At 62.3% G+C, this 54022-nt stretch carries 62 protein-coding genes (2 of these 62 only partly in view); 34 read left to right on the top strand and 28 right to left on the bottom strand.

Annotation, left to right across the window (positions count from 1 at the left end; genetic code table 11):
* The 3 genes in view from NKI39_RS11295 to NKI39_RS11285 are tightly spaced (at most 30 nt apart) and all read right to left on the bottom strand, a layout consistent with a single transcriptional unit that may run on beyond the window.
* Window positions 1–51, bottom strand: the start of a protein-coding gene (locus NKI39_RS11295; protein WP_352831836.1) for a nickel/cobalt transporter. Its footprint begins 663 nt before the window's first position; 51 of the gene's 714 nt are visible here — the first part of the coding sequence; its start codon is at window positions 49–51; its stop codon lies off the left edge, out of view.
* 30 nt (window positions 52–81) lie between these two features.
* Complete coding sequence (locus tag NKI39_RS11290) at window positions 82–1104, bottom strand: cation diffusion facilitator family transporter (RefSeq protein WP_502898560.1); 1023 nt, start codon at window positions 1102–1104, stop codon at window positions 82–84.
* Entirely contained in the window at window positions 1101–1364 is a 264-nt protein-coding gene (locus tag NKI39_RS11285) for a metal-sensing transcriptional repressor (protein WP_023719742.1), read from the bottom strand. Before NKI39_RS11285 ends, NKI39_RS11290 begins: the two co-directional genes overlap by 4 nt.
* A 98-nt stretch (window positions 1365–1462) precedes the next feature.
* Here NKI39_RS11285 and NKI39_RS11280 point away from each other — a divergent pair, with 98 nt between their 5' ends.
* The gene (locus NKI39_RS11280) at window positions 1463–2134 is read left to right on the top strand and encodes a TIGR02117 family protein (RefSeq protein WP_352831835.1); all 672 of its coding nucleotides are present in this window, start codon (window positions 1463–1465) and stop codon (window positions 2132–2134) included.
* Window positions 2135–2161: 27 nt separating this feature from the next.
* On the opposite strand, the gene NKI39_RS11275 is transcribed toward NKI39_RS11280, so the two are convergent.
* Together NKI39_RS11275 and NKI39_RS11270 are read right to left on the bottom strand one after the other, a co-directional pair.
* Window positions 2162–3379 carry an FAD-dependent monooxygenase gene (locus NKI39_RS11275; RefSeq protein WP_352831833.1) on the bottom strand — a complete coding sequence of 406 codons (1218 nt, stop codon included), beginning with the start codon at window positions 3377–3379 and terminating at the stop codon, window positions 2162–2164.
* Between the two features lie 19 nt (window positions 3380–3398).
* Window positions 3399–3644: a zinc-finger domain-containing protein gene (locus NKI39_RS11270; protein ID WP_254820632.1), complete on the bottom strand. Its 246-nt coding sequence runs from the start codon at window positions 3642–3644 to the stop codon at window positions 3399–3401.
* Between the two features lie 149 nt (window positions 3645–3793).
* Between NKI39_RS11270 and NKI39_RS11265 the strand changes: the two genes are divergently transcribed.
* The 3 genes from NKI39_RS11265 (at window position 3794) to NKI39_RS11255 (ending at window position 8214) form a co-directional block, all read left to right on the top strand.
* On the top strand, window positions 3794–5995 hold the full coding sequence (locus NKI39_RS11265) for an RNA degradosome polyphosphate kinase (protein ID WP_352831831.1): 2202 nt from the start codon (window positions 3794–3796) through the stop codon (window positions 5993–5995).
* The gene (ppx, locus tag NKI39_RS11260) at window positions 5995–7527 is read left to right on the top strand and encodes an exopolyphosphatase (RefSeq protein WP_352831829.1); all 1533 of its coding nucleotides are present in this window, start codon (window positions 5995–5997) and stop codon (window positions 7525–7527) included. Before NKI39_RS11265 ends, ppx begins: the two co-directional genes overlap by 1 nt.
* 63 nt (window positions 7528–7590) lie before the next feature.
* A complete protein-coding gene (locus NKI39_RS11255) occupies window positions 7591–8214 on the top strand; it encodes a hypothetical protein (protein ID WP_352588586.1) in 624 nt (207 codons plus the stop codon).
* An 18-nt stretch (window positions 8215–8232) separates the two neighbouring features.
* Here NKI39_RS11255 and NKI39_RS11250 read toward each other — a convergent pair whose 3' ends face one another.
* The 5 genes from NKI39_RS11250 to betI form a co-directional block, all read right to left on the bottom strand.
* On the bottom strand, window positions 8233–8646 hold the full coding sequence (locus NKI39_RS11250) for a DoxX family protein (protein WP_352588583.1): 414 nt from the start codon (window positions 8644–8646) through the stop codon (window positions 8233–8235).
* A gap of 140 nt (window positions 8647–8786) precedes the next feature.
* Window positions 8787–9221: a DoxX family protein gene (locus NKI39_RS11245; RefSeq protein ID WP_352831828.1), complete on the bottom strand. Its 435-nt coding sequence runs from the start codon at window positions 9219–9221 to the stop codon at window positions 8787–8789.
* Window positions 9222–9379: 158 nt separating this feature from the next.
* Window positions 9380–10777 carry a class II fumarate hydratase gene (gene fumC, locus NKI39_RS11240; protein WP_352588580.1) on the bottom strand — a complete coding sequence of 466 codons (1398 nt, stop codon included), beginning with the start codon at window positions 10775–10777 and terminating at the stop codon, window positions 9380–9382.
* 264 nt (window positions 10778–11041) lie between these two features.
* Window positions 11042–11800: an SDR family NAD(P)-dependent oxidoreductase gene (locus NKI39_RS11235; protein ID WP_352831826.1), complete on the bottom strand. Its 759-nt coding sequence runs from the start codon at window positions 11798–11800 to the stop codon at window positions 11042–11044.
* 113 nt (window positions 11801–11913) lie between these two features.
* A complete protein-coding gene (gene betI, locus NKI39_RS11230; RefSeq protein ID WP_352541621.1) occupies window positions 11914–12552 on the bottom strand; it encodes a choline-binding transcriptional repressor BetI in 639 nt (212 codons plus the stop codon).
* 86 nt (window positions 12553–12638) lie between these two features.
* Between betI and choX the strand changes: the two genes are divergently transcribed.
* Genes choX through NKI39_RS11215 form a run of 3 tightly spaced genes read left to right on the top strand, consistent with a single transcriptional unit; the run spans window position 12639 to window position 15887 of the window.
* The gene (choX, locus tag NKI39_RS11225; protein ID WP_352831824.1) at window positions 12639–13574 is read left to right on the top strand and encodes a choline ABC transporter substrate-binding protein; all 936 of its coding nucleotides are present in this window, start codon (window positions 12639–12641) and stop codon (window positions 13572–13574) included.
* Window positions 13571–14431 (top strand): alpha/beta fold hydrolase, encoded by an 861-nt coding sequence (locus NKI39_RS11220; protein ID WP_352831822.1) that lies wholly within the window; start codon window positions 13571–13573, stop codon window positions 14429–14431. Before choX ends, NKI39_RS11220 begins: the two co-directional genes overlap by 4 nt.
* Complete coding sequence (locus NKI39_RS11215) at window positions 14334–15887, top strand: amidase (RefSeq protein ID WP_352831858.1); 1554 nt, start codon at window positions 14334–14336, stop codon at window positions 15885–15887. The genes NKI39_RS11220 and NKI39_RS11215 overlap by 98 nt, the downstream gene beginning before the upstream one ends.
* Before the next feature lie 46 nt (window positions 15888–15933).
* On the opposite strand, the gene NKI39_RS11210 is transcribed toward NKI39_RS11215, so the two are convergent.
* Complete coding sequence (locus NKI39_RS11210) at window positions 15934–16728, bottom strand: NIPSNAP family protein (protein WP_352831820.1); 795 nt, start codon at window positions 16726–16728, stop codon at window positions 15934–15936.
* On the opposite strand from NKI39_RS11210, the gene NKI39_RS11205 reads away from it, so the two are divergent.
* Entirely contained in the window at window positions 16660–17277 is a 618-nt protein-coding gene (locus NKI39_RS11205; protein ID WP_352831861.1) for a hypothetical protein, read from the top strand. The genes NKI39_RS11210 and NKI39_RS11205 overlap by 69 nt on opposite strands.
* Before the next feature lie 186 nt (window positions 17278–17463).
* Window positions 17464–18057: an LmrA/YxaF family transcription factor gene (locus NKI39_RS11200; protein WP_352831856.1), complete on the top strand. Its 594-nt coding sequence runs from the start codon at window positions 17464–17466 to the stop codon at window positions 18055–18057.
* Between the two features lie 59 nt (window positions 18058–18116).
* On the opposite strand, the gene NKI39_RS11195 is transcribed toward NKI39_RS11200, so the two are convergent.
* Window positions 18117–18710 (bottom strand): hypothetical protein, encoded by a 594-nt coding sequence (locus tag NKI39_RS11195; protein WP_352831819.1) that lies wholly within the window; start codon window positions 18708–18710, stop codon window positions 18117–18119.
* Window positions 18711–18829: 119 nt separating this feature from the next.
* Here NKI39_RS11195 and NKI39_RS11190 point away from each other — a divergent pair, with 119 nt between their 5' ends.
* Window positions 18830–19960 (top strand): metallophosphoesterase, encoded by a 1131-nt coding sequence (locus NKI39_RS11190; RefSeq protein ID WP_352472656.1) that lies wholly within the window; start codon window positions 18830–18832, stop codon window positions 19958–19960.
* Window positions 19961–20023: 63 nt separating this feature from the next.
* Here the strand turns inward: NKI39_RS11190 and NKI39_RS11185 are convergent, their stop codons facing one another.
* Window positions 20024–20203, bottom strand: coding sequence for a CsbD family protein (locus NKI39_RS11185; RefSeq protein ID WP_254820647.1), 180 nt, complete (start codon window positions 20201–20203; stop codon window positions 20024–20026).
* Window positions 20204–20350: 147 nt separating this feature from the next.
* Here NKI39_RS11185 and NKI39_RS11180 point away from each other — a divergent pair, with 147 nt between their 5' ends.
* Both NKI39_RS11180 and NKI39_RS11175 read left to right on the top strand, forming a co-directional pair.
* Window positions 20351–21019, top strand: a complete 669-nt coding sequence (locus NKI39_RS11180; protein WP_352541615.1) for a glutathione S-transferase family protein — start codon at window positions 20351–20353, stop codon at window positions 21017–21019.
* An 83-nt stretch (window positions 21020–21102) separates the two neighbouring features.
* A complete protein-coding gene (locus tag NKI39_RS11175) occupies window positions 21103–21858 on the top strand; it encodes an SDR family NAD(P)-dependent oxidoreductase (RefSeq protein ID WP_352743455.1) in 756 nt (251 codons plus the stop codon).
* Window positions 21859–21877: 19 nt separating this feature from the next.
* Here NKI39_RS11175 and NKI39_RS11170 read toward each other — a convergent pair whose 3' ends face one another.
* On the bottom strand, window positions 21878–22729 hold the full coding sequence (locus tag NKI39_RS11170) for a LysR family transcriptional regulator (RefSeq protein WP_352743457.1): 852 nt from the start codon (window positions 22727–22729) through the stop codon (window positions 21878–21880).
* A gap of 97 nt (window positions 22730–22826) precedes the next feature.
* Here NKI39_RS11170 and NKI39_RS11165 point away from each other — a divergent pair, with 97 nt between their 5' ends.
* The 7 genes from NKI39_RS11165 to NKI39_RS11135 all read left to right on the top strand — a co-directional run bounded on the left by NKI39_RS11165 (window position 22827) and on the right by NKI39_RS11135 (window position 26337).
* Window positions 22827–23288, top strand: a complete 462-nt coding sequence (locus tag NKI39_RS11165) for a RidA family protein (protein WP_352831817.1) — start codon at window positions 22827–22829, stop codon at window positions 23286–23288.
* Window positions 23289–23354: 66 nt separating this feature from the next.
* Window positions 23355–24146 carry an SDR family oxidoreductase gene (locus tag NKI39_RS11160; RefSeq protein ID WP_352831815.1) on the top strand — a complete coding sequence of 264 codons (792 nt, stop codon included), beginning with the start codon at window positions 23355–23357 and terminating at the stop codon, window positions 24144–24146.
* Window positions 24147–24586: 440 nt separating this feature from the next.
* Window positions 24587–24796 (top strand): cold-shock protein, encoded by a 210-nt coding sequence (locus tag NKI39_RS11155; protein WP_010915421.1) that lies wholly within the window; start codon window positions 24587–24589, stop codon window positions 24794–24796.
* A 348-nt stretch (window positions 24797–25144) separates the two neighbouring features.
* A complete protein-coding gene (locus NKI39_RS11150; protein ID WP_023677608.1) occupies window positions 25145–25372 on the top strand; it encodes a hypothetical protein in 228 nt (75 codons plus the stop codon).
* A complete protein-coding gene (locus tag NKI39_RS11145) occupies window positions 25372–25779 on the top strand; it encodes a hypothetical protein (protein WP_352517839.1) in 408 nt (135 codons plus the stop codon). Before NKI39_RS11150 ends, NKI39_RS11145 begins: the two co-directional genes overlap by 1 nt.
* A gap of 1 nt (window position 25780) precedes the next feature.
* The gene (locus NKI39_RS11140; RefSeq protein ID WP_023722752.1) at window positions 25781–25945 is read left to right on the top strand and encodes a hypothetical protein; all 165 of its coding nucleotides are present in this window, start codon (window positions 25781–25783) and stop codon (window positions 25943–25945) included.
* A 50-nt stretch (window positions 25946–25995) separates the two neighbouring features.
* Window positions 25996–26337 carry a YkgJ family cysteine cluster protein gene (locus tag NKI39_RS11135; RefSeq protein WP_352517854.1) on the top strand — a complete coding sequence of 114 codons (342 nt, stop codon included), beginning with the start codon at window positions 25996–25998 and terminating at the stop codon, window positions 26335–26337.
* A gap of 34 nt (window positions 26338–26371) precedes the next feature.
* Here NKI39_RS11135 and NKI39_RS11130 read toward each other — a convergent pair whose 3' ends face one another.
* Complete coding sequence (locus NKI39_RS11130) at window positions 26372–27292, bottom strand: AraC family transcriptional regulator (protein ID WP_352517838.1); 921 nt, start codon at window positions 27290–27292, stop codon at window positions 26372–26374.
* A 170-nt stretch (window positions 27293–27462) separates the two neighbouring features.
* Here NKI39_RS11130 and NKI39_RS11125 point away from each other — a divergent pair, with 170 nt between their 5' ends.
* Window positions 27463–27882, top strand: coding sequence for a nuclear transport factor 2 family protein (locus NKI39_RS11125; RefSeq protein WP_352517837.1), 420 nt, complete (start codon window positions 27463–27465; stop codon window positions 27880–27882).
* 86 nt (window positions 27883–27968) lie between these two features.
* Window positions 27969–28580 (top strand): LysE family translocator, encoded by a 612-nt coding sequence (locus tag NKI39_RS11120; RefSeq protein ID WP_352684918.1) that lies wholly within the window; start codon window positions 27969–27971, stop codon window positions 28578–28580.
* Between the two features lie 26 nt (window positions 28581–28606).
* Here the strand turns inward: NKI39_RS11120 and NKI39_RS11115 are convergent, their stop codons facing one another.
* Genes NKI39_RS11115 through NKI39_RS11105 form a run of 3 tightly spaced genes read right to left on the bottom strand, consistent with a single transcriptional unit; the run spans window position 28607 to window position 30516 of the window.
* A complete protein-coding gene (locus NKI39_RS11115) occupies window positions 28607–28993 on the bottom strand; it encodes a nuclear transport factor 2 family protein (RefSeq protein ID WP_352831813.1) in 387 nt (128 codons plus the stop codon).
* Window positions 28994–29009: 16 nt separating this feature from the next.
* Window positions 29010–29456, bottom strand: coding sequence for an OsmC family protein (locus tag NKI39_RS11110; RefSeq protein ID WP_352831811.1), 447 nt, complete (start codon window positions 29454–29456; stop codon window positions 29010–29012).
* A gap of 49 nt (window positions 29457–29505) precedes the next feature.
* Window positions 29506–30516 (bottom strand): zinc-dependent alcohol dehydrogenase family protein, encoded by a 1011-nt coding sequence (locus NKI39_RS11105; protein WP_352831809.1) that lies wholly within the window; start codon window positions 30514–30516, stop codon window positions 29506–29508.
* Between the two features lie 95 nt (window positions 30517–30611).
* On the opposite strand from NKI39_RS11105, the gene NKI39_RS11100 reads away from it, so the two are divergent.
* Window positions 30612–31211 (top strand): TetR/AcrR family transcriptional regulator, encoded by a 600-nt coding sequence (locus NKI39_RS11100; protein ID WP_352771820.1) that lies wholly within the window; start codon window positions 30612–30614, stop codon window positions 31209–31211.
* Between the two features lie 246 nt (window positions 31212–31457).
* Here the strand turns inward: NKI39_RS11100 and groL are convergent, their stop codons facing one another.
* Complete coding sequence (gene groL, locus NKI39_RS11095; RefSeq protein WP_352481739.1) at window positions 31458–33113, bottom strand: chaperonin GroEL; 1656 nt, start codon at window positions 33111–33113, stop codon at window positions 31458–31460.
* 62 nt (window positions 33114–33175) lie between these two features.
* On the bottom strand, window positions 33176–33472 hold the full coding sequence (groES, locus tag NKI39_RS11090; RefSeq protein ID WP_006203049.1) for a co-chaperone GroES: 297 nt from the start codon (window positions 33470–33472) through the stop codon (window positions 33176–33178).
* 218 nt (window positions 33473–33690) lie between these two features.
* On the opposite strand from groES, the gene NKI39_RS11085 reads away from it, so the two are divergent.
* On the top strand, window positions 33691–34626 hold the full coding sequence (locus NKI39_RS11085) for a bifunctional helix-turn-helix transcriptional regulator/GNAT family N-acetyltransferase (RefSeq protein WP_352831807.1): 936 nt from the start codon (window positions 33691–33693) through the stop codon (window positions 34624–34626).
* A 40-nt stretch (window positions 34627–34666) separates the two neighbouring features.
* Here NKI39_RS11085 and NKI39_RS11080 read toward each other — a convergent pair whose 3' ends face one another.
* Entirely contained in the window at window positions 34667–34957 is a 291-nt protein-coding gene (locus tag NKI39_RS11080; RefSeq protein ID WP_352831805.1) for a BBE domain-containing protein, read from the bottom strand.
* 362 nt (window positions 34958–35319) lie between these two features.
* Here NKI39_RS11080 and NKI39_RS11075 point away from each other — a divergent pair, with 362 nt between their 5' ends.
* The 4 genes from NKI39_RS11075 (at window position 35320) to NKI39_RS11060 (ending at window position 41675) form a co-directional block, all read left to right on the top strand.
* Window positions 35320–35799, top strand: coding sequence for a MarR family winged helix-turn-helix transcriptional regulator (locus NKI39_RS11075; RefSeq protein WP_352474535.1), 480 nt, complete (start codon window positions 35320–35322; stop codon window positions 35797–35799).
* Window positions 35796–36974, top strand: a complete 1179-nt coding sequence (locus tag NKI39_RS11070; RefSeq protein ID WP_352474507.1) for an HlyD family secretion protein — start codon at window positions 35796–35798, stop codon at window positions 36972–36974. The genes NKI39_RS11075 and NKI39_RS11070 overlap by 4 nt, the downstream gene beginning before the upstream one ends.
* Before the next feature lie 304 nt (window positions 36975–37278).
* Window positions 37279–38814, top strand: a complete 1536-nt coding sequence (locus tag NKI39_RS11065) for a DHA2 family efflux MFS transporter permease subunit (RefSeq protein ID WP_023674328.1) — start codon at window positions 37279–37281, stop codon at window positions 38812–38814.
* 173 nt (window positions 38815–38987) lie between these two features.
* Window positions 38988–41675, top strand: coding sequence for an EAL domain-containing protein (locus tag NKI39_RS11060; protein ID WP_352831803.1), 2688 nt, complete (start codon window positions 38988–38990; stop codon window positions 41673–41675).
* A 43-nt stretch (window positions 41676–41718) separates the two neighbouring features.
* Here NKI39_RS11060 and NKI39_RS11055 read toward each other — a convergent pair whose 3' ends face one another.
* Window positions 41719–42237 (bottom strand): CAP domain-containing protein, encoded by a 519-nt coding sequence (locus tag NKI39_RS11055; RefSeq protein ID WP_352541602.1) that lies wholly within the window; start codon window positions 42235–42237, stop codon window positions 41719–41721.
* Between the two features lie 235 nt (window positions 42238–42472).
* Window positions 42473–42928, bottom strand: a complete 456-nt coding sequence (locus NKI39_RS11050; RefSeq protein ID WP_352831801.1) for a MarR family winged helix-turn-helix transcriptional regulator — start codon at window positions 42926–42928, stop codon at window positions 42473–42475.
* Between the two features lie 62 nt (window positions 42929–42990).
* Between NKI39_RS11050 and NKI39_RS11045 the strand changes: the two genes are divergently transcribed.
* A complete protein-coding gene (locus tag NKI39_RS11045) occupies window positions 42991–43440 on the top strand; it encodes an SgcJ/EcaC family oxidoreductase (protein ID WP_352831800.1) in 450 nt (149 codons plus the stop codon).
* Window positions 43441–43716: 276 nt separating this feature from the next.
* Here the strand turns inward: NKI39_RS11045 and NKI39_RS11040 are convergent, their stop codons facing one another.
* A complete protein-coding gene (locus NKI39_RS11040; protein ID WP_352474516.1) occupies window positions 43717–44082 on the bottom strand; it encodes a winged helix-turn-helix transcriptional regulator in 366 nt (121 codons plus the stop codon).
* A gap of 108 nt (window positions 44083–44190) precedes the next feature.
* On the opposite strand from NKI39_RS11040, the gene NKI39_RS11035 reads away from it, so the two are divergent.
* A complete protein-coding gene (locus NKI39_RS11035; RefSeq protein WP_352831799.1) occupies window positions 44191–44895 on the top strand; it encodes a glutathione S-transferase family protein in 705 nt (234 codons plus the stop codon).
* 143 nt (window positions 44896–45038) lie between these two features.
* On the top strand, window positions 45039–45863 hold the full coding sequence (locus tag NKI39_RS11030; protein ID WP_352831797.1) for a DUF2189 domain-containing protein: 825 nt from the start codon (window positions 45039–45041) through the stop codon (window positions 45861–45863).
* A gap of 6 nt (window positions 45864–45869) precedes the next feature.
* Here NKI39_RS11030 and NKI39_RS11025 read toward each other — a convergent pair whose 3' ends face one another.
* Both NKI39_RS11025 and NKI39_RS11020 read right to left on the bottom strand, forming a co-directional pair.
* Window positions 45870–46502 carry a LysE family translocator gene (locus tag NKI39_RS11025; protein WP_352831795.1) on the bottom strand — a complete coding sequence of 211 codons (633 nt, stop codon included), beginning with the start codon at window positions 46500–46502 and terminating at the stop codon, window positions 45870–45872.
* A 119-nt stretch (window positions 46503–46621) separates the two neighbouring features.
* Window positions 46622–48589, bottom strand: coding sequence for a pilus assembly protein TadG-related protein (locus NKI39_RS11020; RefSeq protein ID WP_502898559.1), 1968 nt, complete (start codon window positions 48587–48589; stop codon window positions 46622–46624).
* A 337-nt stretch (window positions 48590–48926) separates the two neighbouring features.
* Here NKI39_RS11020 and NKI39_RS11015 point away from each other — a divergent pair, with 337 nt between their 5' ends.
* Window positions 48927–49787, top strand: coding sequence for a TIGR01459 family HAD-type hydrolase (locus NKI39_RS11015; protein WP_352503369.1), 861 nt, complete (start codon window positions 48927–48929; stop codon window positions 49785–49787).
* Between the two features lie 9 nt (window positions 49788–49796).
* The gene (locus tag NKI39_RS11010; protein ID WP_352569769.1) at window positions 49797–50780 is read left to right on the top strand and encodes a bifunctional riboflavin kinase/FAD synthetase; all 984 of its coding nucleotides are present in this window, start codon (window positions 49797–49799) and stop codon (window positions 50778–50780) included.
* Window positions 50781–50858: 78 nt separating this feature from the next.
* On the opposite strand, the gene NKI39_RS11005 is transcribed toward NKI39_RS11010, so the two are convergent.
* Both NKI39_RS11005 and NKI39_RS11000 read right to left on the bottom strand, forming a co-directional pair.
* A complete protein-coding gene (locus NKI39_RS11005; protein ID WP_352474525.1) occupies window positions 50859–51413 on the bottom strand; it encodes an HdeD family acid-resistance protein in 555 nt (184 codons plus the stop codon).
* Window positions 51414–51753: 340 nt separating this feature from the next.
* Window positions 51754–52314, bottom strand: a complete 561-nt coding sequence (locus NKI39_RS11000) for a DUF2165 family protein (protein WP_352831792.1) — start codon at window positions 52312–52314, stop codon at window positions 51754–51756.
* A 238-nt stretch (window positions 52315–52552) separates the two neighbouring features.
* Here NKI39_RS11000 and NKI39_RS10995 point away from each other — a divergent pair, with 238 nt between their 5' ends.
* Window positions 52553–53458, top strand: coding sequence for an alpha/beta hydrolase (locus NKI39_RS10995; RefSeq protein WP_352831790.1), 906 nt, complete (start codon window positions 52553–52555; stop codon window positions 53456–53458).
* A 198-nt stretch (window positions 53459–53656) separates the two neighbouring features.
* A protein-coding gene (locus NKI39_RS10990) for a MipA/OmpV family protein (RefSeq protein ID WP_352831789.1) crosses the window boundary here: on the top strand, window positions 53657–54022 show its start. Its footprint extends 438 nt past the window's final position; the window shows 366 of its 804 coding nt (coding positions 1–366); its start codon is at window positions 53657–53659; its stop codon lies off the right edge, out of view.

Here is a 54022-nt window from a genome sequence, read left to right as displayed (position 1 = left end):
GCCGAGCGTCAGATAGATCGTGCGCTGAAATTCGACGAGCGTCTGGAACATCGGACGAGACTAGCAGAAAATCGGCGAGCGTCAGTGCATGTGGCCGTGGTCGTGCGTGTGCTCGTGAGGATGGTCGTTCTCTCCACGTTCCGTTGAAAACCGCACATTCGCCTCAGCCAGGGCCGGTATATGCTGGGATAGTTCGTCCTTCAGCGCTGCGGCGATCTTGTTGGCCGCCGACAGCGGCAGGGTTTCGTCCGCGGCAATTGCGATGTCGGCGTGCAATCTATGACCGATCCAGCGCGCCTTGGCATCGACAATGCGCGCGCCCGGAACATGCTCGGCGGCATGTCGGATTTCGTCTATCACACCGGGTTCGATTCCATCCAGCATGCGGGTCAGCACCGAGCGGGCCGATTGCCAGACGATACCGAAGATCGCAATCGTGATCAGCAGGCCGACGATCGGATCGGCCAAGGAAAAGCCAAACCAGACGCCGATGGCTCCGATGACCACGGCAAGGCTGGTAAGTCCATCTGTGCGGGCGTGGTAGCCGTCGGCAATCAGTGCCGCGCTGTTGATTTCGCGGCCGACGCGGATACGGAACACGGCAACCGCCTCGTTGCCGAGGAAGCCGACAATGCCCGCCGCAGTCAGCCAGCCCAGGTGTGTCACCGCTTGTGGATTGATCAGCCTGTCGATGGCTTGGTAGGCAGCGACTACAGCGCTGAACAGGATGATGAGCACGATGATGATGCCGGCCAGATCCTCGACCCGGCCCAAGCCATACGTGAAGATCCGCGACGGCTTGCGCCGCGCCAGAACGAACGCAATCCAGAGCGGGATCGCCGTGGTCGCGTCGCCGATGTTATGGATCGTGTCGGCCAGCAATGCCACGCTCCCCGACAACGCAACCACGACCATCTGCAATGCCGCGGTGATGGCCAGGATCACGAACGACCATTTGATTGCCCAGATGCCCCGGTCGGTGGTGGCAATTGTCGCGTCGATGACGCCATGGCTGTGACCGTGCGGACCGTGATCGCCGTGATGATGTGCGGCGTGCGAGCCGAACCCGAGCCAGTCCAGAATGCGGACTACGATGGCATTCATAGATATTTCGCCAGCTGCTTGAGTTCCGCCAGCGAGTTGCCGCCGGTTTCCACGCTGTCCGTCAGGCAATGCTCGATGTGATCGTTGATCAGCTCGCGCTTGGCGCTGCTGATGGCCCTTTCGACGGCATGAAGCTGCTGCGCCAGGTCAACGCAAGGGCGATGCGCCTCGATCATCGCCAGCACCGCCGCAAGGTGGCCTTGCGCGCGCTTCAGGCGCTTTATGATGGAAGGATGCGAGGCGTGGAGGTGATCTGACATGCTTGAGCATATCCTCCCGGGGAGGATACGCGTCAAGCTCAGCTGTGCAACGTTCGGAGGGGCTTCACCTTGAGCATTGCTTGTTCTATGCCTTTCCCATGAAGAAGCTTGCCCGTTTTCTTGGCCTGCTGGTCGTTGCAGCAGTCCTTGCGGTGGCGCTGGGCACGCTGCTGCCGCGCCCGCTCTGGCCGGCGGCCGTTGCCGATCCGATCGGCACAAGCCACCGTATCCTGGTGCTGCAAAATCCGATCCACACCGACATCGCCATCCCGGTCGACGACGATGTGCGCCGGCGCTTCCATTTCCTGGTCGATGCCGGCATTCCAGCAGACGTGGCGGAGGTCCGCTACATAGTCTTCGGCTGGGGCGGCCGCGCCTTCTATCTCGAGACGCCGACCTGGTCGGAACTGAAGGCAGTGCCGGTGATGAAGGCGCTGACCGTCGATGCCTCGGTGATGCATGTCGACATTTCAGGCGAAATCGCCGAGCCGCATCCCGACGTCACCGGCTTCGACATCGGCGAGGAGCGGTTTACGGCGCTGCTCGATTACATTGCGGGAAGCTTCCGGCAGGGACCGAGCGGGGCCATGCCGATCGAGAATGCGGCGTATTCCCGTTTCGATCGTTTCTTCGAAGGCAATGGCCGTTTCAACGCGCTGGTCGGCTGCAACACCTGGGCGGCGGCGGCACTGCGCATCGCCGGGCTGCGCACCGGCTGGTGGAACCCGCTGCCGGCATCGCTCGGCCTGTCGATGCGGCTTTACAATTGACCGGGCGACTTAGGACCGCCGAACGTCCTACGCCCGCCAGCCGTAGAGCCAGTCGAGATCGGCGGCGAGTTTTTCGGGCGAGCGCATCGCCAGGAACAGGTTGCGGGCCATCGCCACCGGCCCGGCCGCATGCCAGGCGAGGCGATTGACGGCGCCGCGGCGGGCGACCTGGGCGACGCGCGGCCGCCGCGCCTGTTCCCAGGCGGCAAGCGCCCCCTCAAGATCGGCTGTGGAGGCCGCAATGAAGCCGGCAAGGGTTACCGCGTCTTCGATCGCCATCGCCGCGCCCTGTGCGGCAAACGGCGTCATCGCGTGCGCCGCATCGCCGGTCAGCGCGATGCCTTCCGGCGTCGTCCACCGCCGCTGCTCGACTATGTGGATCGGCCATGCCGTCCACGGCGCGGCCTCGTTCGCCAGGCGGACCAGCGCCGGCGCGGCGCCACGCATGGCGCTGGCGAGGCTGGCGGGGTCGGCATGCCCTGACCAGCCCTCGGCGATGCGCTTGCCCTTGGTGAAGGCCGCGAGGTTGAAGACAGTGCCACGGCTGACCGGATAGGCGACCATATGGAAGCCTGGATGGAGGAATGCGGTAACGCAATCGGGCGCACCGATCGCCCTGAAGGCTTGTCCGGCAAGGCTGTCCGCGGCCACCGTGGCGCGCCAGGCAAGCTCGCCCGAGAATCGGCTTCTGCCGAATTCGGCCGCCTTGCGGGCCAGTTTTTCTCGCACCGACGACCAGACGCCATCGGCTCCGACCAGCAACGATGCTTCGGTTTCGATGGTCGTGCCGGCAATCTCGACTGTTGCGGTGATGCCATTCGGTCCGGTTGCGACGCCGCCGACGCGGGCACCGGTGACAAGCTCGATCTCGGGCCGCTCGGCTATCCGCTGCATCAGCGCTGACTGCAGATCCGCGCGGTGGGCAACGAGATAGGGCGCTCCCCAGCGCGTTTCGGCCGCCTGGCCAAGCGGTACGCGCGCCAGCTTGCGCAGCGTGGCGGCATCCTTGAGCACGACCGCCTCCGGGCGCACCGACGTCGGCAGCAGCCGATCGAGTACGCCGAGCTGCCGTAGGATGCGCGTCGCGTTGGGCGAAAGCTGGATACCGGCGCCGGCAGCCTCGAGGTGCTGCGCCTGTTCGAACAGTTTTACCCGATAGCCGCGCTCGGCGAAGGCCAGTGCCGCGGTCAGCCCGGCGACGCCCGCCCCGGCGATGACCACCTGCCGGGACTGCGTTTCCTGCATCAGGCTTGTCGCGGAAGAATCAGGCGGCCTGGTCGATATAGAGGCAGCCCGGCGGCTGCGTTTCCAATGCCTTCAGTTTCGGCGAATAGCGATAGAGCGTCGAGCAATAGGGGCAGACCTTTTCATTGTCGTCGCCCATGTCGAGAAATACATGCGGATGGTCGAAAGGCGGATTGGCGCCGGTGCACATGAATTCCTTGACGCCGATGTCGATTGCCGGATAGCCCGCATCGTTCTGGAAATGGGGAATGGAACCGCCTGCCATCGTCGTCTCCTGATCTTGTCGATTGCATCTGGATCATAACCCGTCTCTTTGCAAGATCGATGAAATGAAACTGTCGCAAAAGCCTGTCAGAGGATAAGTTAAGCCGGTTAAGGCTGTGCTCGTCGAACGGTGTGGGAAGAGCGGGAACCATGAACGAACTGAAGCCGGTGCAGAACGAATTCATCACCGTCGAGGCGGCGAGCCCCGAAGGCGGCAATCCCGATCGCTTCGTCAATCGCGAGTTTTCCTGGCTGCAATTCAACCGGCGCGTGCTCGAAGAGTCGCTGAACGCCAACCATCCGCTGCTCGAGCGTGTTCGCTTCCTGTCGATATCGGCCGCCAACCTCGACGAGTTCTTCATGGTCCGCGTCGCCGGTCTTGCCGGCCAGGTGCGCGAAGGCATCGTGCTGAAGAGCCCGGATGGGCGCACTCCCGAGCAGCAGCTCGAACAATTGCTGCGCGAGGTCGAGCGCCTGCAGGAGGACCAGCAGAACAGCCTTTCGGCGCTGATGCTGCTGCTCGACAAACAAGGCATCGAAAGCATCACCCGCGATGCGCTGACCAAGGACGAGAAGACCTGGCTCGAGGACCATTTCCAGGAGCAGGTATTTCCGGTCCTGACGCCGCTGTCGATCGACCCGGCGCATCCGTTTCCGTTCATTCCCAATCTCGGTTTCTCGATGGCGCTGCAATTGCGCCATCGCAAGAACGGCGAGGAAATGAGCGCGCTTCTGCGCCTGCCGGTGGCGCTGAGGCGCTTCATCCGTTTGCCGGATCGCAAGCATCATGTCCGCTTCATTCCACTTGAAGAGGCGGTCAGTCTCTATATCGGCAAGCTGTTCCCCGGCTATGAGGTCAAGGGCTCCGGCACATTCCGCATCATCCGCGACAGCGATATCGAGGTCGAGGAAGAATCAGAGGATCTGGTGCGGCTGTTCGAGACGGCGCTGAAGCGGCGACGCCGCGGCTCGGTCATCCGGATCGAGTTCGACCGGCTGATGCCGCCCGAATTGCGCGACTTCGTCGCCGGCGAGCTTGGCGTTTCGGCAAGCCGGATCAGCGTGCTCACCGGTCCGCTGGCGCTCAGCCAGATCTCGGAGATCGTCGCCGTCGCCCGCGACGATCTGAAGTTCACGCCCTACAATCCGCGCTTCCCCGAGCGCATCCGCGAGCATGGCGGCGATTGTTTTGCCGCGATCCGCGAGAAGGACATCATCGTCCACCACCCCTACGAATCCTTCGACGTCGTGGTGCAGTTCCTGCGCCAGGCAATGGCCGATCCGGAAGTGGTGGCGATCAAGCAGACGCTCTATCGCACCTCCAACGACAGCCCGATCGTACGCGCTTTGGTCGACGCCGCCGAGGCCGGCAAGTCGGTGACCGCGCTAGTCGAGCTCAAGGCGCGTTTCGACGAGGAAGCCAACATCCGCTGGGCCCGCGACCTCGAGCGCGCCGGCGTCCAGGTCGTCTTCGGCTTTCTCGAACTGAAGACCCATGCGAAGATGTCGCTGGTGGTGCGCCGCGAGGATGGCAGGCTGCGCAATTACGTGCATCTGGGCACCGGCAACTACCACCCGGTCACGGCACGCATCTACACCGACCTGTCCTTCTTCACCACCGATCCGACGATCGCGCGCGATGTCGCCCAGCTGTTCAACTTCATCACCGGCTATGCCGAGCCGGCCGAGCAGATGCGGCTGGCCATCTCGCCGTTTACGCTGCGCGACCGCATCCTCCAGCACATTTCGGATGAGATCAGCCACGCGCTGGAGGGCAGGCCGGCCCGCATCTGGATGAAGATGAACGCCTTGGTCGACCCGATCGTCATCGATGCGCTCTACGATGCCAGCCGCGCCGGCGTCGAGATCGATCTCGTCGTGCGCGGCATCTGCTGCCTGAGACCGCAGGTGCCCGGCCTATCGGAGAACATTAGGGTGAAGTCGATCGTCGGCCGTTTCCTCGAGCACAGCCGCATCTATTGCTTCGGCAACGGCCACGGCCTGCCCTCGGACGGGGCGATCGTCTATATCTCCTCGGCCGATCTGATGCCGCGCAATCTCGACCGCCGCGTCGAGACCATGGTGCCGATCACCAATCCAACTGTGCATGAGCAGGTGCTCGGCCAGATCATGCTCGGCAACATCATGGACAACCAGCAAAGTTTCGACGTATTGGCTGACGGAACCTCCCGGCGCGTTGTGCTGGAGGAGGGCGAGGAACCGTTCAACGCGCAGGAATATTTCATGACCAATCCGAGCCTGTCCGGACGGGGCGATGCGTTGAAGTCGCATGCGCCCAAGCGCATCGCGCAGTTCAAGCGCCGCAAGAAACAGAACGCAGCGACGGGCTGATGATTTCAGCGTCCCAGGGCCGGCTTCAGGACCGCCGACCGCTGTCCATCATCGATATCGGATCGAACTCGATCCGTCTTGTCATCTATGAGGGGCTGGCGCGTTCGCCGACCTTGCTGTTCAACGAAAAGATGCTGGCCGGCCTCGGCCGCGGCATCGTTTCGACCGGAAAGCTCGATCCCGAGGCGGTGACGCGCTCGATGGAAGAGTTTCGCCGCTTCCGCGCGCTCTCCGACCAGGCCGGCGCCGAGCGCATGTATGTGCTGGCGACCGCCGCCGCTCGCGAGGCGGTCAACGGCCCCGACTTCATCCACCGCGCCGAGGATGTGCTCAAGACCGAGATCCAGGTGCTGAGCGGCCGCGAGGAAGCCCATTATTCGGCGCTCGGCGTCATCTCCGGTTTCCACCCGGCCAACGGCATCGCCGGCGACCTTGGCGGCGGCAGCCTCGAACTGATCGACATCGACGGTGAGACGATCGGTGACGGCATCACGCTGCCATTGGGCGGCTTGCGCCTGCAGGACATGGCGAAGAACTCCCTGACCCAGGCGGCAAGGATCACGCGCGAGCAACTGGCGCGGGCGAAATTGCTGAAGGGCGGGCAGGGCAGGGCGTTCTACACGGTCGGCGGCACCTGGCGAAATCTCGCCCGGCTACACATGGAAATGACCAACTACCCGCTAGGCGTCATGCACCATTACGAGATCGGCATCGAAAGCGCCGCGAACTTCCTCCGGCAGGTTGCTAAGGCCGAGATCGACAAGATCAAAGGCATCGAGGGCATCTCCAAGAACCGCCGCTCGCTGCTGCCCTATGGCGCCATCGTGCTGCAGGAGATCATGGCGGCGATGCAGCCGTCGAAGATCATCGTGTCGGCGCTGGGCGTGCGCGAGGGCTTTCTCTATTCGCTGCTCGACAAGGCCGAGCAGAAAGCCGATCCGCTGATCTCGGCGGCGGAAGAGCTTGCCCGCCTGCGCTCGCGCTCGGTCGACCACGCGCATGAGCTTGTCGAGTGGACCGGCAAGGCGTTCGCCGCCTTCGGCATCGACGAGACCAGGGATGAGGCGCGCTACCGCCACGCCGCCTGCCTGCTCGCCGATATCGGCTGGCGTGCCCATCCCGAATATCGCGGCAAGCAATCGCTCAACATCATCGCCCACGCCTCCTTCATCGGCGTCGATCATCCCGGCCGCGCCTTCCTGGCGCTTGTCAGCCTGTTTCGCCACGAGGGCGTGTTCAATGAAGCCGCTCCGGAAATCCGCGGACTGGCGACACCGCGCTATCTCGAACGGGCCCGCGTGCTGGCGGCGCTGCTGCGCGTCGTCTATCTCCTGACGGCGGCAATGCCCGGCGTCATGTCGCGACTGAAATGGGAAAACCGCGGCAATGGCGTGCTGGCGCTGGTGCTGCCGGCAGCGCTGGCCGATCTTTACGGCGAGCGGCCCGCCGGCCGGCTGGCACAACTGGCAAGGGTCACCAACCGTCGGCTGGTGCTGGCGGTCGAGGGCGGGCCTAGCGTTTCAGTGAAGTAGTTTCAGGCACGACGCCAATTGCATGTGGCAATTCGCTGCGAGCTCCACGCTTGGGAGAAGATCGTGAAATCCAGTCAAATCCTGCTGCTGCTTTCCATCCTGCCATTGTTGATTTTCGACGCGGCCAGAGCTCAGACGGTTTCCAAGGTTTCCGTTGCTGCAAAAGGCGCGTTTGAGTTTGACAAGAGTTATCCAAAAGCCGCAGACGGAAAAACACTGTTCAATTTGCTCACAGGTTTTCTAAAACCTAAAAGCGGACAAAAGATAAACTATTTTGTATTTAGAATAAGCGACGAAATGATCAAATTTCAAAGATCGATTTCGATGAACACGTTTTATGCGGACGTTAATCTCTGTCCTGGCGCTGTCGATCGAACCGTGTCCGTTCATCAGCCCCTCGGCAACTTTCTTGAGCCTGTCGCGGGCCGAATCGACCTGTTGCCATACGTTAAGAGGGCAAGCCTGATCCAACTGCGCAACTACCTGTATGTCGCGATTGACAGCAATCTTCGGAGCTACTCCCCCAAGGGGGCAGATCAATATGGATATGAATGGTTGCCGATCGCGGTACAAAGCAGACAGGTTTGCCTGACCATCAGCGTCGGCCGAATGGGGCATGGGGGCTTCCTCTCTCAGCCCATAAACATAACCAGGCTTGCGGAGTTCGTCTTTCTCGACAGCAAATGAGCCGAGCCGGGCGGCAGCTTAGCCAGTCCCTGCAGCCATCCGGCCGTCGGCCGACCATGCACCCGCGCCAGCCATCGCCAGCGCCAGAAAACCGCCTGATATCGCGATGTCCTTCATCAGCATCTGCGAATGCATGAAGGTCAGCGTCGGATCGCCGCCGCCCTGGCCATAGTGGCCGATGAACGCTGTCGCGACGCAAAAGGCGGCGAGCAGCAGCGCCACGATCGGCGTCTTGAAGCCGACGAGGATGAGCAGCCCGGCGATCAGTTCGAACAGCCCGGTGCCCCAGGCAGCCAGCGTCGGCAGCGGCAGGCCAAGGCCGGCGAAATAGCCGGTCGTGCCGGCAATGTCGGTCAGCGCGTGGAAGCCGGACGGCACGAACAGTGCGGCGAACAGCAGTCGGGAAAGCAAAAGCAGCGCATTGCGGGGCATGGTAACCTCCGTTGTCGGCCGGGTGGCCAAGAGCCCGATCCTAGCAGAATTCCGGTCAGCGGACCGACAGGCACAAACGACAACGAAAAAGGGGCGCGGAAAATTCCGCGCCCCTTTTGTTCAGGAAATGCTGGACTGCTTCAGCCGCGCTTGGCGTCGATCGAATACGCGCCTGGGCCCGAGGAGGCGAGCACGAGGAAGCCGCCGGCAATGCCGAGGTTCTTCATGAAATTGATCGTCTGCATCTGATCGGCCCAGCCGGTGTGGGCGACCAGCGCGGTGGCGACGGTGAAAATCGCCATTACCCAGCCGACGATCCGGGTCTGGAAGCCGACGAGGATGGCCAGGCCGCCAAGCAGTTCGATAAGGCCGACGACAATGGCGGTCACCATCGGCAGCGGCAGGCCAAGGCTGCCGAAATAGCCGGCGGTGCCGGCAATCGCCGTCAGCTTGCCGAAACCCGAAAGCAGGAAGATGACCGAAAGCAGGATGCGGCCGAGCAGGATCGTGCCCGAGGCGCCGGCGGCGGTGCCGGAACCGGCAAACGAAGTATTGGCGGACGTGCTGGTGGACATGCGTAACTCTCCAGAAGGATTTGGCCAAACGGCTTGGGATACCCGTCTAGTTAGCGCAGGCCGACTGTTCACCAAAGATGCCAGATTGGTTACGGATTGTTCACCAAGGTAACGTTTTCGCGATCAACATGGGTGTTGAGATCCAGGATATCAACGCCCTAGCCTGGATGCGTCATGTCCTCCGGCCGCACCAGCCGCTCATAATCGGCTTCGCTGACCAGCCCGGTGGCCAGCGCTTCCTGGCGCAGCGTGGTGCCGTTCTTGTGCGCCGCCTTGGCGATCTTGGCGGCGTTGTCGTAGCCGATCGTCGGCGCAAGCGCCGTCACCAGCATCAGCGAACGGTCGAGTGCTGCCTTGATGTTGTCTTCGCGGGCCTCGATGCCGACGACGCAATTGTCGGTGAACGACACGGAAGCGTCGGCCAGCAGCTGTACCGATTGCAGGAAACAATAGGCCATCAGCGGATTGTATACGTTGAGCTCGAAATGGCCCTGACTGCCGGCGAAGCTGATCGCCGCATTGTTGCCGAACACCTGCACGCAAACCTGCGTCATCGCCTCGCATTGGGTCGGATTGACCTTGCCTGGCATGATCGAGGAGCCCGGTTCGTTTTCCGGCAGCGACAATTCGCCGAGGCCCGAACGCGGGCCGGAGCCGAGCAGGCGGATGTCGTTGGCGATCTTGAACAGCGCCGCCGCGCAGGCATTGATGGCGCCGTGCGAGAAGACCATGGAATCATGGGCGGCCAGCGCCTCGAACTTGTTCGGCGCGGTGACGAAATCGATGCCGGTGATCGCGGCGATGCGCGCCGCCACCTTTTCGGCAAAACCGACCGGCGCATTGAGGCCGGTGCCGACCGCGGTGCCGCCCTGCGCCAGCTCCTGCAGGCCGGGCAGGGTCATTTCGATGCGCTTGACCGACGAGGCGACCTGCGCCGCGTAGCCGGAGAATTCCTGGCCAAGCGTCAGCGGCGTCGCGTCCTGGGTGTGGGTGCGGCCGATCTTGACGATGTGGGCGAAAGCCCTGGTCTTGGCCTCGAGTGCCGTATGCAAATGTCTTAGCGCCGGTAGCAGGTCGTGAGTGATGCGCTCGGCGCAGGCGATGTGCATGGCCGTCGGATAGGTGTCGTTCGACGACTGGCTCATGTTGACGTGGTCGTTGGGATGCACCGGCTTCTTCGATCCCATGACGCCGCCCAAAAGCTCGATCGCCCGGTTGGAAATCACCTCATTGGCGTTCATGTTGGACTGGGTGCCTGAGCCTGTCTGCCAGACGACCAGCGGGAAATGCTCGTTCAGCTTGCCGTCGATGACCTCCTGCGAGGCCTCGATGATGGCCTTGCCGATCGCCGGATCGAGCCGCTTCAGCTCCATATTGGCCTCCGCTGCCGCCCGCTTGACGATGCCCAGCGCCCGCACGATCGACGCCGGCTGTTTCTCCCAGCCGATCTTGAAATTGGCAAGCGAACGCTGCGCCTGCGCGCCCCAATAGCGGTCGGCGGCGACCTCGATGGGACCGAACGTGTCGGTTTCGGTTCTGGTCTCTGGCGCGCTCACGAAGTCTCTCCGGTTTGCAATTTGCAAACGGCGTATCGCGTTGCACAAATGCCTTCAAGCGGAGATTGCGGGTGACGGGAATGCAAATCGGTTGAAGGTGCTGGCAATCTCCCCACTTGAGGGGGAGATGTCGCCGAAGGCGACAGAAGGGGGCGGTCAGGTCTTGACGCAACTCCCATAGCGGACGGAACAGGCTGGTGTTCCACGCGAGACGACCCCTCTGGCCTGCCGGCCATCTCCCCCTCGAGGGGGGAGATCGCAACCTTACCCCGCCGTGTATCCTCCATCCACGGCGAAGATTCCGCCGCTGGTCCATGCCGCTTCGTCGCTGGCGAGATAGACCGCGATGCCGGCAAGGTCGCTGGTCCGGCCGATGCGGCCGAGCGGATAGCTGCGCTCGACATAGGCCTTGAGCTCGGCTTGCGCGGCCTCAGGCAGGTTTTCGATCGACCTGCGCCGCATCGCTGTGTCGACCGTGCCGGGCGCGATCGCGTTGACCCTTATGCCGCGCGGCCCGAGCTCGAAGGCGAGCGACTTGGTCAGCGAATTGAGCGCGCCCTTCGACAGCGAATAGAGGCTGGACGGCCGCTTCGGGATCATCTTGTGCGCGAAATAGGACGAGATGTTGATCACCGAAGCCGCACCCGGCGCGAGATGCGGCAACAGCCGTTGGGTGAGAAAGAATACCGCCGTGACGTTGAGCGCGAATGACTGCTGGAACTGGTCCTCGCTGACGGTCTCGAACGGCACAAGGAACGCTACGCCGGCATTATTGACGAGGATATCGACAGGTGGGCCGCGCCTGGCATGCTCGACCACGGCATCGATGCCGGCAATGGCCGACAAATCGGCCGACAGCGTGTCGACATTATCCCCGAGCTGCTTGCGGGCGGCGTCGAGTTTTTTGCCGTCGCGGCCGACGATCAGCACGTCCGCGCCTTCGCGCAAGAAAGCCTCGGCGATTGCCAGCCCGATCCCGTCCGAGCCGCCGGTGACCAGTGCCCGTTTGCCGCCTAGTCTCATCCAACACTCCCGCGTATTGCCGTCTTGTCTGGTAAAGGAGAGCAGCGCCGTTGCCGATTGTGGTCAAGCCGCCGGCTTATCCTTCAATATGAACTTTCGGCTGATGCGCCTGTCTATTCGGCAGCGGCTGCACCGCGCCGAACAGCCAGCCGCGTAGCGACGAAATCCTTCACCTGATGAATGGCCTGTTCTCGCGTGACGCTGCCGGGTTGCAGGCCAAGCCGCAACCACAGCCCGTCGATCAGGGCGGTGACGCCGAAAGCGATCTCGTCAGCATCGCGTGCCGGCGCCAGACCGCGCAGGCCGGACAGCAGGTTGGAGCGCATGCGCGCATGGATCACCTTCTGGATGCGGGCAAGCTTTTCGTCGCGCGGAACCTCCGCGCAAAGTGAAAGCCAGGCGTGGCAGAGGGACGGCTGGAAGAGATGCGGCTCGAAATTGCCTTCGATGATGGCCTCTATCCGTTGCATTGGCGTGCGCGCCTGTCTCAGCCGCTCGACCACCGCATGCCGCAGCACCAGGTTCGATTCGCGCATGGCATGCTCGAACAGCTCCCGCTTGCTGTTGAAATAGTGCAGCACGATGCCTTTCGACGCGCCGGCCTGTGCCGCCACTTTTTCTATGGTGGCGCCAGCTATGCCTTCGCGCTGAAGCACGGCAAAGGCGGCTTGCCGCAGCTCCTTGCGGCGTATGTCGCTGAGACGCTTGAGTTTCACGGGCCGGATCCATGCATCGAAAACCGACGTTGACATTTTCGTCCGTCGAGATCAAGAATTGACCAGTGGGACAATATAAAAACCAGGCGGTCAACACTGTTGGTGAAATGAGGAGAACCGAAATGCTTCGTAGCCTTGGAATGGGCGCCTCGCTCTGCGTCCTGCTGGCGATCCGGCCGGCCTTTGCGGCTGAACCTGAGCAATGCGAGGTCGTGCGCATGGCCGAGCCTGGATGGAACGACCTTGCCTTCACCACCGGCGTCACCAGCGTCTTGCTCGATGCGCTCGGCTACAAGCCGGCAAGCTCGCTTCTGGGCATCAACGTCATCTATGAATCCTTGAAGAACAATGATTTGGACGTGTTCCTTGGCTATTGGGATCCGGCGATGATCACCTACTACGAGCCCTATAAGAAGGACGGCTCGGTAGACGATGTGCGCGTCAATCTCGTCGGCGCCAAATACACCTTTGCCGTGCCGAGTTACGTGTGGGAGGCCGGCGTCAAGGATTTTGCCGACCTGCAAAAGTTCGCCGACAAATTCGGCAGGAAGATGTACGGCATCGAGCCGGGCTCGAACCAGCTGATGATGGACGCCATCGCCGATAAGTCGCTCGGCCTCGATGGCTGGCAGGTCGTCGAATCGAGTGAAGCCGGCATGCTTTCCGAGGTCGGCTACGAGATCAAGGAAAAGCGCTTCATCGTCTTCCAGGGCTGGGCGCCGCATCCAATGAACACGATGTACGACTTCAAATATCTGAGCGGCGGCGACAAGTTCTACGGCCCGAACTTCGGCGCCGCGACGGTGACGACGCAGGTGCGCAAGGGCTATCTGCAGCAATGCCCGAATGTCGGGCAGTTGCTGAAGAACCTCGCCTTCGATATCGATTTCGAAAATCTCGGCATGGGCTATCTCATCAACGACGGCATGAAGCCGGAGGAAGCCGGCCTGAAGGCCCTCAAGGAGAATCCGGATAGGCTCGGCGCCTGGCTTGCCGGTGTCACCACATTCGATGGCAAGCCCGCGCTCGACGCAGTCAAGCAGCAGCTCGGCCTGTGATATCGGCCGATCAGGCGGGCTGGAACGGCCGCAAGCGCAGGGTCGGTGCCGGCCGCACTGAAACGGCCTGCGTCGAAATCGCCGGGCAGGAGCCCGCGCTGGTGCTGGTGCACGGCTTCTCCGACACGAGCCGCAGCTTCTCCTTGCTGGCGCCGCATCTCGCCGGGCGCCGGCTTGTCATTCCAGACCTGCGCGGGCATGGCGCCTCGCTGGCCGGGACACGCGGCTTCGCCCCAGCGGATTTCGCGGAAGATGTGGCGAGTTTGATCGAGCGATTGCGGCTCGAGCGGCCGGTTCTGGTCGGGCATTCCCTGGGCAGTATGGTGGCGATCGAGGCAGCCGCACGCTACGCCGAGATGATCGGCGGCCTGGTGCTGATGGCCGGAACGCTACGGCCGCAGATCGGTGAGGACCACCCGATGACCATTGGTGTGCGGGCGCTTCGAGACCCGATATCGCCGGCCGATCCGTTCTATGACTATTGGCATGCCTGCGAGGCCGAGGTTCCAGCGGAATTCCTGACCATGACTGCGGAGGAGGCGTCAGCCATGCCGGCGGCACTCTGGCGCGCAATCCTGGAGCAGGTTCGGCGCATCGATCTGACCGACAAGGCGCGCATGCTGCGCCTGCCGGCGCTTGTCATTGCTGGCGCGCACGACCTGCTCTTCGACGAAACGCACCAACGGCGGCTCCTCGAAGAAATCCCTAGCGCCGCGTTCGTGAGCGCGGTGCGATGCGGACACAACCCGCACTGGGAGGATCCGGCATTGGTCGCGGCAGCCATCGGCCGGTATTTCAAGCTCGGTACCAAAGCTGGACCCCAGCCGACAGCCGAAGCGACAGGTAGTCCGGGCTGAGAGCAGTCATGAATCTTTCCGAATACGTGGCGTTGGATGCCGTCGCCCTGGCCGCGCATGTTCGCTCGGGCGAATTATCCGCCGTCGAGGTCGTCGAGGCGGCTATCGAAGCGATCGAAAGCGTCAATCCCGCCCTCAATGCCGTGACGCTGATCGATGCGGACCGGGCGCTTTCCGTTGCGGCAAGCTGCAACCGGCAGGCGGCACTCGCCGGCATTCTTTTCTGGTCAAGGACACCGGCGTCAATGTACGGGAGTGGCCGACGACGCACTCGTCGCTCTACTTCAAGGATGCCGCGCCGAAGCCCGACAGCGAGATCGTCCGGCGCTGGCGGGCCGCCGGTCTGATCTTGCTGGGCAAGACAAACACGCCTGAATTTGCCAACGACTTCGTCACCGAACCCAGCTTTCGCGGCCCCACCTCGAACCCCTGGGATCCTTCGCTGACGGCGGGCGGCTCAAGCGGCGGAGCTGCTGCCGCGGTGGCGAGCGGCATGGTGCCGGTCGCCCACGGTTCCGATATCGGCGGATCGATCCGGGTGCCGGCTGCCTGTTGCGGCGTGTTCGGCATGAAGCCGTCGCGCGGGCTCACGCCTGTCGGGCCTGGTCGAGGTCAGGTCGGCGCCGGGCTCTACGCCGAGAACGTCCTGTCCCGCACCGTTCGCGACAGCGCCGCCATGCTGGACATGACTGCCGGTCCAGAACAAGGAGCGCCTTACTCCGTGTCCAAATCGGTGCCGTCCTACCTGGATTGGTTGTCTTCGCCCGGCGAGCGTCTGCGCGTCGCGTGCCTGGCGCACCGGCCGGACGGCACGCCCGTCGCGTCCGAGATCGGGGCAAAATTCCAGGAAGCCATGATCCTCCTCGAGGAAATGGGGCACGAGGTCACAGAGGCGCGTTTCCCGCGGGAAGCCAGCGCCGAAGCGGACTGGAGCATCTTCTGGATGTCGGAGATCGCGCGGCTGGTTGACGAGCGCGCCGACGAGATCGGGCGGATGCCGGGGGCCGGCGAAATCGAAAGCCTGACTCGTCACGCGCTCGACTGTTTTCGGCGATCCTCGGCCGCCGATTATCTCAGGGCGCAGGACCATGTGCACAGCGCTTCGCTGGCGATGGCGATGGCGTTCGATGGGTTCGACCTGATCATCACGCCGACGACGGCCGAGCCTACGCCCCGGCTTGGCGCCATCCATGGCGATGGTGCTCTCTTCGATTACGAGGCTTGGGCGAGCCGGGCCTACGGCTTTGCGCCTTTCACAGAAATCTTCAACGTCACCGGCCAACCGGCCGCCAGCCTGCCGCTTTTCCAGTCGAAAGACGGCCTGCCGATTGGCATCCAGCTCATTGGCCGCAAGAACGAGGATCACCGGCTGCTGCGCGTTTGCCTTGATCTGGAGCAGGCAACCGCATGGACCACGCGTTACCAGGTGATCCATGGCAGGCATTTTCAGGCGTGAACCAGACAGGGGTTCAGTGCACATAGGTGGCTTTCAACGGCGTTGGTCACGCCGGCGTTGGCTGTCCGAGCAGCGACCGCGCCGTGGGCGCCAGGCGCAGAACCTCCACGGGCCTGGCCAAATCCCGCTGCGCGGCCTGCTCGAACACTTGCCACTCCGGGGATGCGGCCAAGGCTGCCTCATGGCGGGCATGCGCTTCGGTGCTGTCGAAACCCGTGATGCTGATGAAGACGTTTTCGCCGGCCCGCACCGGCAACCGCGGAAAGCTGTTTTCGGCATGCTCGGTAACGAAGGCGGCGAGCGGCGACGCGCCAAATGCGGCGAGCACCGGAAGGGCCGCGGTCTGGAAGCCATTGGCGAAACGGGCTTCCAGGCCCGGTTGCAAATGATGAATCCTGATGACAACAATTGCCTGCAAATCGCTGCTTGCGCTCGGTTTTTCGAGGTCCGCCTGGGGTAATCGTTTCGATCCCGAGAGGTCTAGGTTCGCGCCCGGCCAGGCCGGCTTCAGCAGCAGCACGTCGTCGGATGAGATCATCGTGGCGTTGGCGGCGTCGCGCCACGCAGCCCAGACCGGCCCGTCGTAGAAGGCGGTCAGAGCGTTTTTCCGCGCTTCCATACCGTCGAAGCCGCGCAGCCAGACGAACATATCCGGCCGGTCGAGATCGCGGAACTGGCCGATGATGGTCATCCCCGCGCTTTCCTGGCCCTCGATCAGGTAACCGTCGAAGATGCCGATCAGCGTCTCGCGCCTGCCGGGTTTCAGCGTGTATTGCCTGAGTTCGACGACGGGCGAGGCGAGCAGATCGGATTTAGGCACGGCGTTCAAAGGCAGGTTCATCGCTTAATCTCCAAAACAGGACAGTCATCCTGTTTTACAAAACAGACTGGTTGTCCTGTTTTGTCAATCTGCTATCGTGTGAAGATGTCAGCAGAGATATCCGCTCGCCCAAGTTCGCGTGCTCAAAAACGCACCAACGACCCCGAAGGCATGCGCAAAAAGGTGCTCGATGTGAAGCAGCCAGAAGCGCCAAGGGACCCCGAAAGAGAATACGTTGAGGCTGCCATATTGCACCGTCAACTACTTGAAATGGGGGATGTCAAAGGATCGAATGCGGCTCACGACCGCTTAATCCGCGCAATAAGAGAGATCAGGAACCGACCTGATCTTGGCCGATCTTTTCTGTTGGGAACCCTGAGGCATACAGACGAAAATGTCAGGTTCTGGAGTGCCGGGCACCTTTTGCCACTCGAAGAAAAAATGGCTCTTGCCGATTTGAAGAGCCTCGCAAGAGACGCGAAATCGTCGGTGGTTAGTTTAAGTGCCGATGTGACCGCAACGGAGTGGCGAAGAGGCACGCTGAATATTGATTGGTTCATGAAAGAGTAGAAGCAGCGCCTCGTCCGAATCGATCACTGGGCGTTGGCGGCGTCGCGCCAAGCAAACCCTACCGGCTGTTTTACAAAACAGACCGGTTGTCCTGTTTTGTCAATCTGCTATCGTGTGAAGATGTCAGCAGAGATATCCGCTCGCCCAAGGTCGCGGGCTCAAAAACGCACCAACGACCCCGAAGGCATGCGCAAAAAGGTGCTCGATGTCGCCGAGGAGGCGTTTCAGGCACGCGGCTATCATGCGTCCAGCATGGGCGACCTGATGGCGACGGCGGGCGTCACCGGCGGCGCGCTGCACCACCATTTCGCGACCAAGAAGGCGCTGGCGCTCGCAGTGATCGAGGAGCGGGTCGCCGCCGCCGTAGAAGAGACATGGATCGCGCCGGTGCGGATGGCTCCCTCAGCGCGCGAGGGCGTGCGCTCCGTGTTCGCGGCCGTCGCGGCGGAGCTGGAGCGGCAGGGTTTCGTGCGCGGCTGCCCGCTCAACAACCTGGCGCATGAACTGTCGCTTGCCGATCCGGATTTCCGCATTGCCCTTGCCAGCATTTTTTCTACCTGGCGTCAGGTGATCGCCGACAAGATCAGGGCCGACCAGCAGGCGGGCCGGGAACAGGGCATCGATCCGCAGCGCTTCGCAGCGTTGGCTGTCGCCAGCTATTCCGGCGCCATGTCGATGGCCAAGACCGCGCAGGACGCAAGCGTGCTGCGCGATTGCCTGATGGCATTGGAACAGGGAGTCACGAGGCGACGTCGCAGGATACTGCACAGAGCGCTTTAACGCTGGCAGGACAGAGGCCGCAGTCGCTGATATCGCGACCGAGGCGGGAGGCCGAGCTCTTAATTCGGCAGCGGCTTGATCAGCTCGTAGCCGACCACGCTTTCGGCGCTAGTGCCCTCGTCATAGCGCCTGGCCACAACTGCCTGCAGGTCGGGTGCGTAAAGCGCGGTGAACTCGTCCCGCGTCTCGCCGGCCTCGCTCCTGATCGTCTGGTTGACCGCGAGTACGGAGTATTTGCAGTCACCCAGGCTGAACGTCTCCTTGCCCTTGACGTTGATCTCCAGCGTCTCGGTGCCCTTCGGCGGCTTGTTCGGTGCAAGACGGGCAAACACGATCTTGCTCTTGGCACCCGCCTTCAGCGGGAACACCTTCCTGAGATCGGAAAACGGGATCATCGCCAGCTGCCCCGTGCTGCTGTCGCGAAACACCTCGATCAGCCCGCCGAACAGGTACTGCGACTGCGGCGATTGCGACTGGTATTTGTTGGCAACCGCCACCATTCCGCCCGCCGCCGGGCGAAATTCGCTGTGGATGCCGGGCCTTTCGAGAATGAAGCCGGCCTTGGCCGATTTGGCGTCGATGCACCCGGCGCCATGCGCTGCGCTCGTCACCGCCAGAATCGCCATTGTCATGCCGATGGATGTAGCTTTCATGGCGTCCTCCTTTGCCCGCGCAAGTTGAATGCCGAAAGCAATGCCAGACCTGGGAGAACGTGTCGACATACTTTACGAGCAACTGGACTGCCGGTCCCCGTCGTGCTGAATTTTAGCGCATGATGCATCGCATTCCCGCCCGGCCGGTTTCCCGGCGCAGGTTCCTGATGCAGGCAGCGGGCCTTGCCGCGGCCGGCGCCGTTTCGCACCCGGCCTTCGGCCAGACCGGCCAGCGCATCCCGCCGATCGACGCCACCTTCTTGTTTATCGCCGATGTCCATGCCTGCCGCACGGCGAACGGATTGAGCCCGCATTGCGAGCAGGAGGGCAAGACCGACGCTGCCTTGCTGCGCAACGTCGCCGCACTCAACGGCGTCGGCGACAGGCAATGGCCGGCTGAAATCGATGGCGTTGCCACCGGCCTGCGCTCGACGGGCAACATCGGCACGCCGCTCGGCCTGGTCGTTGGCGGCGACATCACCGATGATGGCGGCGGCCAGATCACCCAGCCCAGCGAGGGCACGCAACTGCTTCAGTTCAGCCAGCGCTACCAGCAAGGCGTCGGCCCCGACCGCGTGCACATGCCGGTCTATGTCGGCCTCGGCAACCACGACCTCGACCAGAACGGCCCGCGCTCGCATGTCGACTGGTACCGCCGCGAAATGCGCGACTACGTCGAGGTCAACCACCGCCCCGGCGTGTTCTTCAAGCCGCCTGCGCCGGCGACCGACTACGATGTCGGGACCGATTGCTATTCATGGGATTGGGGCGGCCTGCATCTTGTCCAGACGCACCGTTTCGCCGGCGATACCGGCCATGGCGCCACCAGCAGCCTGCCATGGCTGAAGCAGGACCTGGCAACCTATGCCGGCGACGGCCGCCCGGTCATCCTGTTCCAGCATTATGGCTGGGATACTTTTTCGATCGAAAGATGGGACGCCGCCGAGAAAACCTTCGACGACGGCGGCAAGGGTCCGCCCCACTGGTGGAGCGAAGCCGACAGGCAGGCGCTGCTGGCTGTGCTGAAGGGTTACAACGTCGTCGGCATCTTCCATGGCCACCAGCACGCGACGCCGATGATCTACCACCGTGACGGGGTCGACTTGTTCAAGCCGAAGGCCGCCTTCATGGGCGGCTTTGCGTTGGCGCGGGTGACGGGAAACAGCATGGATGTGGTGCTGGGCGAAGCCGCCGGAGATCATGGCGAGGTCACCTTCACCAATGCATACAGCAAAAGCCTGACTTTCTGACGGGCAGGAGAGGGCCAAAAAAGGCGGCCGAGCCGCCTCTTCCTGGTTCACGAAGGGCCGGCGTCAAAGCGCCTTCTTCACCTTGTCCTTCACGTCGCCGTAAGCCTTCTGCATCTTGCCGGTGGCCTTGTCGACGTCGCCTTCGGCCTCGGTGCGCCTGTTGCCGGTGGCCTTGCCGGCGGTCTGCTTGACCGAGCCCTTGGCTTGCTTGGCAACGCCGGCAACCTGATCCTTGTTCACCATCTCGCATCTCCTGGACCGTTCGCCTGGAGAAACGGTCGCGGATCGCTTAGGTTCCGGGTTCTGCCCGTCGATTGGGATAGCTTCCGGCCGCGAAGCCGACAGGATAGGGTGCACCAGAACGCCCGAACAGACAGGGCCGGAGGGACAATGGCTGAATTCACGCTCTTCATCGGCAACAAGTGTTTTTCGTCGTGGTCACTGCGGCCGTGGCTGGCGATGAAGCATCTGGAGATCCCGTTCGAGGAAGGTCTTGTGCGCCTGCGCACGCCCGAGACCGCGGCCAATCTGGCCAGGATATCGCCGACCGGCCAGGTGCCGGTGCTGAACCATCGGCTGCCGAATGGCGAGGTCCGGATCGTCTGGGAAACCCTTGCCATCCTTGAATATCTTGCTGAGCTGTTTCCCGAGAAAAAGCTCTGGCCGGCCGACATCGGCGCCCGCGCGCTGGCCCGCTCGGCGGCGACAGAGATGCATTCCGGCTTTCGCGAGGTCCGCTATGGCTGGCCGATGAATTTGCGCCGGCCGAAAGGCCACAAGCCGCTCGACGCCGAAGGTGAGGCGCAACGGGCGCGCATCGAAGGGCTATGGCGCGAATGCCGCGAAAAATACGGCAAAGGCGGGCCGTTTCTGTTTGGCCGTTTCACCGCGGCCGATGCCATGTACGCGCCGGTCGTCACCCGCTTCGACACCTATGGCGGCACGCTGGCGCCCGACACCCGCGCCTATGTCGACGCCGTGCTTTCAATACCGGCGATGCGCCACTGGTATGCCGAGGCGGCGAAAGAGCCTTGGCCGGAGCCCGGTCCCGACGAATAGAGCCGAGCAACCGAGGAGCCGGTCTTCCGCTTTGCGGCCCACGGCCTATCTGAAGCTCGGGCAGGGGCCTTGGAGACTTCACAATGACTTCTGTTTCTTCCGCACTGGCCGGCAAGGTCGCACTCGTCACCGGCGCCTCCTCGGGCATCGGCGAGGCAACCGCTGTGGCGCTCGCAGCCGCCGGGGCCAAGGTGGCGATTGCCGCACGTCGCGCCGATCGTCTCGAAGCGCTGGCCGCACGTATCGAAAAGGCCGGCGGCACGGCGCTCCGCATCGAGGCCGACGTCACCAGCAACGACGATGTCACCGCCATGGTCGACAAGGTTGTCACCGAATGGGGCCGCCTCGACATCCTCGTCAACAATGCCGGGGTGATGCTTCTGTCGCCGGCCGCCGAGGCGTTGCTCGACGACTGGCGCCGCATGATCGAGCTCAACCTGCTGGCGCTGATGGGCGTCACCAAGGCGGCGCTGCCGCATCTCAGGGCCGCCAAGGGTCACATCGTCAATGTCTCGTCGATCGCCGGCCGCGTCGCCAATCCCGGCGCCAGCGGCTATGCCGCAACCAAGTTCGGCGTCGTTGGCTTTTCCGAATCGCTGCGCCGCGAAGTCTATGCCGATAAGGTTCGCGTCACCGTCATCGAGCCTGGCCTTGTGCGCACCGAACTCGGCGACCATGTCACCAACCCGGCGGCGAAGGCCGGGCTCGACCAGCGGCTCGCCGCCATGGAGGCGCTGACCGCCGAGGACATCGCCGCGGCCATTCTCTACGCCGTGGGCCAGCCGGCACACGTCAACGTCAACGAGATCGTCATCCGCCCGACTGACCAGGAACGGTGAACGGCGTCAGATATTTTCGCTACGCCTCAAATCCCGCCCGCAGGAAATCGCCACACTCCTCGACCAGCCGCGACGGGTCCCTCGCGAGGTAGACGCCGAAATCCGCCATCGGCGCCGGCGGCAGGTTGAAGCGTCCGTTGAGGCTTTGGCAGTCGGGCGGTAGTCCTTCCTGCAGCAGAAGGCCGATGCCAAGCCCGGCCCTCAGCGCCGAGATCAGCGTCGCGAAAGTCGACACGCGGCAGCCGATCTTCCAGCCGATCCCGGCCTCGGCGAGCGAGGCCAGCATTCTGTCCTGCCAGGAGCAGGCGCCTTCGAAGATGATCAGCGGAAGCTCGACCTCGTCATCGATCTCGATCATGCGGCTTGCCGCCCAGACCAACTGTCGTGACAGATGGCCTCGCGGCGCCTTTGTGAAGCGCGCCGGATCGGCCATGACGATGTCGCATTTTCCTTCGCCCAGCGACTTGCTGAGATCGCTGCTGCTGGCTGATGTCAGCTCGATCTCCACGGAAGGATGCCGGCGGCGGAAGTCGGCAATGATCAACGGCAGCCGTGTCACCGCCAAATCCTCGACGATGCCCAGCCGGACACGGCCGACCAGCCTGCGGCCTTCTATCTCGCGCCTGGCATCGTCGCCGATCGCGATGGCCTTGCGGGCGAAGGCGAGCAGGATCTCGCCGGCCTCGGTCAGCGTCACGCCGCGCGGCGAACGGCGCAGCAGCTCGGCGCCGACTTCACCCTCGAGGCGCTGAAGCTGCATACTCACCGCCGCCTGGGTGCGGGCAAGCCGATCGGCGGCCCGGCTCACCGTTCCCGTATCGGCCACGGTGACGAAGGCGCGCAGCAGCCTGATGTCGATATCTCTAGTCATAAGAATTCCTGATAGCTGTGTCAGCACTATCAGGCTACCCGAAAGCCCGATCTGAATTCAAGGTCCGCTCGCACCAACGAAAACAGGAGCAGCCACCTTGTCCTACAGACGAAGATTTGAGGAGTTCGGTGTTGCCTGGCCGTCGCTCGATCGGCCCGCTTTGCCGTTCTCGCCGACGGTTCGGGTCGCAGACATCGTCTATGTCTCCGGTCAGATCCCCGAGATCGGGCAGGAGATCGCTGCGATCGGCCAGGTCGGCGCAGAGATCGTTCTGGCCGCGGCGCGGAACGCCGCCCGGCTCTGCGCGGCCAACATCGTCTATTGGCTCGACAAGGAACTGGACGGCAATCTCGACCGTGTTGTGAAATTCGCCAAGCTGACCGTCTATGTGAACGCGGCGGCCGGCTTTGCGGCCTATTCGGAGGTCGGCAACGGAGCATCCGAATTTCTGCTCCATGTTTTCGGCGAGCGTGGCGAGCATGCCCGCTGCTCGCTCGGCATGGCCGGCTTGCCGGCCAATGTTCCGGTCGAAGCCGACGCCATTGTGCATGTCCGCTGATGCACGCCCAAAGCATGCACTCAGGGCTTATCCGGGAGTGCGCAGTGAAACCAGAGGAGGCTTGGCTTGATAAGTACAAATCTTGAGGGGCGGAAGGCGCTGGTTCTCGGAGGAGGCAAGGGCCTGGGTTTCGGCGTCGCCGAAGCGCTCGCGGCGAAAGGCGCGGAGATCATCCTGGTCGGACGAGGGGAGGAGACCCTGGATGCGGCGCGGCGCGCGATCGAGTCCGCCGGCCCCGTCTGCTCGACCTTCAGCGCCGATCTTTCCGATAACGACAGCGTCTCCCGGCTGATCCGTGCCGTCGAGGACGAGCATCAGCGGATCGACATCGTCCTGCTCAATGGCGGCGGCCCGCCGCCCTTCGCGGCCAGCGTCTTCGATGCGAGCGTCTGGGAAAAGCAGTTCACCAGCATGGTGCTGAGCCAGATGCGCATCGCCATTTCTTTCCTGCCAGGCATGCGGGCACGGCGCTGGGGACGCATCATCGCCGTTTCCTCCACGTCCGTCCGCGAGCCGATCCCCGGCCTCACCGCTTCGAATGCGTTGCGCGCGTCGCTTGCCGGCTGGGCCAAGACCCTGGCCGGCGAAGTGGCGGCGGACGGCGTCACCGTCAACCTGTTGCTGCCTGGCCGTTTTGCGACGGACCGGACGAAGCGGTTCGACGCGATGGACGCCGCCGACAGGGGTGTGGACGCTGCTGTGATCGCCGCCGAGAGTCAGGCCGAAATCCCGGCAAAGCGCTACGGCACCCCCGCCGAATTCGGCGCGGTTGCCGCGTTCCTGGCCAGCGACGACGCCGCCTATATCACCGGCGTGGCTTTGCCGGTGGATGGCGGGCTCAGCCGGGCCATGCTGTGAGGGGCAGGGTGCAGCGGCGCGAATGGTCGCATCACAGGAACGCCCCTCGTGCCTTTTATCTGCGCGGGGGGCGTCCTGTTTGTCGTCCGCCTTTTCTCAAGATCGCTCTTTCGAGAACGGCGTTCGACACCGAAAAAAATGCCCCGGCGCCAAAATGGTTCCCGGCTGATTGGTTTTTTCGGCGGGCAATAGCCCGGCTTTCGCCGTCCGATGTGCTGGCGCGGGCCGCCGCCGCGCGTCTCCGCGAGTGTGGCAAATCAAAAAAATTGACACAACGCGCAAAGAAGTCTATAAGAATTTTGTCGATATTTGTTTGACCGACTTTTGTTATCCGCGTGCCTAGGCGCGCCTTTGGCGAACTTCCCCCATCAAAGTCGAGACAAACGTTGTTGTGCATCCGCATGACGGCGAACGAATATTTGCCATGGAAAGGGTTCGTTATGAGCACAGGCACAGTTAAATGGTTCAACGCCACCAAGGGTTTTGGTTTTATTCAGCCTGACGACGGTTCTGCCGACGTTTTCGTCCACATCTCAGCCGTCGAGCGCGCCGGAATGCGCGACATCGTCGAGGGCCAGAAGCTTGGCTACGAGATGGTCCGCGACAACAAGTCGGGCAAGATGTCCGCCGACCAGTTGAAGGCGGCCTAAAACGGAATTCAGCCTCACCGGTGACCACGGATGTACTGGCACCGGTGAATGGCAAATTCCAGCGCACGATCGCGGGATGTTAAATCTCGGAGCGGATCATGTGCATTGAGAAGAACGTTTCTTTGCGCGTTTCTCGGGATGCGCAGGCGCTCTTATGGAAGGTCAGGCGGTGCCTGGCCTTTTTCATTTTTGCGCTTCGACCGCCGAAAGAGCGCTGCTCGACGGCCCGGACGTGCTAAGGACGTTCCAGCAATTTGAACCGGCTGCCGTATTGCTTTGTGCGGGATCCTGGCCGAAAGACCAGTCTCGCCACTTTTCGGCGGCGTGCTCCGAACCGGGAGAAAGACCTTGACCGCAACTTCAAAAAAACCCCGCGACCAGGCCGAATCCATTTTCAGCAAGACGCGGACCCAGTCGATGTCGCTCGACCGCATCAATTCCGAACGGGATGCCGTCAGCCAGGCCCGCGAAGCCAAGACCGCGCGGCTGCGCGAATTGCGGCTGGAGAAGGAAGCCGACGACATGGCGGCGGCGGTTGCGCTCGCGGCCTCGCCGAAACGCGCAGGCAAACGCTGATGGCCACCAAACGCGTGCCTCAAAAGGCGATCGCCGCAGATTCGACCATCGCCGATGTCGTGGGCGAACTAGACAAGCCGGTCGAATATGTCCGGCGCGTGCTCGAAAAGCTCGAGCGCTGCAGGCGTGTCCACGGCGATGCCCAGGTTCGGCTCGGCGTGCGCGGTCGTGCCGAATGCCCCAATTATCTGATTGAATACGTCCGGGAAAACGCCAAGACCCGCGAGCGCATGACCTTTCAGGATGCCGCTTACAGCGGCAGCACGCATCGCGAGCTGGCGCCCCGGCACATCGAGGAAGCCAGGAACTGGTCGCCCGAAGAAATGAACATCACGGCCGTTTCGGCGCTCATCGGCCGCCTTCGCAATCCGAATGCGCCATCATCGCGTTTCTCTGACGAGGATTGATATGGCAATCAAGTTTTCCGCCAAGGGCCAGCCGGCAGCGCCTGCTGCCGCCGTGAAGCCGGCCAAGCCGGCGGCCGCGCCAAAAACCGGCGAAGCCGCCGAAGCGGGCACCGATCTGTTCAGGTCGCCGGCGGAAGCACCGCCGCGCAAGCCCAAGAAGAAATAGCGTCCTTGCAGCAAAATGCCGACCGGAAATCTGCGCCAAGGCTGCTTGCCCTGGCGGTCGCAGAGGAGTTTTCGTCGCCACAAGAGGGCGTCGGTCCGATTGCCTTCGATTGCCAGACCTGTGGCGCCTGCTGCGCCTACTCGTCCAGATGGCCGCGCTTCTCCACCGAGGATGACGCGCAGCTCGACCTTATCCCGCAAAAATACGTGGCTGCCGACGAAGCCGGTATGCGCTGCGACGGCGCGCGCTGTTCGGCACTGTGCGGCGAGGTCGGCAAGTCAACGGCCTGCGGCATCTACGACATCCGCCCCGACGTCTGCCGCGCCTGCATGCCGGGCGATGACGACTGCCTGATCGCGCGTCGGGCTCACGGTCTGCCGACGCTTGAATGACGGCCCTCGGGCTGGCGTCCCAGTTTGAATTTCGTCAATCAGATGCGCGAAAGTCGCTGCGGTAGAGGCCGGGCGATCGTCCGGTCAATCGTTTGAATGCCTGCGAGAACGACGGCACCGATTCATATCCGACGGCGCGCCCGATCTCGCCAATGTTCTGGTTCGTTTCCCGCAGAGCCTTGGCGGCAAGGTTCATCCGCCACCGGGTCACATAGGACAGCGGCGGCTGTCCTACCAGTTGAGCGAAGCGACGCGCGAAGGTGGCCCGGGACTGTGCTGCGCCGCTGGCAAGGGAAGCGATGGTCCAGGGATTGCCCGGCCGCTCGTGGATCAGGCGCAAAGCCTGCGCAATGCCTTTGTCGCGCAAGGCGCCAAACCATCCCCCTGTTCCGAGTGGCTGATGTTCGATCCAGGCGCGCAACAAGAAGATCAACGTGCTGTCGAGAAGGCGTGGGGCGACAATGTCGTGGCCGCCGAGATCGCCTTTCGCTTCGACCTGCAGAAGTTCCAGGGCAAGCCGCAGCGGCTCGCTGGTGTCGATCTGATTCCGGGTCAAATGAATCAGCGGAGGAAGCAGCGAAACCATCGGATATGGCCCGACGCCGTCGAGTGAATATCTCGCACAAAGAAGAGTTGTCGCGCCGCTCTCGCTTTTCGGTTCCAGTCCGCTCCGATTTGCGGAAAGGACGGCGGATATCGATGCCGTCGGTGCATCCGCCGGATTGCAAAGGGCATGCCCGATACCGCTCGCGACAAGGATGACATCTCCCTCGCCTAAGCGGATCGGCTCCCTTTCACCGGCTAACCGCAGCCAGCATTCGCCGTTCTGTATGACGTGGATGGCGGCATTCCTTGTCGGATCCACCGAAATACCCCATGGCCGATGCAGGGTCGCGCTGCCGATCATGGCGCTGCCAAATCTCAGCGAAGCAAGAACTTCGGACAAGGCGTCCATGAGAACCATCCTCCAACGATGAATAGGACGACGCTATTAGACGATTGGATAAGAATCTAGTGGAATAGCGTATCGACCATCTCACAATCGCAACAGATCATGTTGGCAATGTCGGCGTGCGGACGCTCCTGTCCACACCGGGCAGAAGCAGGCACGGGAAGGAGCAAAACATGCGTGACGAACCATCAAATCCATTTCCAGCCGAGAGTCATAATTCGCTCGAGACCAACAAGACGATCGTCCTGGACTTCATCGACAAAGCAGTAAACCAAGGCAACATCGAAGCTGCTTCGATGCATTTTGGCGAACGCTACATCCAACACAATCCGAACATTGCGGATGGTGCGGAAGGCTTCAAAGCCTATCTGCAGCAGCTCAAACAGTCATTTCCCCTCGTGAAGGGAGAGGTGAAGCGGATTTTTGCCGAAGGGGATTTCGTCATCGTGCACATGCACGCAAAACGCGAACCGGAGGAGGAGGGCTTGGCCATTGTCGACATTTTCAGGCTGAAGGACAGCAAGCTGGTCGAACACTGGGAAGTTCGGCAGCCCATCGCGGATAGCAAGCTGCACGCCAATAGCATGATCTGAATGCGGACAGGCTCTCAGGCTGGCTTGTGCCCGCACGTTTCGCTGATTACGCTGCCGGCGGCGGGGCCAGCACCGGGAGACCATCTGTGAGCATCGAATTTCTGTTGACGTCGCTGATTGTCGTGGCTTCGCCCGGCACCGGCGTTCTCTATACGCTGAGCGCCGGGCTTTCACGTGGTGCGCGCGCCAGCATCATTGCCGCTTTCGGCTGCACGCTCGGCATCATTCCGCACATGGCGGCCGCCATCACCGGCCTCGCGGCACTGCTGCATACCAGTGCCGTCGCCTTCGAGACGCTGAAATATCTCGGCGTCGCCTACCTGCTCTACATGGCCTGGAACACGCTGAAGGAGAAGGGCGGCCTGAGCGTCGAAGAAAATGTCGCGCCGCGCTCGGCCGGCAAAGTGATCACTTCGGGCATCCTCATCAACATCCTCAACCCAAAACTGTCGATCTTCTTCTTTGCCTTCCTGCCGCAATTCGTCAGCACCACCGAACCGCATGCGCTGTCGAAGATGCTGGAACTCAGCAGCATCTTCATGCTGCTCACCTTCGTGGTCTTTGTCGGCTACGGCGTTTTCGCGGCGTCAATCCGCAGCCATGTCGTGTCGCGGCCAAAGGTGCTGACCTGGATGCGCCGTACCTTCGCCGGAGCCTTTGTCATGCTCGGCGCCAAACTGGCGCTGGCGGACCGGTAGACAGGAAGGTCGCGGGCAGCGCAAATCTATCCCTTCACATAGCCCATGGCCTCGACAATCTGCCCGTCCGCCACGCGCATCAGGTTGACGCCGCGTAGCGAATTGCCGTCGGCCATCCAGTAGCGCCAGCGGATCGTCGCCCGATCACCGGCGACGAAAGTTTCTTCAATGTCGAAGCGCGTGCCGGGTCCGGTTGCGATCGCCGACCACAGTTCGACGCAGGCGCCCTTGCCGATGCGGCGGGCGCCGTCCGGGGCCGGCGTGGTGTTCTCGATCACGCAATCTTCCGCCACCAGATCGTCGAGCGCCGACGGGTCGTGGCGCTGGAAGACGTCGTTGTAGCGCCGCATGATCTCGGCCGTTTCGGCGGAGCGTTTGGCGGCGGCGACGTCGATGACGAGTTCCTGTGTCATTGGATATTCCTTCCCTTCAGTGATCGGTAGCGGTTTCGATGAGGCGGGCCTTGAGCGTGATCACTGCGACGCCGGCCAGCGCCCGCGACACGAGGCAGCTCTCCTTGGCCGTCTGCGCCAGCCGCTCGAACTCCCCCGCCGCCAACCCGGCGACGCTTGCCTCGGTCTCCAGCTCGATGCGGGTCAGCGTCGGTCCGGCCGCGGTGGCGCCGAGATGCGCTTTGGCGATCGTGTGGATGCGTGCGGGAGTGTAACCTTCGCGGCCGAGGACGGTGCTCAGCGCCATCGAGAAGCAGCCGGCATGCGCCGCCCCAATCAATTCCTCGGGGTTGGTGCCGGGACCGTTCTCGAAACGCGACGGGAACGAGTAGGCGCCTTCGAAGACGCCGCTGCCGAGCTTCAGCCGGCCCGAACCTTCCTTCAACGATCCCTGCCATTGGGCCTTTGCTTCACGAATGGTCATTGTGTCTCTCCTTTGATTTGAGGGTCGATCAGATTTTGGGGCGGACCAGTCAGGCGCCGTTGACGACCACTTTCCCGAAGACGTCGCCTTGCTGGAAATAGCGGTAGGCGTCGTTGGCCTCGTCGAAGGCGAACACCTTGTCGATGACAGGCCTGAGGCGATGCACCGAGATGGCGCGCAGCATGGCTTCGAGATTGGTGCGATTGCCGACGAACAGGCGGCTGATGGTGGCGAGGCTGCGCTGGTAGACCGGGCCGGGGATCTGCACCGTCCCGCCTTTCGCATCCTGTACGGTGAGAAGCACGATGCGCCCGTAAAGCGCGCAGGCGATCATCGATTGCGCGAAGGTCGGCGGGCCGCCGGTCTCGACGACGAGGTCGATGCCGCCGGTCTGCTCGCGCACCGCAGCACCCCATTCCGGCATGTCGGCGGTCGAGACGACGAGGTCGGCGCCCAGCGCCCGCAGCCGGTCCAGCTTCTCGTTGCGCGAGCTGACTGCCACGACACGGCAGCCGAGCAGCTTGGCGAATTGCAGCGCAAATAGCGCGACGCCACCTGAACCGATGACAAGAACCCATTGGCCGGGCTTCGGCATTTCGGCCGCCGTCACGGCATTCCAGGCGGTCAGGCCGGCGCAGGTTAGTGTCGCCGCTTGATGCCAGTCGAGATGATCGGGAAGCCGCACCGCCCATTGCTCGTCGAGCACGGCGTATTCGGCCAGCATCCCGTCCAGCGTGCAGCCAAGCTGGTCGATCAGACCGGCATTGATGCGGCCATCGATCCAGCGCGCAAAATAACTGCCGGTGACGCGGTCGCCGACCGCAAAGCGGGTGACGGCCTCGCCGACCGCAACGACTTCGCCGGCACCATCGCTCAGCGGAACGACCCCTTGGCGCGGCGCCAGTGGATAGCTGCCGTTGAGGATCATCGTGTCGCGGCGGTTGAGCGAAGCGGCGCGGACACGCACGACGATCTCGTGCGGCTTCGGCGTCGGCTGCGCCTCGTCGCGCGTCACCAGGCACTTGGTCCCGCAGGTTCCTTCAAGACGATAACTGCGCATTTGCCTCTCGATATGTAGACTGATTTACATATTATGTAGACCGGTTGTCATATTCGAGGCAAGGCCTATAATGCTCACTCCTGACAGAGGTTGACATGGCGAACGACACCCGTACCCGCATACTCGAGACCACGGGGCGCCTGCTTCGGCAGCGCGGCTATCACGGCACTTCGCTCAACGACATATTGAGCGCCTCAGGCGCGCCGAGAGGCTCGCTCTATTTTCATTTTCCGGGCGGCAAGGACCAGCTGGTCATCGAGGTGACGCGCGACAGCGTCGAGGACGTCTCGAAAAGGCTGGGCGAGGCCCTTGCGGCCGAAAAGGACCCGGCGGTGGCCGTCCACCACATCTACCAGTCGGTCGCGCGCATGCTGGAAGACAATCGGTTCACGCTCGGTTGCCCGATCGCGCCCGTGGTCTTGGACTCGCCGATCGACATGCCGGAACTGGCCGAATTGTGCCGGTCCGCCTTCGAGCAATGGATAGGCTTGCTCAGGGCGGCCTTCGTCAGGGCAGGGGTGCCCGAGCGACGCGCGCACGCGCTGGCATTGCTGGTCGAATCATCGCTTGAAGGACTGATGGTGATCGCACGCGCCACCCACGACCGCGCCCCGGTGCTGGCGGTAGCCGATGAGGTCGCGGCGCTGATTGAGGGGGCATTGCCGGCCAAGAGTGCCGCTGCCGCGGTGCATTGACGTTTATGCCTTCATCGCATCGAAGGCGGCGCGGCGTTCCGCCAAAAGGGCCAAGGCTGCAGCTCGACGATTCATGTTCTGCGCCGCCGCGACGCCTGGAAGCAACGGCATGGTAGCCGAACAGACGCGTCCTGCGGGATACGCGCCTGCTTACTTGGGATCGGACGGCCTCTCAATTTCCGCCACATCAACGAAAAAGGGCGGCATCGCTGCCGCCCTTTCCGTAAGCTTGCGAGATTGGCTGGATTAGAAGTCCATGCCGCCCATGCCGCCCATGCCGCCGCCGCCCATGCCGCCAGGCATGCCGCCGCCAGCCGACTCCTTCTTCGGAGCCTCCGCGATCATGGCTTCGGTGGTGACCAGCAGGCCGGCGACCGAGGCCGCGTCCTGCAGGGCTGTGCGCACAACCTTGACCGGATCGACGATCCCCATGGCGATCATGTCGCCATATTCGCCGGTCTGGGCGTTGTAACCGAAGGTCGCGCCCTTGTTCTCAAGGATCTTGCCGGCAACGATCGATGCTTCCGCACCGGCGTTGGCCGCGATCTGACGGGCCGGAGCCTGCAGCGCGCGACGCACGATGCTGATGCCCGCGGTCTGGTCGGAGTTGGCGCCGGTTGCCTTGATGCTCAGCGAAGCGCGCAGCAGTGCGACGCCGCCGCCGGGAACGATGCCTTCTTCGACGGCCGCGCGGGTCGCGTTGAGGGCGTCATCGACGCGGTCCTTCTTTTCCTTGACTTCCACTTCGGTCGCACCGCCGACGCGGATGACGGCAACGCCGCCCGCCAGCTTGGCGAGACGTTCCTGCAGCTTCTCCTTGTCGTAGTCCGAGGTGGTCTCCTCGATCTGCTGCTTGATCTGGGCGACGCGGCCCTGGATCTCGGCCTTCTTGCCGGCGCCGTCGACGATGGTGGTGTTCTCCTTGGAGATCGACACCTTCTTGGCGCGGCCGAGCATGTTGAGGCCGACATTCTCGAGCTTGATGCCGAGGTCTTCGGAAATGACCTGGCCACCGGTGAGGATGGCGATGTCTTCCAGCATGGCCTTGCGGCGATCACCGAAGCCCGGCGCCTTGACGGCAGCGATCTTCAGGCCGCCACGCAGCTTGTTGACGACCAGCGTGGCCAGGGCCTCGCCTTCGACGTCCTCGGAGATGATGACCAGCGGCTTCGAAGTCTGCACGACAGCCTCGAGGATCGGCAGCATGGCTTGCAGGTTGGAGAGCTTCTTCTCGTGGAGCAGGATGTAGGCGTCTTCCAGATCCGCAACCATCTTTTCGGCGTTGGTGACGAAGTAGGGCGAGAGATAGCCGCGGTCGAACTGCATGCCTTCGACGACTTCGAGCTCGGTCTCGGCGGTCTTGGCTTCCTCGACCGTGATGACGCCCTCATTGCCGACCTTCTGCATCGCTTCCGCGATCATCGAGCCGACCGAAACGTCGCCATTGCCGGCGATGGTGCCGACCTGGGCAACCTCTTCCGAGGTCTTGATCTTCTTGGCGTTCTTGATCAGCGTTGCGACGACGTCGGCGACGGCGAGGTCGATGCCGCGCTTGAGGTCCATCGGGTTCATGCCGGCGGCAACCGCCTTGTGGCCTTCCTGGACGATCGACTGTGCCAGAACGGTCGCGGTCGTAGTGCCGTCGCCGGCGATGTCGTTGGTCTTCGAAGCAACTTCGCGAACCATCTGCGCGCCCATGTTCTCGAACTTGTCTTCAAGCTCGATTTCCTTGGCGACGGTGACGCCGTCCTTGGTGATGCGCGGTGCGCCGAACGACTTGTCGATGACGACGTTGCGGCCCTTGGGGCCGAGCGTGACCTTCACCGCGTCGGCGAGGATGTTGACGCCGCGCAGCATGCGCTCACGAGCGTCGCGGGAGAATTTTACGTCTTTGGCAGCCATTTTTAGCTCCTGGCAGGGGCTTGGATTGAGCCCGAAGATTTAAACGAGGGTGAGGCCGATATTCAGCCGATGATGCCCATGATGTCGGATTCCTTCATGATCAGAAGGTCTTCGCCATTGAGCTTGACTTCGGTGCCCGACCACTTGCCGAACAGGATGCGGTCGCCGGCCTTGACGTCCAGCGGGACGAGCTTGCCGGCTTCGTCGCGGGCGCCGGAACCGACGGCGATGATCTCGCCTTCCTGCGGCTTTTCCTTAGCCGTATCGGGGATGATGATCCCGCCCGCGGTCTTGGATTCGGATTCGACCCGACGAACGACCACGCGGTCATGAAGCGGGCGGAACTTCGACTTTGCCATTTTTTATTCCTCGATGAGAATGGTGAGAACAGTTCCTCCGTCCGGCGGCGCCGGACATGTGGTTAGCACTCATCTTGGGGGAGTGCTAACGTGGCGCTGAAATAGGCTGGCAACTCGCGCGAGTCAAGGCGCCCGGTGGGCATCATCAGGAACAATTGCTTCAAACGGATACTTGACCAAGTCAACTAAATCGCTGATCTTGCGGGGAGGAGGATGCCATGACCATTCATCATCACCCAGGCAAGGAACTGATCGACGCGGTGCGGGCCTTCAACCGCTTCTACACCCGCCAGATCGGGCTGCTCGACGAAGGGCTGCTGAAAAGCACCTTCTCGCTGACCGAGGCGCGGGTGCTCTATGAGCTGGCGCATCGCGATGGCCTGACCGCCACCGACCTTGCGCGCGATCTCGGCCTCGATGCCGGTTATCTCAGCCGGCTGCTGAAGAAGTTCGAGGAGCGTGATCTGGTCGAGCGCGCCACGATCGAGGCGGATGCGCGGCGCTCATCGATCGCGCTGACCAAGGCCGGGCGGCAGGCCTTCGCGCCGCTGAACCAGGGTTCGCACGACCAGGTCGCGGCATTGCTCGACCGACTTTCGGTTGCCGAACAGGACAGGCTGGTCAGGGCCATGCAGATGGTGCAGCGTCTGCTGGGCGGAAGCACCGAGCCCAAAATTCCCTATATGCTGCGGCCTCTGCAAATCGGCGACATCGGCTGGATTATCCATCGCCAGGGCCTGCTCTACGCGCAGGAATATGGCTGGGACGAAACCTATGAAGCGCTGGTCGCCGAAATCCTCGGCGCATTCGTCAAATCCTTCGATCCGAAATGGGAACGCAGCTGGATCGCCGAGCGGCAAGGCGAGGTCGTCGGCTCGGTCTTCGTCGTGCGCCAGTCGGACGCGGTGGCGAAGTTGCGCCTGCTCTATGTCGAGCCGTCGGCGCGCGGCCTCGGCATCGGCAAGCGGCTGGTCGAGGAATGTATCGGCTTTTGCCGCGCCACGGGTTACACGACACTGACGCTGTGGACCAACGGCGTGCTCGCCGCCGCTCGCCACATCTATGAGGCTGCGGGCTTTAAATTGACCAACGAGGAGCGCCACCATTCCTTCGGCAAGGATCTGGTCGGCCAGAACTGGAATTTGGAGCTGTAGCAGCGCCGCAGAATTTCGAGCATCGGCCCGGGGCGGTCGCTCAGGTCGCAGGCTTAATGTTTTGGTTCAAGCGAAAGAAATTGGTGGGATCATACTTGTTCTTTAGTGCGGCCAACCTCGGATAATTCTCGCCGTAAGCCGCCAGAACCCGATCAGTGCCCTCTTCGCCGAGATTATTCGCATAGACGCCGCCGGTCGAGAACGGTCTCATTGCATTCCACAGGTCGCGCGCCCATCGGATGTGCGTTTCGTCGTCAGACGGATTGTCCCAGATCGATATCGGGAAGCAATCGTAAAGTGCATCTCTGTTGGCGTAGGGCGTTCCGTCCATCGGTACTCGCGAGATGGCGCCGCCAACCTGCTGCAGGACCAGGGGACAGGAGCAATCCGGCGCTCAACTGGCGTGCCATACTCTCTCAGAGGTTGAATGATTTGCTGGCCTTCGTCGAGGGGGCCGATGTAGCACGCCGATATGCTGAAGAAGCGTTCGCCCGAGGGCGCCGTCACAAGCGCTGCATCCAGGCTCAGCTCATCTGGGGCGCCGCTCGAGAACCGCATCGCTTCGCGTTACAAGCGCCCGGCGTAATAAATTGCTAACTACGATCGCCCTGCACCGACTGCCATGCACACTCGCCGGCTTCTGGCACAATCCGGCTCCTTGAATTATGAGCACGCTTATTATATATGTCGCTCATGGTTTCCGACGGCATCGACAGATTGGGCTTTTTGATCCACGACGTACAGCGCCTGATGCGCAAGCGCTTCGAAGCGCGCGCCAGTGGTTTCGGCCTTTCTTCGGCGCAATGGCGGCTTCTGGTCCGCGTCGCCAAGGAGGCGGGTGTCGCGCAGGCGCGGCTTGCCGAGCTTCTCGAAATCGAGCCGATCAGCGTCTCGCGTCTTGTCGATCGCATGGAGGAGGGCGGCTGGATCGAGCGCCGTCCCGACGCAACCGACAGGCGAGTGCGCATGATTTTCCCGACCGCCAAGGCAAACGCGGCTTACACCCACGTCAAGAGCCTTGCCGGCGAGGTCTATGAGGAATCGCTCGTTGGCGTTTCGCCGGAAGATCGCCGCGTCCTGGTCAGGGCGCTGGAGACAATGGTGCAGAATCTTGCAGATGGTGAGGCGCCGCCCTCGGAAAAAGTGAAGAATACGGAAGGCACAGCAGCATGAACGCGGTAGCCAAACTAGATGAGAATGCGGCCAAGCTGGAGATGGAAGCTCCCGCGAAGCCGGCGGCAGCTCCGGTAACGGTCGCTCCGCAGATAGCTCCGGCGCCGGTGGCGCCGAAGCAGAAGCGCCGTGCCGGCCGCTTCCTTTTGATGTTTGTGCTGCCCGCTGCGTTGATCGCCGGCGGCAGCTATGTCTGGGTGACCGGCGGCCGCTATCAGGAGACCGAGAACGCCAATCTGCAGCAGGCCAAGGTGTCGATAGCCGCCGATACGGCGGGCCGCATCGTTCAGGTCGACATTTTCGACAACCAGTCTGTCAAGCAGGGCGACGTGTTGTTCGCTATCGATCCCGAGCCCTACCGGATCGCATTGGCCCAGGCCGACGCGGCGGTGGCCGGCGCACGGCTCAATGTCGAGCAGTTGCGTGCGGCCTACAGCCAGGCGCTGGCGCAGGAGAAGTCCGACGAAAGCCAGGTCCAGTACGCGCAGTCGCAATATGACCGCGCCGCCGACCTTGCCCAGAAGGGCATCAACGCCAAGTCGTCTCTGGACGAAGCCAAGAACGACCTCGACAAGGCGAAGCAGCAGCTGGCCGTGGCCCAGCAAGGGATCGTCAGCGCCAAGGCGGCACTTGGCGGCAATCCCGACATCGAGACCGACAAGCATCCAACGGTAATGGCGGCGCTCGCCGCACGCGACAAGGCGGCCTACGATCTGGTCCAGACCACGGTCAAGGCACCCGCCGACGGCATCATCAGCCAGGCCGCTTCGTTCAAGGTCGGCCAGTATGTCGGTTCGGGCACGCCGCTGTTTTCGCTGGTCGAGACCGGCGACACCTGGGTCGACGCCAATTTCAAGGAAACCCAGCTCACCAACATGAAACCCGGCCAGAAGGCCGAAATCATGGTCGATACTTATCCGGGCAAGACGTTCGAAGCCACCGTCAAGGCGATCGGCGCCGGCACCGGCGCCGAGTTCTCGCTGCTGCCCGCGCAGAACGCTACCGGCAACTGGGTCAAGGTCACGCAGCGCATTCCGGTCCGCCTGGAATTGACCGATGCCGACGCCAAGGCGGCGCTGCGCACCGGCATGAGCGCGACCGTCACGGTGGACACCGGCGTTTCCCGCGGGCTGCCGAGCATTTTCCGCCGCGCCACGGCAGGCGAGGCCAGGTAAAGAGGCCTGGTAGCGGCCGCATAGCAAACAGCGAGATGGATGCAGGATTGGTCCGAGGGAGGCGCGGGAAAAGTTGAATGCGTGGACGGGCTGCGCTGTAGCCTGCCTGAGCAGACAACGCCGCGCAGGATCTTCGGTCCTCAGGTTTCCGGGCGGCAGGCGCCCGCTTTGTCGAGACGCTCAGTCGATGTAACCCCCACATCGATGCTCGCGTCCCACCGCGATGAGGGTCTCTCTACAGCGGGGCCTCGCCGTCCGGAAACCTAATGTACACGTTTTTGTTACCTGCTGGAAGTTTTACGTCATGAGCAGCCCAGAACCCTTTCGCGAAGTACCGCACCGCGGCCTGATCACAGTTGCGCTCATGCTTGCGACGATCATGCAGGCGCTCGACACGACGATCGCCAACGTTGCGCTGCCGACCATGACCGGCGATCTCGGCGCCTCCCCCGACAACATCAACTGGGTGCTGACCTCCTACATCGTTGCCGCGGCGATCATGACGCCGGTGACCGGCTGGCTTGCCGACCGCTTCGGCCGCAAGGAGCTGTTCCTGACGGCCGTGGTCGGTTTCACCGTCTTTTCAATGCTGTGCGGCATCGCCTGGAGCCTTGAGACCATCGTTTTGTTCCGGCTCATGCAAGGCGTGTTCGGCGCGGCCATCGTGCCGCTGTCACAGACCTTCCTACTCGACATCAACCCTAGGGAACGCCACGGCCAGGCCATGGCGATCTGGGGCGCCGGCATCATGCTGGGACCAATCCTTGGCCCGACGCTGGGTGGCTGGCTGACCGAGAATTTCAATTGGCGCTGGGTGTTCTTCATCAACCTGCCGGTCGGCATCATCGCCTTCCTTGGCATGGCGGCATATCTTCCCAGCGTCGCCCGGCGGGTGCGCAGCTTCGATTTCTTCGGCTTCACCATGCTCTCGCTCGGTGTCGGCGCGCTGCAGCTGATGCTCGATCGCGGCGGCGAGGTCGACTGGTTTTCCTCGATCGAGATATGGATCGAGCTTGGTCTTTCCATCACCGGCTTCTGGGTATTCACCATACATACGTTGACGGCGGAGCACCCCTTTATCGACCCCAAGATCTTCCTCGATCGCAATTTCGTCACCGGGCTGGCGTTCATCTTTGTCATGGGCGTGCTCATCCTGGCGAGCATGTCGCTGCTGCCGCCAATGCTGTCGACCATCTTCGGCTATCCGACCCTCACCATCGGCGTCGTCCTGGGGCCGCGCGGTGTCGGCACGATGATCGCGATGCTGTTCGTCGGGCGGATCATGCACAGGATCGATGCCAGGATCCTCGTCGTCATCGGCTTCCTGCTGACCGCGCAATCGCTCTACACGATGTCGAGCTTTTCGCCGCAGATGGACAACTGGCTTATCCTCAGCTCCGGCGTCATCCAGGGCCTTGGAATGGGAATGGTGTTCGTGCCGCTGTCCACCGTGGCTTTCGCCACGCTCGACGCACGTTTCCGCACCGATGCAACGGCGCTGTTCAGCCTGGTGCGCAATCTTGGCTCGTCGATCGGCGTATCGGTGGTGACGGTTCTGCTGGTACGCAACACGCAGATCAACCACGCCGAGCTCTCGGCCTATATCAATCCGTTCAATCCCAACCTCTGGGCGGCATCGCCGGCAGCGGCGGGCGGCGATCCGACGGCGCTGTCGCTGATGGATCGCATGGTCAATATCCAGGCGATGATGATCTCCTACGTCAATGACTTCAAGCTGCTGATGATGATGACGCTGCTTGCTGTCCCGTTTGTTTTCCTGCTGCGCAAGCCAAAGGCTGCGCCGCCCGCCGGTGGGGCGCCTGCCGCGCATATGGACTAAGCCTCAGGGCTTACGGCAACCGCGACCGGCCACGGTTTCCGTTGCCGTGCCGGTCGCGTCGGCGTTGAGCCAGGTTCACCTGCCATTAGTATATCCGGACCAATATGCAGTCGCTTTTGGGTTGAAGGCGAGCCTCCTTTGCTTGCCTCAAGCATCAGCGGGAGGAATTGTGTTTGGCCACGAAGTCATCCAGGCAAACCGCCGACGCGCCCGAATCCGCAAATTTGACGACGCTGGCACAACTGGCGACTGCCTCATATGAGGCCCTCGAGTGCGAGCTTCGCGCCACGATTGCGGCACTTCAGGACCAGGCACTGCGGTTCCAGACCGCGATAGAGAACATCTCGCAAGGCATCTGTTTCTTTGATGCCGGTGAACGGCTGATCCTGTGCAATCGACGCTACGCGGAAATCTATCGCCTTGCCCCGGAGCAATTGCAGCCGGGTGCGGCGCTGCGCGAAATCGTCGAGCGGCGCGTCGCTGTCGGAACCTCGGCAATGAATGCGGACGCTTATCTGGCGTTGGCCCGGGCAGTCAATTCGGGCACGGCTTCGGGGAACTGGACAGCCGAGCTCGCCGATGGCCGGACAATTCAGGTCTGCCATCAGCCGATGCCTGACGGCGGCTGGGTGGCCACGCATGAGGACATCAGCGAGCTCAGCGCCAACCGCTTGGTCGTCGACGAGCGTATCTCCTTGCAGACGCTCATCGACCTGGTGCCTGACTACATGTGGGTGAAGGACACCGAAAGCCGCTTCGTCGTCGCCAACCGAGCCATTGCGTCCGACAGCGGTCGAGACAGCACGAGCGACATGATCGGTCTGAGCGACTTCGACCTTCACGCGCCGGATCTTGCGCAGAAATTTCGCCTCATCGAGCAGCAACTGATGCGCGACGGACAACCGATGATCGACGAGGAGGAGTTCGTCGTCGATGCGTCAGGCACCGGCAAATGGTTCCTGTCTACGAAACTCCCGTTGCGCAACGTTCAGAACAACATTTTCGGCCTCGTCGGCATTGCCCGTGACATCACTGCGCGCAAGCAGGCCGAAATCCTTCGCGACGGGCAGGCGCATATCCTCGAGATGATCGCAAAGAGCGCTCCCCTCGAAGACGTGCTCGAGCGGCTCATGCGTCTGGTCGAGTCCCAACTGGCGGGGATATTCGGTTCGGTCTTGCTGCTCGACAAGGATGGCAGCCACTTGCGCCACGCCGCCGCGCCGAGCCTGGCGAGAGACTACACCGACGCCGTCGACGGCGCCGCGGTAGGCCCAAGGGCAGGGTCTTGCGGTACCGCAGTCTATCGGCGCGAGCCGGTGATTGTCGCTGACATCATGCAGGATCCGCTTTGGCAGGACTATCGCGAACTCGCGCGGCCACACGGTTTGCGTTCATGCTGGTCGACGCCGATCCTGTCGCATCAGGGCGCCGTGCTCGGCGTCTTTGCGATGTATTCTATGACGGTGCGCGAACCGACCAAGGCCGAGACTCGCCTCATCGATTTCACCACGCGCATCGCCGGGATCGCCATCGAACGCAAACAGGCCGAAGACCGGATCCACTTCATGGCCAATCATGACGTGCTGACCGGGCTTCCCAATCGCGCCTTGTTGGAGGACCGGCTTTCACAGGCGGTCTTGTACGCCCAGCGATACGATCGCTGGGTGACGGTGGTGTTCATTGATCTGGACAATTTCAAATTCGTCAACGACACGCTCGGCCACAATGCCGGCGACGAGCTTCTGAAGACCGTCGCAAGTCGCATGGTCGACTGCGTCCGGGCGACCGATACCGTCGTGCGGCTTGGCGGCGACGAATTCGTCGTCGTGCTTTTCGACCAGCCGGCGAACGTCGATCTCGTTTCCGAGACCTTGCAAAAGCTCAGGGCTGCACTCGCCGAACCGGTTCGGCTCGGAGCGCATCTTGTGCGGGCGACGGCCAGCATCGGCATTGCCAACTATCCCAAGGATGGGACGGATCCCGATACGCTGCTGGCAAATGCCGACGCGGCCATGTATCGCGCCAAGGAGTTCGGCCGCGATAATTTCCAGTTTTACGCTCCGGAGTTCAACACCAGGGCGCATGAAAAATTCGTGCTTCAGGAAGAGTTGCGAAACGCCTTGGCGCGTTCGGAATTCACGCTGCTCTACCAACCGCAGGTGGACCTTCGGTCAGGTCGGGTTTTTGCGGTCGAGGCGCTGATACGCTGGAACCACCCAACGCTTGGCACGGTAATGCCGACGATGTTCATCCCGACCGCCGAGGAGACAGGTCTGATCGTACCGATCGGCGACTGGGTTCTGCATGAGGCGTGCCGGCAGAACAAAGCCTGGCAAGACGCAGGACTGCCGCCCTTGACCGTTTGCGTGAATGTGTCGGCGCGGCAATTCAGGGAGCGCAACCTGATCGATCGCATCGTCAGCGCGCTGAAGGACAGCGGCCTGGAGGCCAGGTATCTCGAGCTGGAGGTGACCGAGAGCCTTATCATGCAGGATATCGAGCTGGCGGTCGCCACCATGAACGCCCTGCAAAGCCTGGGTGTCCAGATCTCGATCGATGATTTCGGCACCGGCTATTCCAGCCTCAGTGCACTCAAGACCTTTCCCGTGGCGCGGCTGAAGATCGACAAGTCCTTCATCAAGGATCTCGCCGCCGACGAGAACGATCAGGCTGTGGCCAGCGCGGTGATTTCATTGGGGCAAAATCTCAACCTGAGGGTCATCGCCGAGGGCGTTGAGACAGATGATCAGGTTGCTTTCCTGCGCAGGAACAATTGCGACGAAATGCAGGGCTATCATTTCAGCAGGCCGGTTTGTGCGCAGGAGATCGAGGAATTGCTCGGCGGCGGCCGCAAAGACTGACGGATCGGTCGCCAGCAGGCTTCCGCCGTCCAAATGGTGGAGATTATCTGCCGAGCACAAGGCACCAGTAGCGAAGCGTGCTGTCGCGGCCGTCGCGCACATAGGCGAGGCCGAAGCGGGTGAAGCGCGGGTCGAGCATGTTGCGGCGGTGGCCTGGCGAATGCACCCAGATATCGAACAGCTTCTGCTGGTCGAAGCGGCCTTCGGCAATATTTTCGGCGGCAGCGCCGGCAATGCCATTGTCTTTGACGCGCGAGGCAAAGTCCTTGCCCCAGCCGGTGGTGTGATTCATTCGGCCGCCGCGCGCCATATATCCGGCCTGCTGGAGCGCCGCCTGCTCGAGCCGGGCATCGGGGGCGAGCGGCCCCAGACCCGCCGAAGCGCGGATGCCGGCCAGCGTGCCGGCGGCGGAAGCAGAGACACCGGCGCTTTCACCGGTAGGCAGCACGGCGGTTGCGCAGGCGGTGAGCCCGGCAAGGGCGCCAAGGCCGGCAGCTCTGAGCAGCACGCGCCTGCTTAGGCTTGGTTGGACCTCGTAATTTTCGATTTTCGTAACGGTCATGCCCGCCTGACATAACCGCGATCATGGCTTTTGCCGGGCAGGGCCGTGAAAATGCGTGATGAATGGTTTCGACGCGATGACACTTTGTCAGATTGATTTCACCGCTCAATCGAAACAGGCCTGCTCGGATGGCAGCATTCGCCCAGACGGCTGTTCGGGCTCGATACTCCCAGGAGCTCGATACCCAGTCAGGCCTTCACGGACAGAGAGTTTCTTTTGCCCTACCTTTGCGGCTTCACGAGCGCTGGCGAGGTATCCTCGGTTGCAAATTTTCGCTGGGGGATATCGCTTGCAGTGACGACCGCAGCGATTCGTGCGCCTGAGCACCAAGCAGCCTTCGGTATTGGTCTTCGAGACGCTGATTGAAATCGTGGACGGTCCGGATCACCGCAAGCGCCGCGTCAGTTGCAACGATTAATTTGGCCCGTCTGTCGTTCGGATCATGCGAACGCCGAACATAACCGAGGCGCTCCAGTTCATCGATCAACTCACCCATCGATGCTTTGCCAATGCCCGCACGCTCTGCGAGGACGCTGGGTCGGGTTCCTTCTGCGTCGATGTTGGCGAATACAGCGCCATGTTTGGGCTTGATTGCCGAATGGCCGCTCTCCCGGAGAACCTGGACCAAAGCGCTCGCCGACGATTGATAAGCATAGAGAAGCAGAGACTGCGTGTAGGGCTGATTATCCATCTTTTCAAACTTATATGGTGCCAATATAGTATGGCAACCGAACTATATGACAGGAGATCAGCATGGCTACCGGCAACGTCCGAACTGAAGGGGTGGAAAGTGTCGCGCACAGGCTGATCGAAGCTTGGAATCGTCACGATGCTCGCGCCTTTGCCGCCGTATTCGCGGCAGATGCCGAATTTACAAACGTCTTCGGGATGCAGGCGACTGGACGTGACAAGATCGAGCAGTTCCATGCCCCAATTTTTGAGAAGATGTTCAAGCACAGCCACCTATCCGCCGAAAGCGTGCGGAACAGGCTTGTTCGCCCTGATGTTGCCACGCTCGACCTGCGGTGGTCCATGACTGGCGCGCTCGATCCGATGGGAAACGAATGGCCGCGTCGGCGCGGATTAATCAGCGTAGTGGCGACGCGGGATCATGACGAATGGTTGATTGCAACGATGCACAATATGGAACTTGGGGACGATCAAATGGCAGAGTCTCAGGAGAAACTTCAAGAGGATAAGTAGGCTCTTCGTTCACGTCAGGATCGAAAGCGACAGCCAGCCAGCATGGTCAAGCCGATCTGATCGGGCAACGAGATCGAACGGCGGGTCAGGTGATCGGGATTGGCGAGCTATGCTACAGGAGTTGGTGCCGGATGGCGGTGCCTTGTCCCGGTTTGGCTGGCCACAATGGCGCGCCCCATAGCCGGTCGCCTTGGTCTTGCGGAATCTAATGTATGAACGGCTTGGAGCGCTCTGGGCTCTCGCCGGCAGTTCTTTGCCGCGGTGATCGCCGGTCGGCTATTCCGCCGCCACGAGTTTGGTTTCCGGCGTCGATGTAGCCCGGTCGGCCCGATCGTCCTCGGTATCTTCCCACCAATCGCCCAGGGCGTCGATGAGTGGCACAAGTTTGAGACCGGGCTCCGTGAGGTCGTAATCCACGCGAAGCGGATAGCCGGTACGCGCCGTTCGCCGCACGATCCCGGCTTCCTCCAGCTTGCGCAGTTCCAGGGCCAGAATGCGGTGCGAAACTGTCGGGTTGTCACGCCTCAAATCGCTGAAGCGCTTGGTCCCGTCCTTGAGGTAGTAGAGCAGCAAGGTGGGCCAGCGACCGCTGAGCACACGCATAGTCTCCTCGATCGGGCAGCGTGAGACGACATCTTTCATGGCGGGGACCTGGTTACAGAATAGTGCGTAATTTACATGGGGCGACCAGCGTTTAGGGTCAAGTTTCGCTGCGCAGCGTAATCCCTAAATCATGGAAGAGACAAAGAAATGGAACCTATTCTCCTTTACGGCTTCCCGCTGGGAAGTTCGATGGGGCTTGTCGCTGCATTTGAACGCGTCGGACAACCCTACCGCCTGTGTCGCGTCGATATGCTCACTGAGATGAAGAACGACGCCTATGCCAGCATCAACGGTCGTCAGGAAACACCGGTGTTGATCACGGACGAGGGCAGGGTGCTCACCGAGACCATGGCGATTGCCGCCTGGCTCGAAGCCCGCGATACGCAACGCCGTATCAGCTTCGATCCTCGCTCGCCGGAGGGCGACCGGATGCATCAGCTGATGGCTTTCGTGAACACCGGTTTCACCGCCGCTTTCACCCCGCTCTGGGCCGCATATGAAATGGAGTCGGCCGAACCGATGCAGCTGGCGACCTTGCGTGATTTCGGCCGCAAGGTCGTTACCAACCGCCATGACCAGCTCGAGGCGATGATCCTCGACACGGATTTCCTGGTCGGCGACCGGCCGACGCTTGCCGATACCACGCTGATGGGCGTAGCGCGCTGGGCGGAGTTCCACCAGGCGGTCGACGGCGCCGCTTATCCCAGGCTGGCGGCGCTACGCCGCCGCATCGAAGCCGATCCGGCCGTGCGATACGCGCTCGCTGTCGAGGCTGGCGAAAAGCCCGCCGGGTCCGGCGCTTGCCTCGGTCACGTGCCGCTGGCCGAGGTGATCAATCGCTTCGCGGCCTAATCCGCTCGTTCAGCCGCCCGGCGCCCCGGCGCCGGGCGGTGGCGACAAGCACGCCGAGATCGGCTATCATACGGGCGTTCTTGAAGTGGCAGCTGCGGGCGGCCATCCTGGCGGTGACCGCTCCGACACACGGGAGAAAGGTTATGGCCGGCTTTCATGTCATGGCGGACGCACGTGGAATGCATGTACAGCCCACGGTGCGCCGCATCAGCACCGAGGATCTGATCGATGCGCTCCGTCTCGGCGTAGAGGATTTCTGGGCCAAGCCGTCGCATTATGTGTTCCTGTGCCTGATCTATCCGGTGGTCGGCCTGATCCTGACGCAGTGGACGTCGGGCTCGAACGCCATCCAACTCATCTATCCGCTGATGTCCGGCTTCGCTTTGGTCGGTCCGTTCGCCGCTATCGGCCTTTACGAAATCAGCCGCCGGCGCGAGTTCGGCATGGATACATCCTGGTGGCATGCGCTCGACGTGCGCCACTCGCCGGCGCTGCCCGCGATTGCAGTCATCGGTATCATGCTGGTGGTACTGTTCCTGCTCTGGCTGTTCACCGCGCAATCGATCTACACCAGCCTGTACGGCAATCAGCCTCCGGCCTCTATCGTCGGCTTTATTCGCGAAGTGCTGACGACCAGCAAGGGCTGGACACTGATCCTGCTCGGCAACCTGGCCGGGTTCGCCTTCGCCGCGATCGTGCTGGCGACGACTGTCGTCGCCTTTCCGCTGCTGCTCGACCGCGATGTCGGCGCGGTCTCGGCAGTCGAGACGTCGGCGCGCGCAGTTATGACAAACCCGCTGCAGATGGCGCTGTGGGGCCTGATGGTCGCCATACTCCTGGTCATCGGCTCGATCCCGCTATTTGCCGGGCTTGCCGTCGTCATGCCCATCCTTGGCCACGCGACCTGGCATCTCTACCGCAGGGTGGTCGAACCGGAGCGGGCACAGCAGGTCAGGCGGCCGATGTAGGCCCGATCAGCGTTGCGCGTCGGTTGCCATCTTGACGGCCAGCGCGGTCAGCACCGTGCCTATCATCCAGCGCTGGATCACCAGCCATAGCGGCCGCCCGGCGAGGAAGATGGCGATCGAGCCGGCCGTCACCGCGATGATGGCGTTGACGGTCAGGCTGATCGCGACCTGCGTGGCACCGAGCACCAGAAGCTGCGACAGCACGTGGCCTTTGCCGGGGCCGATGAATTGCGGCAGCAGCGACAGATAGAGCACTGCCACCTTCGGGTTGAGCAGGTTGGTCATCAGGCCCATGGCGAACAGCTTGCGCGGCCTGTCTCTCGGCAGTTCGCGGATCTGGAAGGGCGAGCGCCCACCGGGCTTCACCGCTTGCCAGGCGAGCCACAGCAAATAGAGCGCGCCGGCAAGGCGCAGCACATCATAGGCAAAGGGCACGGCGAGCAGCAACGCGGTGATGCCGAACGCCGCCGACAGCACGTAGAACAAAAAACCGAGCGCCACGCCGCCCAGCGAGATCAGTCCGGCCTTCGGCCCTTGCGACAGCGAGCGCGAGATCAGATAGATCATGTTCGGGCCGGGCGTCAGCACCATACCGAGGCAGACCAGCGCGAAGGCAAGATGGTTGGCGGGTTCAGGCAAGAGCGCATCTCCGGTGGGGACACTCACCACATGCTTCCATCACCCGCAAGGGCATGGCGGCAGGAGCCTTTGCGCCAGCGCGCCGGGCCCCCCTGCCTTAGTCGCCAATCCCATCGCCTTCAGCCGACGATGCGCAGGTTCGACAATTCGTTGGCGATTTCCTTGAAATTGTCGGACAGCGTCGCGCCCGTCGCATTCCAGAACAGCTTGGCCGGCTTGCTCGGGTCCGCCGGATCCTTGCGGAAGCGCGAATCCGAGGAACACGCCTTCAGCGCATCGATTGCCTTCTTGTCGCCGGCATCCGTAGGCGACAGGTCGAGCGCCACCGTCATCACCAGAATGTTCGAATTCTTTGCGTTGGCGCAGAGCGTTTTCATCTGCTCGTCGAGTGCTGCCGTGTAGTTGGCACCGGTATAGGTGGTCTTGCCGATATCGGTGCTGGTATTCATAAACAGGCGGGTTACGCTTCCAGATCCCGGATAGGTCAGGCCAGTGTAGCCGTAGGCGGCGTAGGTCGACCTGTTGTTGGCGTAGCTGCCGTCGCTGACGGCGCTATAGGTATTGGCTCCGTCGGTCAGCACCACGACCACCTTGTCGTTGCCCCTCTCGCTGTTCGGCCGACCATCGGTGAACGGTGGGTTGCTCGATACAGTTCGCCAGCCCCAGGCAAGTCCCTCCGGCACGTTGGTGTTGCCGTTCGGCGCCATGGCGTCGATGGCGTCCTTGATTTCCTGCTTCTGTGCGTCCTGGCTGACGTCCTTCAACGGCGTGATCGGGTTGGTGGTGCAGGAGGAATTCGGCCCATCGCCCGCGGCTGCGGATTGCGAACCGTATGGTTTTACCAGGAAATATTTGCGCATGTCAGACTGGCGCTGGGAAGCGGTAGGACCGGCGACATAGGGCCAATCGGCCCACCAGTTGTTGCCGTAATTGTAGGACGTGCTGATGACGTCGTTGATGCCGTCACGGTTGAAATCAAGCCACAGAGTGCCAGCCTCATCCGGGGCGAACATCGGCACGAAAAGCGTGGCCGGCGCGGCTGTATCGGGCGTGGTGTCGTCGACATTGTAGGGATATGGCCGTGCTTCGACGCAACCTTGCCAGCTCGCATAGCGGCTTGTGGTGTAGATATATTCCGGTGCGCTCCAGTGGCCGTACTGGCAGGTGCCGTTCTTCTTGTATGTGTCGCAGACATATTGCTTCGAATTGGGTACCTCTTCGCGGCCCGATTCGACCGTCATGTCGGCGTAGAGGCTGAAACGCGTCAGCGGCTGGTCCTTGGTCTCGCCCCAGCCGGTGCCGCGCTTGTACCAGACGCCGTTGAGCTTCTCGGCATATTTGTCCGGATTGTTGGCGGCACTCATCGTCGTCCAGTCGAAATCCTCGTGCTGGATCGGGGACATGCCGTCCTGATCCATCCAGCCGTCCTGGTCGTGGGTAGGGCCGACATTGACCGAGGCCGCAAACGGCACGAGAGAAAACTGCACCGGTTTGGTGATCTGCTTCATCTGCTGCGCCTGAAGCGCCAGCGTATCGACAAGCTGCTTGGCGGCCGACTTCAGCAGGTTTATTCGCTTCTCGCCGGTGCCGGAGCCGAGATCACTCATCGAGCCGGAATTATCCAGCACAAGCGCGACTTCGAGGGTGTTCTTGAGGCGGAGTTCCGAACATTCGGTGAAGGTCGTGTCACTTGCCGTGCCGCCGATCAGCAGGCTGGCGGCCGGTAGAAAATAGGGGTGGAAGGTGAGGCTGGCGCAGAGCTTCAGGGTGCCGCCGCCGGCATTGTTGTTGGGCAGCGTGACGGTCAGCGCTGTATTCGCCGGGTCGATACGTGCGAGATTGGTTTCGAAAAATGTCTTGGCGTAGGCCTTGACGTCGTTGTCGCTGGCGCCGGCAACGATCTGCTGGGCGGCGGCGAGGCCGGCCGCATCAAGGGCGTTCAGCGTTTCGTGCTTTTGGCGCAGCAACTCCCCGTAATCGACACTGAGCGCCAGACCGGCCATCAGTGGCACAATGGTGATTGCAGTCATTAACGAGTAGTTGCCACGTCTGTCGTGTCGGAATTCTCCGACTATTGCCTTCAGCATTCCCGCCCGCCCCATTTTTCCCGGACGATGCCACGCATTTTTAAATTTCCGATTGCTGAAATACGTTCAAGGCCGGTACGGGTTTTCAATCCCTGTTAACCACGCGTCCGCAATCGGCAATGCTGCTTCGAGCTTCCCGCGGCAAAGCCTCTAAAAAAGGGGATAAGGCGCTGGAAAAGAAAAGCTTTCACCTCGCGTCCTCGCCGGCGTCCCCGTGCCACAATCTTGCGGCGCTATGAAAGCTGGTGACAGGGTGAAGCGCTTCGGTTAATCCCAACCGGTCGCGGCGGACCGTCGGTCGCGGCGCTTGCAAGCATCATGGTACAGGGACAACGGCATGGCGGATTCGCCCGACATCATCGGTTCGCTCGCAGACTTGTCGGGAGCCTATTCAGCCATCCTGTGCGACGTCTGGGGCGTGGTGCACAACGGCGAATGGCATTTCCCGGCGGCGGCTGCCGCGCTGATCGCTGCTCGCGCGGCGAAAATACCTGTCGTGCTGATCACCAATTCGCCGCGTCGCAGCGCCGACGTGGTGGCGCAGATGAACGCCATCGGCGTTCCTCCCGCCGCCTACGACCGTGTCGTGACGTCCGGCGACGTTACCCGCGACCTGATCGCGGAAGGGCCGCGAAAGATCTTCCACATAGGCGCCGATCGGGATTTCACGCTCTATGAGGGCCTCGACGTCGAACTCGTCGAGGAGTTCGAAGCATCCGGCGTGGTCTGCACTGGCCTGTTCGATGACGAGGTGGAGAAGCCGGAGGATTATGCCGATCTTCTGCTGCGGCTGCGTGCCAGGAACCTGCCCTTCATTTGCGCCAATCCCGACATCGTCGTCGAGCGCGGCGAACGCATGATCTGGTGCGCGGGCGCTTTGGCCCGCGAATACGCACAGCTTGGCGGACGCACGCTGATCGCCGGCAAACCCTACGCGCCGGTCTATGATGTCGCCATGAAGGAGATCGCCGTCATTCTCGGCCGCCCGGTCGAGCGTTCGCAAGTTCTGGCCATCGGCGACGGCATGATGACCGACATCAAGGGCGCGGCCGACAATGGCTTCGACGTGCTCTACGTATCGGGCGGCATCCATGCCCGTGATTACGGTGAGACGCTGCAGCCGGATCCGGCCAGGCTCGCGGCCTTCCTGGAAAAATATGGCTACAGGCCGGTCGCGGTGATTCCCAGGCTGCAATAGGTTCAAGCCATGACGGCCATGTTCGAACGCATTTCCGCAACCGCACCGCTGCCGGCCCATCTGCGCGGCGGCGTGGTGGCTATCGGCAATTTCGACGGCGTCCACCGCGGCCACCAGGCGGTGCTCGAACGCGCGCGCGCCGAAGCGGAGCGTCGAGGCGTACCCGCCCTGGTGCTGACCTTCGTACCGCATCCGCGAAAGGTGTTCAGGCCGGACATGCCGTTGTTCGTGCTGACGCCGCCGCCGATGAAGGCGCGGCTGTTGTCGCATCTGGGCTTTGCGGCGCTGGTCGAGCAGCCGTTCACACGCGAGTTCGCCTCCTTGTCGGCGGAGGCTTTCGTCACCGGCGTGCTCGAGCGCAACCTCGGCATAAGCCACGCCGTCACCGGCTTCGATTTCCATTTCGGCAAGGACCGCCAGGGCGGCCCGGCCTATCTGATGGCTGCCGGCGAGCGCCACGGCTTCGGCGTCACGCTGGTGGATGCGTTTCGCGACGAAAGCGCCGAGGTGGTGTCGTCGAGCCGCATACGCACGCTGCTGTGCGAGGGCAATGTGGCCGAGGCCGCCGGTTTGCTCGGCTACCGTTTCACCGTCGAGGCGGAGGTGATCGGCGGCCAGCAGCTCGGCCGGACACTCGGCTTTCCGACCGCAAACATGAGGCTTTCGCCGGAAGTCACCCTCAATGAAGGGATTTATGCCGTCCGCTTCCGCCGCGCCGACGGTTCGCTACACGATGGCGTCGCCAGCTTCGGCCGCCGGCCGACGGTCGACGACAATGGCGCGCCATTGCTGGAGACCTTCGTCTTCGACTTTTCCGGCGACCTCTACGGCGAGATTTGTGCCGTGTCCTTCTTCGGCTACCTGCGCTCGGAGGTGAAGTTCGACGGGCTTGACGCGCTGGTCGCCCAGATGAAGCGCGACGAGGCCGAGGCGAAGGCACTGCTCGCCGGCGTCAGGCCGCTTTCCGGGCTGGACGCGGCCATAGCTTTTTAGAGCACGGTCCCGAACCGAAGGTCAGCGAAGCAAAAAATGGGAACCGGTTTTCCGATTAAGATCATGCTCAACCAGAATTTATCTCTTCAGCGCCAAGCCAAGGGCGATGAAGCTCCAGCCCTGGAAGATCAGGTCGACGGCCAGGAACAGGCCCAGCACCCACACGCTGTTGACCGGCCAGCCCATGGCGATGACCAGTCCCGCCAGCGCGCTGATGACGCCGGCCGCGACCACCCAGCCCCAGCCCGGCTGCGGCCGGTGGCTGTAGCCTACCCAGGCCCTGAGCACGCCTGAGGCAAGCAGCGCGACCGCCAGGAGGAAGGTCAGCACCGTCGAGGCGAGGACCGGATTGTCGAAGGCGAAGAAGCCGGCGACGGCGTAGAGGAGGCCGCTGAGCAGCCAATAGAAGAAGCGGCCCCATGTCTTCACGCCGAAGGCATGGATGATTTCGACAATGCCGGCCATCAGCATCAGCCAGCCCACGACAAAGACCGAGGCGACGGTTGCGATGAACAGATTGCCGAAGGCAATGCCGCCGAAGACAAGCAGCAGCACCCCGAGCGCGACGAACCATCCCCATTTCGCCCGCGTCTGGCTGATCGCATCTTTCAAGGCATCGCCGTGCAGTGTCATCGCCCTCTCCCTCAAGGCTACTTGGCCTTTTTGTCGGCTTTGAAGGTAACGCCGATAGGCCTTCTCGTAAAGCGAGCAGGCTGTGAGGGTCACACCCATGCTCGGGCGGTACGCCTGCGAGACGTCTGCTTTTGGCAAGAGCAGCCGCTGCGAGTTCATTTCCGTGAAACGTGGGCTTGCGCCCTCAGGCCAAACCGTGGTCACGCCGAGGTTTAGTTGGAGAATAGCTCCTGTCCGTAAAGCGGCCGCAACGTCGAGCTATGATACAGAGCCAAACCTCCAAACGCCGCGCAACGCCGGTCGCATCAGCATCCGCATGTCACAACCTTGCGTCGAGGTCTCAGTAATCGCCGCCCTCGCGATGCAGCGTCGCGAGGATTAGCCCGAGCGCGTTGGGCAAGAAGTAGATTGTTCCGCCGAGCTGGTTCGAGAGCGGCATGGTCTTGGCTTCCCATGACAGGAAATAGTCGCCGGCGATCACCGTGAAGCCGATGCCCCACACCAGGATTGCGCACAGGCAGCCCAACATCATCCATGCCTTGCCATGAGCGAAATCGGCGCTGCTGCCAACCACCTTGCGCAGCATAAGCACAACCCCGATCAGTCCGAATATCCCCGCCAGGATCTCGACGGCCATGATGCCGACGAGTGCCACAGGGGCAGCCCATGGCATGGTGATGGCACGCCATTGCTGCCATGGGTTGCCGTAGGTGTTGGTCATTTCGATCGTCGGCTTCACGGCATTCACCAGAGTGTCTTTGAAGTCGGTTGCATCGTTCAACAGACCGAGAAAACCCCACAGGGTGGGGAACAGCGCCATCACGATCAGCCCCAATCGTCCTACGCTGTGCGGATTGACAAGCCGCTCGGCAGTGGTTCCGGCATACGAATTGTCCGGCATCGGAATTCCCCCTCTTTTGAACCTTGCACCGTCGAGCAAATCGAAAATTGGCTGACACGGCAGCGCACCGCCAAATATGGCACGGACGTCGGGCGATTTCTCGCTGATGCTGATCGGGCTGATCGCAAGATGATCGTGGCGCTGGTTCGTCGCTGTATTTGCAAGCGGGCAATCGTTATCTTGTCGATGACGTTTGGCTGTTCGCCTTTCTCGGCGCTTGGCAAGACTGGGGGAGCAAATGGGCGATGTGGACGAACACCTCGATCTGACAGAGATCAACGCCGTCCGCAGGCTGTTGACGTCAAAACCACGAACGGTCCGCTGGGACGAACGCCGGGCGCGGCTCGACGAAGTCGGTTCGGTCTGGCCGGTCGCGGAGGACATCCGATGCGAGCGCGTGGTTTTCGATGGCCTTGAGGGAGAGTGGTCTCTGGCGCCTGGGAGTGACAGGGATAAGGTTCTGCTCTTTTTCCACGGTGGTGGCTACTGCTCCGGCTCCCTTAAAAGTCATCGTCGAATGGTTACCGAGGCAGGTCGGGCAATGGGAATGCGCACCCTTGCGATCGACTATCGCCGCGCACCGGAACATCCTTTCCCTGCGCAACATGAAGACGCACTCACCGCATGGCGCTTTCTGAGCCGGCAAGGCATCGCGTCGGATCGCATCGTGGTTGGCGGAGACAGTGCGGGCGGCAACCTCACTCTGTGCCTGGTCAGTATATTGCGCACGGCAGGCGAGCCGTTGCCGCGATGTCTTTGGCTGGTTTCGCCCTGGACGGACCTTTCGATGTCCGGCGCGACATTATCAACCAAGGACGCAATCGACCCTATCATCCACCGGGCGTATTTGGAGGAACTGGCAACGGCCTATGTTCCCAATGGCGTTGGTCGGCGCGATCCGCTGATCTCGCCTTTGTTCGCCGATCTGAGCGGATTTCCCCCAATGCTGATACAAGCCGGTTCGGCCGAGACGCTGTTGTCGGACGCAACTCGGCTCGCCGAAGCCGCTGGCGCGGCTGACGTTAAAGTAGGTCTCGAAATTTGGCCGCATATGATTCACGCTTGGCCGGTTTGGAATGCGGGGTTGAGTGCCGGTCGCCGCGCTCTTCACAGCGCAGGCATGTTTGTCCGCGAATGTTTGTAACCCCTGCCGAGGCAACTGCTATCGTATTCCAAACACTTGATCTGGAATCTTGGTGCGCCAAACAATCGACTGCAACGCGGAACAGGCCGGCCAACGCGGCCAATGTTGCGGATATTAAGTCAAATTTTACCGAACTGGCGCCATGGCTTCAGTCAAGGCTGGTTGTATCCGCCAATGCGTTCGACGTATGGAGTAACGATGCGGTCTGTCCCGACGATCTTGGCCGCATTCATGCTCGGCACCTGCGGCGTTGCCAAGGCCGGCGAGGGCACCTTCGGCTGGCTGTCCGGAGACTGGTACCTGACCGTCGGTGCCACCGGCATGGTTGCTCCGAATTTCGAGGGCGGCAAGAAGTACCTGCTCAGTGCCTCGCCGATCATCTCGCTCGGCAAGGCTGGTCCCGCGGCGCGCTTCACCTCGCGCAACGACAATATTTCATTGGCATTGATCGACGATGGCGGCGTCCGCGCCGGCCTGACGGGCAAGTTCCTGTTTTCCCGCGACGGTGGTGACGCCGACGAATTGAAGGGTCTCGACCCGGTGCGCTGGGGCGGCGAGGCTGGC

This window comes from Mesorhizobium sp. M0664, assembly GCF_040320565.1.
Classification (GTDB): domain Bacteria; phylum Pseudomonadota; class Alphaproteobacteria; order Rhizobiales; family Rhizobiaceae; genus Mesorhizobium.
This window is presented reverse-complemented; position numbering and strand designations above follow the sequence as displayed.

What these genes read in the sequence shown, in the direction of transcription:
- NKI39_RS11290 (WP_502898560.1), bottom strand. Translation starts at nt 1,104, where the DNA reads ATGAATGCCATCGTAGTCCGCATTCTGGACTGGCTCGGGTTCGGCTCG.
- NKI39_RS11285 (WP_023719742.1), bottom strand. Translation starts at nt 1,364, where the DNA reads ATGTCAGATCACCTCCACGCCTCGCATCCTTCCATCATAAAGCGCCTG.
- NKI39_RS11280 (WP_352831835.1), top strand. Translation starts at nt 1,463, where the DNA reads ATGAAGAAGCTTGCCCGTTTTCTTGGCCTGCTGGTCGTTGCAGCAGTC.
- NKI39_RS11275 (WP_352831833.1), bottom strand. Translation starts at nt 3,379, where the DNA reads ATGCAGGAAACGCAGTCCCGGCAGGTGGTCATCGCCGGGGCGGGCGTC.
- NKI39_RS11270 (WP_254820632.1), bottom strand. Translation starts at nt 3,644, where the DNA reads ATGGCAGGCGGTTCCATTCCCCATTTCCAGAACGATGCGGGCTATCCG.
- NKI39_RS11265 (WP_352831831.1), top strand. Translation starts at nt 3,794, where the DNA reads ATGAACGAACTGAAGCCGGTGCAGAACGAATTCATCACCGTCGAGGCG.
- ppx (WP_352831829.1), top strand. Translation starts at nt 5,995, where the DNA reads ATGATTTCAGCGTCCCAGGGCCGGCTTCAGGACCGCCGACCGCTGTCC.
- NKI39_RS11250 (WP_352588583.1), bottom strand. Translation starts at nt 8,646, where the DNA reads ATGCCCCGCAATGCGCTGCTTTTGCTTTCCCGACTGCTGTTCGCCGCA.
- NKI39_RS11245 (WP_352831828.1), bottom strand. Translation starts at nt 9,221, where the DNA reads ATGTCCACCAGCACGTCCGCCAATACTTCGTTTGCCGGTTCCGGCACC.
- NKI39_RS11235 (WP_352831826.1), bottom strand. Translation starts at nt 11,800, where the DNA reads ATGAGACTAGGCGGCAAACGGGCACTGGTCACCGGCGGCTCGGACGGG.
- betI (WP_352541621.1), bottom strand. Translation starts at nt 12,552, where the DNA reads ATGTCAACGTCGGTTTTCGATGCATGGATCCGGCCCGTGAAACTCAAG.
- choX (WP_352831824.1), top strand. Translation starts at nt 12,639, where the DNA reads ATGCTTCGTAGCCTTGGAATGGGCGCCTCGCTCTGCGTCCTGCTGGCG.
- NKI39_RS11210 (WP_352831820.1), bottom strand. Translation starts at nt 16,728, where the DNA reads ATGAACCTGCCTTTGAACGCCGTGCCTAAATCCGATCTGCTCGCCTCG.
- NKI39_RS11200 (WP_352831856.1), top strand. Translation starts at nt 17,464, where the DNA reads ATGCGCAAAAAGGTGCTCGATGTCGCCGAGGAGGCGTTTCAGGCACGC.
- NKI39_RS11195 (WP_352831819.1), bottom strand. Translation starts at nt 18,710, where the DNA reads ATGAAAGCTACATCCATCGGCATGACAATGGCGATTCTGGCGGTGACG.
- NKI39_RS11190 (WP_352472656.1), top strand. Translation starts at nt 18,830, where the DNA reads ATGATGCATCGCATTCCCGCCCGGCCGGTTTCCCGGCGCAGGTTCCTG.
- NKI39_RS11185 (WP_254820647.1), bottom strand. Translation starts at nt 20,203, where the DNA reads ATGGTGAACAAGGATCAGGTTGCCGGCGTTGCCAAGCAAGCCAAGGGC.
- NKI39_RS11180 (WP_352541615.1), top strand. Translation starts at nt 20,351, where the DNA reads ATGGCTGAATTCACGCTCTTCATCGGCAACAAGTGTTTTTCGTCGTGG.
- NKI39_RS11175 (WP_352743455.1), top strand. Translation starts at nt 21,103, where the DNA reads ATGACTTCTGTTTCTTCCGCACTGGCCGGCAAGGTCGCACTCGTCACC.
- NKI39_RS11170 (WP_352743457.1), bottom strand. Translation starts at nt 22,729, where the DNA reads ATGACTAGAGATATCGACATCAGGCTGCTGCGCGCCTTCGTCACCGTG.
- NKI39_RS11155 (WP_010915421.1), top strand. Translation starts at nt 24,587, where the DNA reads ATGAGCACAGGCACAGTTAAATGGTTCAACGCCACCAAGGGTTTTGGT.
- NKI39_RS11145 (WP_352517839.1), top strand. Translation starts at nt 25,372, where the DNA reads ATGGCCACCAAACGCGTGCCTCAAAAGGCGATCGCCGCAGATTCGACC.
- NKI39_RS11140 (WP_023722752.1), top strand. Translation starts at nt 25,781, where the DNA reads ATGGCAATCAAGTTTTCCGCCAAGGGCCAGCCGGCAGCGCCTGCTGCC.
- NKI39_RS11130 (WP_352517838.1), bottom strand. Translation starts at nt 27,292, where the DNA reads ATGGACGCCTTGTCCGAAGTTCTTGCTTCGCTGAGATTTGGCAGCGCC.
- NKI39_RS11125 (WP_352517837.1), top strand. Translation starts at nt 27,463, where the DNA reads ATGCGTGACGAACCATCAAATCCATTTCCAGCCGAGAGTCATAATTCG.
- NKI39_RS11115 (WP_352831813.1), bottom strand. Translation starts at nt 28,993, where the DNA reads ATGACACAGGAACTCGTCATCGACGTCGCCGCCGCCAAACGCTCCGCC.
- NKI39_RS11110 (WP_352831811.1), bottom strand. Translation starts at nt 29,456, where the DNA reads ATGACCATTCGTGAAGCAAAGGCCCAATGGCAGGGATCGTTGAAGGAA.
- NKI39_RS11105 (WP_352831809.1), bottom strand. Translation starts at nt 30,516, where the DNA reads ATGCGCAGTTATCGTCTTGAAGGAACCTGCGGGACCAAGTGCCTGGTG.
- NKI39_RS11100 (WP_352771820.1), top strand. Translation starts at nt 30,612, where the DNA reads ATGGCGAACGACACCCGTACCCGCATACTCGAGACCACGGGGCGCCTG.
- groL (WP_352481739.1), bottom strand. Translation starts at nt 33,113, where the DNA reads ATGGCTGCCAAAGACGTAAAATTCTCCCGCGACGCTCGTGAGCGCATG.
- groES (WP_006203049.1), bottom strand. Translation starts at nt 33,472, where the DNA reads ATGGCAAAGTCGAAGTTCCGCCCGCTTCATGACCGCGTGGTCGTTCGT.
- NKI39_RS11085 (WP_352831807.1), top strand. Translation starts at nt 33,691, where the DNA reads ATGACCATTCATCATCACCCAGGCAAGGAACTGATCGACGCGGTGCGG.
- NKI39_RS11080 (WP_352831805.1), bottom strand. Translation starts at nt 34,957, where the DNA reads ATGGACGGAACGCCCTACGCCAACAGAGATGCACTTTACGATTGCTTC.
- NKI39_RS11075 (WP_352474535.1), top strand. Translation starts at nt 35,320, where the DNA reads ATGGTTTCCGACGGCATCGACAGATTGGGCTTTTTGATCCACGACGTA.
- NKI39_RS11070 (WP_352474507.1), top strand. Translation starts at nt 35,796, where the DNA reads ATGAACGCGGTAGCCAAACTAGATGAGAATGCGGCCAAGCTGGAGATG.
- NKI39_RS11065 (WP_023674328.1), top strand. Translation starts at nt 37,279, where the DNA reads ATGAGCAGCCCAGAACCCTTTCGCGAAGTACCGCACCGCGGCCTGATC.
- NKI39_RS11055 (WP_352541602.1), bottom strand. Translation starts at nt 42,237, where the DNA reads ATGACCGTTACGAAAATCGAAAATTACGAGGTCCAACCAAGCCTAAGC.
- NKI39_RS11050 (WP_352831801.1), bottom strand. Translation starts at nt 42,928, where the DNA reads ATGGATAATCAGCCCTACACGCAGTCTCTGCTTCTCTATGCTTATCAA.
- NKI39_RS11045 (WP_352831800.1), top strand. Translation starts at nt 42,991, where the DNA reads ATGGCTACCGGCAACGTCCGAACTGAAGGGGTGGAAAGTGTCGCGCAC.
- NKI39_RS11040 (WP_352474516.1), bottom strand. Translation starts at nt 44,082, where the DNA reads ATGAAAGATGTCGTCTCACGCTGCCCGATCGAGGAGACTATGCGTGTG.
- NKI39_RS11035 (WP_352831799.1), top strand. Translation starts at nt 44,191, where the DNA reads ATGGAACCTATTCTCCTTTACGGCTTCCCGCTGGGAAGTTCGATGGGG.
- NKI39_RS11030 (WP_352831797.1), top strand. Translation starts at nt 45,039, where the DNA reads ATGGCCGGCTTTCATGTCATGGCGGACGCACGTGGAATGCATGTACAG.
- NKI39_RS11020 (WP_502898559.1), bottom strand. Translation starts at nt 48,589, where the DNA reads ATGCTGAAGGCAATAGTCGGAGAATTCCGACACGACAGACGTGGCAAC.
- NKI39_RS11015 (WP_352503369.1), top strand. Translation starts at nt 48,927, where the DNA reads ATGGCGGATTCGCCCGACATCATCGGTTCGCTCGCAGACTTGTCGGGA.
- NKI39_RS11010 (WP_352569769.1), top strand. Translation starts at nt 49,797, where the DNA reads ATGACGGCCATGTTCGAACGCATTTCCGCAACCGCACCGCTGCCGGCC.
- NKI39_RS11005 (WP_352474525.1), bottom strand. Translation starts at nt 51,413, where the DNA reads ATGACACTGCACGGCGATGCCTTGAAAGATGCGATCAGCCAGACGCGG.
- NKI39_RS11000 (WP_352831792.1), bottom strand. Translation starts at nt 52,314, where the DNA reads ATGCCGGACAATTCGTATGCCGGAACCACTGCCGAGCGGCTTGTCAAT.
- NKI39_RS10995 (WP_352831790.1), top strand. Translation starts at nt 52,553, where the DNA reads ATGGGCGATGTGGACGAACACCTCGATCTGACAGAGATCAACGCCGTC.